The following is a 57,671-nucleotide window of genomic DNA, read 5'->3' as shown; positions in this document are numbered from 1 at the left end:
CCAAATACGTGCGCCCAAGGTAGGCCGGATTCAACGGCAGGCGCAATCGCCCGGCGAAAAGATGCCAAAGGATCGGCTGCGCCATAGCTTGAAATCAGATCGCCCGTATACACGATGAGATCCGGTTTTTCCTCCACAAGCACCGCTCTGACCAAAGCAAGCGTCCGTAAATCCGCTTCATTGTCCTTGTCACCGCCGATATGCAAATCCGTCAATTGCACAATGGTAAAAGTCCCGTCCTCCCGGAACTTAAGATTGTCAGCCATGCTTTTCCCCCTTTCACATCGCTGGTCACAGGCTTTGTTATGCCCATTCCCCGTTCAAAAAGCTCGGCATGAATCCTCATTTTGCCTAATAAAAGCAGCCAGCCCTTCACGATCCGGTGTACCTGTACTCCCACCGTAAGAGCCAACAGACATTGCTCCGCAGACGTTGCCGTACAGCAAACACGATTCAACACTTTGCCCTGTCAAATAACCATACAAATAACCAGCATTGAACGAATCTCCTGCTCCGGTCGTATCTACGACATCGACCACGAATCCGGAATGAGCCAGTTGCAAGCCGTCTTTCATCGCTATGGCTCCTTTCGGTCCAAGCTTGATGACGACATGCCGACCGAAGCCGCCCATATATTTTAAACTATCATCTATATGCTCGATGCCCGTATAATGGAACGCTTCCGTTTCATTCATCAGAAAAACATCGATATAACGCATCAACTCAAATACACCGGAATGCCATTCTCCCGTATCATCCCAACCTACATCGCAGGAAACGGTGACTCCTGTCTCTTTCAGCTTCTTAACCATAGCGATGAATTCATCATGATTGCGCCGCCCTCGATAGCCGGTTACGTGAGCATGTCTGCCTAACGCTACTTGCGCGATATCCAGATCGCCTACTTGCAGCTCCGAATTGGATCCTGCATACGTAATAAATGAACGATCCAGCTCAGGATTAATCGCTATCGTGATGCCGGTATGGCTTGTTGGGCTAGTCCGAATCAGACTGGTATCGATACCATACCGAGCGAACTGCTCTCGGATATAATGACCATAAAGATCATCTCCAAGAACACCGTTGAAGGCTGCATGCAGTCCCAGCTTGGCTAATGAGATCGTGAATAAAGCGGCGCCACCGCCAACATGCATCCGTATATTTTCAACAAAAATTTCCTGTCCTGGCTGAGGAATCTGATTACAGCCCACCACTACTAGATCTATATTGACATCTCCGATGACAACTGCATCAAATTTTTTCATTCCGTGCTCCCTCTTCCGCACCGTTCTCTGTCTAATTCTCTACTGGATAGACCGGCAGCTGTCGCGCACGACAAGCTTATGTCCCAATATCAAATCTTCCCTCGGACTGAATGCAGGATCTGAAATTAACTCGATCAACGTATTCACCGTAATTTTCCCCATATCCTGAATAGGCTGCTCCATGGAAGACAACCGCGGACGAACGAGCTCCGTCAGTTGGCTTCCGTCGAATCCAATAATGGATATATCGTCTGGAACTTTGAGCTGGTGGTCATGAATGCAGTTCATGGCACCAACAGCCATGTCGTCACTTACGGCAAATAAAGCCGTAGGACGAGGCTCACAGGCCAGCAGTTCCTTCATCAAATTGTAACCGCTTTGCGTTTTGTAGTCGCCGAACCGGATATAGTCATTCACAATCGACACCCGCTGATCTTTGAGCGCATTGCGATAGCCTACATAACGGTTCTGCCCTGAGGTGATGTCTCTCATATCCCCGCCAATAAAGGCAATTCGCTCATGCCCGAGATCAACCAAATAACGGGTAGCATCATAGGCCGCCTCGTAATCGTCGATGATGACAGAAACGAATTTATGATCGACAGGCCTCACACTGGAAAAAATAACCGGAATGTCCAATTTATTAATGAAATTGCGAATTTCGTCGTTTAATTTTTCATGCATAATAATAATGCCGTCTACCCGCATCTCTTTAAACACGTTCAAATATTTCAGCTCTTTATCCGTATCCTCGATAATGTTGCAGACCAGTAAGTTGTAATCGTTCAAGCTCGCCGTTTCCTCGATACTGCTCAATATGGTGGAATAAAAGCTGGAGGTCAGATCGGGAACAATGACGCCAATCAGGTTCGTTTTCTTCCGCACCAAGCTCCTCGCAATATGGCTTGGGGCATAACCCAGCTCGTCAATCACGCGTTTTACTTTGGCCTTCAGATCGTCCTTCACGTATTTTTCTCCGTTCAACACCCTGGAAACTGTGGTTACGGATACTCCCGCTTTTTTGGCTACATCTTTAATTTTGGGCGCCATGATTATCATCCTTCCTTACTTGCAACACGAACATTTCCTCTATTATTCGACAAACAATGGCTGAGAGAATGCCCCGAATCCGCCTTCTACATAGACAGCTATGCGGATATAGCCTTCATCTCCATGATAAGCATACTTCACCTGCTTCATTCTACCTGTTTCCTCATGAAGTATGCGGCCTTCCTTGCCGATCAGTGTCACATATTTATACATTTTATCATACAATGGGCTTGATCGAAGATCATAAATAATTTGACCTTCTTCAACATGGATTCCATCAAACCCATAGCCCGTAGAAACGTAGAAGCTGCCCTCGCGAATCGCGGCTAAAATGGCCTCGTTCGTCTTCTCTTTCGCCAGCACCATATTCCAAGCCCGCTTTTCCTGCCCATAGACGTGAAAATCATCATTTCCGAAGCCCCATACTTTGCGTCCTGCAGACAAAAGGTAATCCCATTTATCGAAAGCAATGTCGTATTCCGGATTCCCATCCCCATTGACAACCTCGATGCCATTGTACCGCTGCATACTGAGCATATCCTCATGCCGCCAATAATGGGAAAAAAAACGATTCGGATGGGCCAGTATAGAAAGACCTCCGTTCTCAACACATGCATCAGAAAGCCGCTGATAATTGGCGATCGAAAATTCATTCGAATACCCCTCCATGAGCGTACTCGGGGGGTGGACAAGCAGCATGTGTGTTTGCGAACTGCTCACTTCAATAGCTTCGAATAAAGTCCCAATCGTGTGCTCTCCCTCATGCACAGTAATCCGATCATGATCGGATATGCCTAGAAAATCATAGTCATGATACATGCGGTACACCGTGGAAAGCGGATGATGTCCGTCACTGCTTGTCGTGTGATTATGAAAGCTGCCACGCAGCCAGATGCCTTGCTTATCGTAGGGATTATGGATGTGCGTCACTTACGAATTCCTCCCTTGCTGTTATTCTTTCACTGAACCAATCATGGCTCCCTTAGCAAAATATTTCTGAATAAAGGGGTATACGCAAATAATGGGAGCAACGACCACGATAATGGTTGCCATCTTCAATGAATCGCCTGTAATTTGAATACGCTGGAGCATTTGCATTTGCGTCGATCCCGCCATCTGCATCAAGGACTCCCGAATCGCATCCTGCCTCGTCAGCATTTCTTGGAGCAGCGTGGATAAGGGTCTAATGGAGGCCGTTCTCACAAAAAACGAACCTATAAACCAATCATTCCAGTGACCTACCGCTGTGAATAGGGAAATCGTTGCCAGCACAGGCTTACTCAGCGGTAAAATAATCCGCATAAAAATGCCAAAGTCGCTGCAGCCGTCCAGCTTCGCCGACTCCTCGAGGCTGATGCTGATTTGCTGGAAAAAGGTGCGCAAAATGATGAGGTTCCATGCACTGTAAAGTCCCGGAATGACATAGACCCATATGGTATTGGTCAAATGCAAGCTTTTCAGCAGCATATAATAAGGAATAATGCCTCCTGAGAAAAGCATGGTGAAGAAGATCATAAGGGTAAAAAAGCGCACCCCTGGCATCGTTTTGCTTTTTAGCGTATAGGCCGCCATCGCGGACAGAAAAACGCCTGCCACCGTGCCAAGAACCGTCCGAAATATGGAAATGGCGAATGCTCTGCCAATATTGGCGGATGTAAACACTTCATGATAATTTTCGAGCGTCCACACGCGGGGCCAGAAGTAAATCCCGCCTCTTTCCGCATCCTTCCCTGCGTTGAAGGAAAGAGCGAGAATATTCAGAAAGGGAAGTACGATGGACAGACACAATAGAATGATCAGTGCATAATTAACAACCTTAAATATCTTTTCCCCTGCTGAGAGCTTATAGAATTCATTTCCCACGTTCATCTCTCCCCGTACTAAGAAGTGCGCTCCCGTCTGAACTGATCCTTATTCGAAGGGAGCGCTCCCGCCTTATTCATACGCTTAATTCAAAATGACCTTCGTTTTGGGATCCTTGTCTTTCTGCTGCAGCAGTTCTTCGAATTTGTCTAATCCGGCAGCTTGCAGCTGCTTTTTGGAGGACTCCAGAATTTTCTGAGCTTCCTCGCTGCTCTTCGCATAGAAGGCACGAATTACACTGTCATTGTAATTATCAAGTGCTGTTTTCAACTGAACGCCATTCGCGAATTCGTTGATGAAGGAAAGCGGTTGGTAACCGTCTGTGAACAAGGCATTTTTCATCTTGTCGGCATATCCCCAGTACTCCGCAATTTTGTTCGCACCCGCATTGGCTTCAGGCGAGACCGCATCTGCATAAGAGCTTTCGCCGAAATCGGCCAATCTGTTCACATCCGTACTGCCCAAATAGCTGCCCCAACTATTCCCTGCGCCATCAAATCCCAGCGCTTTCGCTGCTTTGGGGTCCTTGTTTTTCAAATCAAGCACTTCTTTCTTCACTTGAGGGTTCCCTTTGGCATCCAGCGTGTAATCTCTTCCTTCCAGACCATATTGCCAGAGCAGCTTGCCTTCCCGACTAGCTAAGAAATCGGCCAAATTGACGATATCCTGCGGATTTTTCGTTGATTTCGGGACCGACCAAATCATGGATCCCGTCTTATAGGGAACTACCTTTCTGTAAGGTCCATCCACGGCATTGATAGGACCCAGCGGAAGGTAATGCACATCTTTGTTGAAATCCAAATAACTGTGCATGTCGCTAATAATGGCGAAGCTACCGTTCAGCGCACCCTCTGTCGCCTTGTTTTCCTGCATAGCATAGAAATCAGGAGCCATGAGCTTTTCTTTCAGCAGCTTTTGAGTAAGCTCAATGCGCTTCATGGCATAATCGCTCTGACTTTCGTGGATGATTTTCCCGTCTTTATCTTTATAAAACCTCTGATCCGTCGCACCCCAAGTCAAATCGCTGAACAAGAGTCCATTCTCGTGATTCCCGTTCCCCCAGTATCTAGGTCCGATTGGGATAATCTCTTTGCCATTGGTATCTTTGAAGTTGCCCGCTTTGATTTTTTGAGCCAGTTCATACACTTGATCGCTTGTTTTTATCGTGCGGGGATCTATGTTTAACGCATCGGCAATATCCTTGCGGATATAAGGCCCTCCAACATATTTGTATTCGTCATAGCCGGCTTCTCTTGGGATGTTCATATGAATAAAATAACTTTCGCCATTAAATTCCGGACGAAACATGACGCCAAATTTCGTATCGAGCGGTAAATATTTATCATCTAAGTATTTGCTGTAAATCTTTGTGTTTTTAATCAAAGGCGTCAGGTTCGTAAACATGCCTTCTTTGGCGCCTTTGGTAAGTACCGGCATTTCCTTGCGACCGCTGTTATTCAGATAAGAAACGATAAAATCAGGCAGATCATTAGAAGCAAGTCCCGCATTCAAGCCATCAATCGCATGCTCCGAATTTACACCTTCAAGCTGAAGTGTAATTCCTGTCATTTCTTTGAGCTTTTTTGCAATTTCGGGATTGATTTCTGCGGATAAGTCGTCGTTGTCAATAAACAGAAGCCCTTTTAACGTCCGATTGGCAACCCAGGTTGCAGGCTTGCCGCTGCTAGACGCAGTTGTTGCAGGCGTTGGATTACTGTCTTCACCCGCCGTTGGATTGGCACTACTTTCGCAGCCAGCAAGCAGTAAGCTTGCTGCCAGAGGCATAGACAACCATTTGACCCATCTTTTGCTCATACTCGACTCCTCATCTCATTCAATTTTTATGAATAACACCTGTTGGTGCTCTTCAACATAGGGAATGCAGCAAACTGGTATCGCTACCATATTGATTCGTCAAAGAACTTTTTCGATGCTCGATTCGCTGTAACGACAAGTACCAAACCAATAACACTCTGCATCAAACCAACAGCGGTAGCATAGCCGTATTGCCCGTTTTGAAGCCCTACTCGAATGATATACGTATCGAGAATATCCGCCAATTCCATATTCCCCGGTGTTCTCATGAGATAAATCTGGTCAAATCCAGCCTGCAGGATGCTGCCCAGCGACAAAATAAACAGAATAGAAATCGTCAGCCTGATGCCCGGCAGCGTGATGTGCCAAATTTCATGCCATTTGTTAGCACCATCCATTTTGGCGGCTTCATGCAGCTCCGGATTGATGCTGGCCATCGCAGCCAAATAAATAATAGAATCCCAGCCTATGCTTTGCCAAATATGACTTCCGAACATGAGCGAATAGAAGTATTTGCTTTCCATCATGAAAAAAGTGCTGCCGTCTCCCCCGAAGAAACGGATTGCTTCGTTCAGCAGCCCCGTATCAGGAGCCAAAACCCGCTGCATCAAGCCGACGACGATAACCCATGAAAGGAAATGCGGCAAATATGAAATGCTTTGCATCACTCCCCGAAATTTCCGATGCCTGATCTCATTGAACATGAGCGCCAGCAGAATGGGAAAAGGAAGTCCCAGAAACACTTTGATACTGCTGATAGCAAGTGTATTCCTGATCAGCTTCCCGCTTTGGTAATCGCTGAAAAAGGCTTTAAAATACGTCAATCCCACCCACGGGCTTGCGATAATGCCCTTGTTGAATTGATAGTTCTTGAAGGCAAGAATAAGTCCGCCCATTGGGATATACGAGAAAATAACGAAGAATACAAGACAAGGAAGGAGCATGAGATACAATTGCTTGTGTTGTAGGATTCTTTTCCCTAAATAGGCATTCTTCTTCTTCGCCGCAACTCCAATTCTGGCTTGCGACAGATCCGTTTCCATGTGACAACCACCTTCCTAAGGTATTTTACATGTTTTTCTGGTATCGTTTCCATATTGCAAAATAGAAATGACTTGAATAGCACAACTCCATGTATCACTTTATGGAATCGCTTTCATTACGGAATGATTTTAGTATAAATGCTTTGGAAGCATTTGACAATACCTTTTTAGCGTTGCAAATCTAAATTTTCTGTTAATTCAAACCTGCATGGGAATGCATAGAAAAAAGCCTGCTCCGTCCAAGGTTGGCATCGAAACAGGCTTCCACACTTCATGACTTACTTCCCGCTCTTCACTTCCTCAAGCATCGACAGATCGACGAAATGACGAAGATCGAGTTCCTCTTTATTAATGCCCTTAATATATCGGGCGTCAATGGAGACCTTTGCCATCGTCTCCATCACCTTAACGTCAACGTCTGTGGTGAGCTTCAGCCTGCCTATAGAGGCTTTGATCAAGCTTTGGTCCATCCCTTTGCCGCTGTATTTTTTCAGCTGGTTGTTGATGAGCTCATAAGCTTGCTCCGGGCTGTTCTGGATGAATGCGATGCCATCCATATTGGCTTTGATTGCGCCCTTCACCATATCACGATGGTGGGCGATGAATTTGTCGCTGGCGACCATAATAACCGTCGGGTAATCGCCATTGTTCGGCGGGATTGCCTGCCAGTCGACGACGACCTTGCCGAGTCCAGCCTTCTCGATCTGTGTTCCCCACGGCTCAGGGACGAGCGCTGCATCGATTTCGTTCTGACGGAAGGAAATTAGCGCATCCGACGGGGAGCGCACGATGAGGTGCGCGCTCTCTGCGCCCCGGCCCAAGCTCACGCCTTCTTGCTGCAGCAGCAGCCGCAGCGAAATTTCATTCGTATTCCCTTTTGCCGGGATGGCGACTGTTTTATCTACTAAATCTTTCACGGCATTAATGCCTGATCCGTTTCGTGCAACCAATACGGCGCCGCCGTTATTGGAGCCTGAGACGACGCGGTAGTTTCCGCTTTTCAAGAAGAATGTTGTCGCCGGACCCGGACCCACGAAGCCTACATCAATATCTCCGGTGGCCATCGCGATGGATAAATCCGATCCGTTGTCGAAGGCGGTGACTTCAATCTTCACCTCATCCCCCCACTCACGGGCGAAGTAGCCCTTCTCGAGCGCGATATAGGCAGCGGCATGGGTGACATTTTTGAATACACCAACCCGAACAATCTGCGCCTTTCCTGAAGAAGTCAATTTCTCTCCACAAGCCCCAAGCGTAGCGGCAGCGACCACAAGCAGCATAAGCACCCATAAGCATTTTCTCATCCGATCCGCTCCCTGCTCAAGACTTCGAGCCAGCGAGGCCGTAGCGCTCTAGCACTTTGTCTTCGAGTTTCTTGAAACAGAAGTGGTCGGATACCGTACCAAGCACTGCGATAATGATGACGATGCACAGCATCAGCGACGTATCGCCCAGATTCCGGCCATCCTGCAAAAGCTGACCAAGTCCGGCCCCTTTGGCAATCAGTTCCCCGGCAACCAGCGCACGCCATGCGAATGCCCAAGCGGTCCGCACGCCGTTGATTAGATGAGGGAATGCGGCAGGAATCATCACCTGCACGAACATGTTAAACCCATTTCCCGTTCCCATCGTCTGCGCCGCGCGCAAATAGATAGGCGGAATGTTCTTGATTCCGGTACGGCTGGCTAACGCCATCGTCCATGTAGCCCCAAGCGTCGTAATAAAAATAACCGAAGATTCGTTAAGACCGAACCAAATGATAGCAAAAGGCAGCCAAGCAATACTTGGAATCGTTTGCAACGATACGACGAGAAACCCAAGCGTATCATCAAGCAGCCGATAGCGTGCGAATAAGAAGCCTAACGTCGTTCCAATCGCCAAAGATAGGGCAAAGGAAACCAATAATCGGATCATGCTGGCGAAAGTTGCTTGCAGCAATTCACCATGGACTAATCCGTCGTAGAAGGCTTGCAAGGTTTGTGTGACAGAAGGGAACTTCCAACCCCATCCAAACAGTCTAAATCCCGCCTCCCAAGCTATCAGAAGCAGTACCAGAAAAATCGTTCTTCTTAATGCGGTACTCATCGCCCGTCTCCTCCCTTACCACTTTCTCCAGCTCATCCGCCAGCGCGTCCATGATCGAATTCTCCACATGATGGAGCAGCGGATCTGCCATATCCCGAGGTCTCGCTGCCTGCACAGCGAACTCCTTTTTAATCGTACCAGGACGGGTGGACATCACAAGAACGCGGTCTGAAAGAATAACCGATTCGCGGATGTTATGGGTAATGAAGAGGATCGTTTTGCGCGTACGCATCCATATTTCTTCCAATTCCTTATGCAAAATAAGGCGTGTCTGCTCATCGAGCGCGGCAAAAGGTTCATCCATCAGCAAAATCTCCGGGTCCATCGCCAGCGCTCTGGCAATCGCTGCCCGCTGCTTCATGCCTCCGGACAGCTCGTGCGGGTACCGATCGGCGAAACGACTGAGATGCACCGCTTTTATCTGCTCCATCGCCAGCTCATGACGCTCTTTTTTGGCCATACCTTTCTGCTTGAGCCCAAAAGCGACATTATCCAGCACAGTCAGCCACGGGAACAGGCCGTGTTCTTGAAAAACAACAACACGGTCTGCTCCTGCGCCGTTCACCTTTTTCCCAGCGATCTCAATCGTGCCTTCACTTTGTGTATCAAAGCCTGCAACCAGATTCAGCACCGTGGATTTCCCGCAGCCGGATGGTCCTAGCAAAGAAACGAATTCACCTTTTTTAATCGTTAATGTGATATTATCCAGCGCTTGATAACTGCCGCCGATTCGCTGAACGAACGTCTTGCTGACTCCCTTTATCTCGATCAAAATGCTTACCTCCACTCGGGTATGTCCCGTTGTCGTTCACGCCTCAAAACAACATTTTTAATCCTGCCAAGCCAAGTCCGATGATAAATCCGCAGATGGCCCCGTTCACTCGAATCCATTGCAAATCTTGTCCCAGCTTGTCTTCCATCAATTGGGTCAGTTTCTCATTCGTCAGTTTATCCAGATTTTCTCGAACAAGCTGACCGATTTTACTGTGATTTTGTTCCAAATATGCCGCGATTTGATCTTGGATGAAGTGCTCGCCACGCTGCAGCATATCGGCATTCTCTTTCACAGAGGCAAGCATTTTACGAATAATTGGCACAACATACTGTGGTGCAAAATCGGGCTGATCCACGAAATCCTCTGCCTTGGCCTTCAATCGCTCCAACAGCCCTGCAAGCTTCTCATCGAGATCCAGAATGCCAGGCAGCTTCGCCTTCAAGCCATCCAATTCAGCCAACAGCTTCGGATTTCTCTCCAGCTTGTTCAGTTCATTGCGAATAAAAGCCAGAACGGTTTCTCTGCGCGGGTGATTCTTGGTCCGCATTTGCTCGATGTAAGAAAGGACAAAGTTCTGAATAATGCCCCCGATCTTCTCCTCATTAACCATACCAAGGAACGCATTCACGGCAAAAGCCATAAACCCATTGGATTGCAGCCCCTCGAACGCTTTGATTGCCATCGCACCCAGTTGATCGCGCGTATCCGACTTGATGGCCCATGCTTCCACTTTGTCGATGACGAAATCGAACGTTTTGCCGTCGTAGCCGCCCTCGACAATCGTATCTACAATCGTACGAACGAGCTTGCTCGTATCTACGTCCTGAAGCGCTTTATGGATTTCATCCGCAAGCAGCGGTGTCAATTTCTCCAAATCAATCATGCTCAGCGCTTGTTTAGCAAGCGTAGTCAGCCCTTTGTGCAGCGCTGCGTTATCCAAGTGGGTCTGTGCAATCTCCAGTCCACGCTCAAGAAAACGAATTTGCTGCAAACGGGCTTTAATTGTCTCTTTGGAAAGCAGTTCATTCTCAACCGTGGAGACAAGCGCTTTCGTAATTTTCTCCCGATTCTTCGGCAAGAGCGCTGTATGCGGAATTGGAATGCCTAACGGATGGCGGAATAGGGCACTGACAGCAAACCAATCGGCCAGGCCGCCAACAACCCCCGCTTCAAAACCGCCTTGCAAGAAGCCTCCCCAAAGGGTCGAAGATACGGGCAGCGTAGCCAAAAAGCCTGCTCCCATTACCCCCAAAGAAACTGTCGCTATATACTTTGCTTCTTTTTTCATGGTCATAACATCTCTCTCTACTCGGATTTGTGAACTCATTCCTTCTATTTTACCACAAAATACGACGAAAGCTGTTCTCGATCCCAAGTCATCTGAATACACATCGGTAATGCGTATATCGGTGGGTACTCTGCGAAGTTTTATGTATAGGAGGAACTTGATCCATGAGCCTAAATGGGAACATCACACCTTGGCAGGAGCATTTATTTTGGGTGGAAATCTTGCAGGATCACGCCATCTTTGTGAACGAGGCGCTTGCCAACGAAGAAGTGCAATGGATTGCCATGGCCAAACGGTATATCGCTGCCTTCACGGAACTCCGCAATCGCATCCTGATGACGGACCCCTCCTTGCCAGTTTCCTCGCAAACGATGATTCAACTCTCTAAAGATGTTTACCCCGTTGTTCACGGTTACTATCAGTTCGAGGGTTATATGCAGCATTTGCGCATTCAAAATAAAGTCGTCATTTCCTTAACGCCTGTTTATTTTAACGGAACCTTGCTCGAAAACGGTGAATATATTCGCATTTTAGACGATTGGATGAACGGAATTCCTTATGAGCCCCTGCCCCTCGTGACCTTAATGGAAATGTGGCTGGAGGATCAACTCGGTCACGCTGTGCTCCTCGGCAACCATCTCGATCCTACGGAAATGGAGCTTGTCAAAAGTACCCAAGCCTACGCACAACTGTTCAGCTCGCATATTGTCAAAAATACAGCCATACGCGGCTTTCTCCGCTTCACTGCGCCCAATTTTCCTGCCCAGCAGAAATTTGCAAGGCAAGTCGCCGAAACCGTTATCGGCTTTTACCGTGTCGTCGAAGGTGTCATTCAAGAATACCAACATACCGAGCTGCTCAGCCGGTTAACCCTGCGGTTTCTCGAGCATCATTTGCCGGAGACCTGCTACTTTTTGCGAAAGCTTGCGACCTATGATGCAGAAATTCTGGCGTTGCCGAATTGTCCGTTGACGAAGCCTTCTTTTGAATAGTAAAAAGAAGCGGAATTTTTCAGGGCATCAGATAGATGCCTTCGCCAATATCCAACTAATTTCATATGTTGATAGAACACTTGATATATGGAGGCGAAGGCATTGTCTAATCAATTTCTTGATTTACGATTATCTGAAGCTAGCAATAACAGCTCCGGAGCATCACCCATTCCAACCAGTCCCATTCTAACAGGAGATATAGGGCTTCAAACAGCAGATGCGGTTGGCACGCCCAATCAAAACGGTGTACGAGTTGCCTTATGGGGAACAATAGGCGTAGGCGTATCTCTCGCAGACACACTAACGATCACCATTGAAAGAAACAGCAACGGATTGCCAGGCACAGGTACGATGATCTATTCCATGGTTACTGATTTGGCAGCTAATGCAGCTGACAACATCATTTCATTCCATGCCGCCGATTTCCCGCCTGCCATAGAAGTCACGAACGAAATCCGCTATTGCATGTTTGCCAGTTCCAGCGTTTCAGGCATTATCCTTCAGGGTCCTGTTAGCTTCAGCGGTATTGCAACGGCAGGAACCGCTGACGGCCAACCTATCAACCTCCCATGGGCTATCGGACCGACAGGCCCGACCGGCCCTGCGGGGCCAGCTGGCGAGGGTACGGGCGCCACGGGAAGTGCTGGGCCTGTCGGCGCTACCGGCGCCACGGGCAGTGAAGGGCCTGTCGGCGCTACCGGCGCCACGGGCGATGTTGGGCCGGCCGGTGCCACTGGCGCCACGGGCGATGTTGGGCCTGTCGGTGCTACGGGCGCCACGGGTGATGTTGGGCCTGTCGGTGCTACGGGCGATCCCGGAACTACCGGCGCCACTGGTGCCACGGGCGATGCTGGGCCGGCCGGTGCTACTGGCGCCACTGGCGATCCCGGAACTGCCGGCGCCACTGGGGCCACTGGCGATCCCGGAACTGCCGGTGCCACTGGTGCCACTGGCGATCCCGGAACTGCCGGTGCCACTGGGGCCACGGGCGATCCTGGACCTACCGGTGCCACTGGTGCCACTGGCGATCCCGGACCTATCGGCGCTACGGGCGCAACCGGCGATCCCGGACCTACCGGCGCCACTGGTGCCACGGGCGATCCCGGACCTACCGGTGCCACTGGCGCCACAGGCGATCCCGGAACTGCCGGCGCCACTGGGGCCACGGGCGATCCCGGAACTATCGGCGCTACGGGCGCAACCGGCGATCCCGGAACTGCCGGCGCCACTGGGGCCACGGGCGATCCCGGAACTGCCGGTGCCACTGGTGCCACTGGCGATCCCGGAACTGCCGGTGCCACTGGGGCCACGGGCGATCCTGGACCTACCGGTGCCACTGGTGCCACTGGCGATCCCGGTCCTACCGGCGCCACTGGTGCAACCGGTGATCCCGGGCCTACCGGCGCTACTGGTGCCACGGGCGATCCCGGACCTACCGGAGCAACTGGTCCCACTGGCGATCCCGGTCCTTCCGGCGCTACAGGCGCTACAGGCGATCCCGGTCCTTCCGGCGCCACTGGTGCAACCGGCGATCCCGGACCTACCGGCGCCACTGGTGCCACGGGCGATCCCGGACCTATCGGCGCTACGGGCTCAACCGGCGATCCCGGGCCTATCGGCGCTACAGGCGCCACAGGCGATCCCGGACCTACCGGCGCCACTGGACCTGGATCATCGCTAGCAAGCATCCAAGACAATACAACACCAATAAACGTACTTGGAACACCAGTATCGGTTCTCTCCTTACCTTTAACAACAACAACAGGCGAATCTATCAAGCTTAGTTCCATGGTTGAGGTTGATATAACATCAGCAGCTGTTACCGGGGTTACGGTTAGTTACACCATCACCTATCAACTGCAGCTGGATGGCGTTACAATTGCCCAAACAACATTAGTTAAGGAGTATGACAAAACCTTGACGGCTTCTGCTGCCACATACTCTGAAATCCCTAGCTTAACTTGGGTAGATAGTCCATCAGCAGATTCACACACGTATGCGATTTTGGTTGGAGTTACTGGTTCCGACATCGTTACCGCTAGCGCCGAAATCAGAGCACTAAATGCTGTTCAATTTACCTCGTAATGTTGGAAAAGGAGGAACTACGATCCGCTAATTTGAGCAAATAAGGATAATACACGCATGTCACGGAACTACAGTCCCTTATTTGTTGCAAAAACACGCTCCAGAAGCAAAAACCAGCCTAATTGCGTACCCTAGTTCCGCCTCAACCCATATTTTGAGCAAATTCATGTAAATAGCGTATCCTAGTTCCCCTAACTAGAAAATTACACGAAACAAGTTTCCTAAACTGAATTATCTACCACATGACTAGGCAAATTGCTGCAAAAAGAACCTCAACCCCACGAATAAAAAAACGTGGATAGAGGTTCTTTTGTTTACATAGGTCACACAGCGCAAAAAAAGAAGGCCTAACGCAGGCCTTCCCATTCCATATCAAACTGCTCCAAATACTGCTCCATGAAGCGGTGCCGCTCCTCAGCCAACTGGCGTGCATAAGTCGTATTCATAAGCTCCTTCAGCTTCAGGAGCTTCTCATAAAAATGATTGATCGCGGTATCGTTGCCAGCGCGATACTCCGCTTCCGTCATCTGCTCGCGCGCGGTGACGGAAGGATCGTGAATCGGGCGGCCTTTCCAGCCCGAGTAGGCGAAGACGCGGGAGATTCCCACCGCGCCTATGGCATCCAACCGGTCGGCATCCTGCACGACCTGGCCTTCGAGCGTGCGCATCGGGGGACGCGCGCCGCCCTTGAACGACATGGTGCTGATGATTTCCAGCACATGGAGCACGTCCGCCGCCGGCGTGCCGCTGGCGGCCAGCCACGCTTCCAGCTCGCGCTGCGCGGCGGCTGGATCGGCGTTCAGCTTCTCGTCGACGACGTCGTGAAGCAGCGCCGCAAGCTCGCAGACGAAAGCGTCGGCGCCCTCCTGGGCGGCGATGCGCTTCGTCGTCTGCACGACGCGATAAATGTGCCACCAGTCGTGGCCGCTGCTATCGCGTTCCAGCTTTTCCTTCACGAGCGCCTCCGCCGCGAGTAAGATGTGCTCTTGCTGTTCTCTCGTCAAGTATTCCCCGTCACGCAGCGTCATTTCTTCTTCTTCCTCTTTCCTTCGCCAGCTTTGCCTTCTTTCGGCTTTTCTTCGTTAGATTTACTTTCATTGCTTTTACTTTCATTGCTTCTACTTCCATCGCTTTTGCTTTCATTGCCTTTACTTCCATCGCTTTTGCTTTCATTGCCTTTACTTCCATCGCTTTTGCCTTCATTGCCTTTACTTCCATCGCTCTTACTTTCATTACTCTTACTTCCACCGCTTTTGCCTTCATCCGCCAGTCCTTCGAGCGCTTTACCTTCGCTGGACTTACCAGCCGGAAACTTACTCTCGCTGCTTTTGCTTTCCTGTGCCCTGCCTTCGGGAGCCTTGCTCTCCGTGGACTTGCCTTCAGGCGACGTCCCAACGATGCCCGGCTGACTATCTTTTTCTTTTCCCTCAGTATATTTCTGGATGATTTTCTTGAAATTTTTCCCGTATTTATCTTCCAGTTTCCCGCCCATATCTTGCTGCAGCTCATAGATCACCACTTCGCGCCAAAAGCTGTTCGACAGCACCTCCACCATCGCTGGATGCTCCGTCAGCATGGCAAGTGTCGGCTCATCGCCGCCTCGTGTGCCGATAATAGCCAGCTTGCGATCGATAAGCAGCGTAAACTTCCGTCCTTTGCGCTCACTCCGCCCCGCATCGCGCTTATGCAGGAACTGATGTACCCCGCTCATCGGTACGGCATCGCCAATCGTCGAAACAAGCAAGCGCACGCCTTGCGCCGGCACCTGCAGCAGTTCTTCCTTCAACAGCTGCGCTTCATGCGTCCACAGGTCACAGAGCACTTCCTCCTTCGCCTTTCTCAGCTCCACACGAATCCGATCGAGAACCTTCGCATCGCCCTCCAAGCTGAAGTACTCCGAACGATGCGCACCCTGCTTCGGCATATGCTCCTTCACGTAGCGGATCGACGCCAGCAGCTCCGCCTCCACCCGCTCGCCAATCTCCTCGATTGGCACGCTTTGGTAGTGCGTAGGCTCACCGTGACTGGTGAGCACCGCGCCCTTCTCCGCTAGCTTCAGCAGCGCGGAATAGACGTTCGAACGTGACACGCCAAGCTGCTTGGCTATTTCATAGCCTGTTTGCGTGCCGCATTCGGCAAGCACATGCAGGCACTTGGCTTCCAGATCGGTGAAACCTAGGTTTTTCAAATGCAGATGAATATCCTCCATGCCAGTTCCCCTTTTCCGTAGGCTGCGTTAAGTTCATGTTTCGATATTGTATCATGATTTCTTCCTCAAAGTCGTATAGTCCTTCCCTGCTGCTCATTCGAACAAAATATATTTATTCTCACCACATTCGCATTTGGGTTCAGGCGACTCCTCTTATTCGCAATTCGGCGCTGCCGTGGATACGATTAAGGCCAAACTTGCCGTGAAAGTGTTTCCCCACCTAGGCCGCAGTTTATACAAGACCCAAACAAAAAGGGATCAGAACGCGCACTTGGCGCTGCTCCAATCCCTATCTTCTATAGCGTCTCAACTTCGGCGAATTCAATATACGTCATGCTCTTAAGCTCATCATATACTTCCGAAGCATACTTGCGGTCAATGAAAACGACAAAATTGAGCTCCTGCAGTTCATGATTAAGCTCTTTAATGTGTACACTTTTCATTTTGTACCCTCTGGCAATAATGTCCTTAATGATAGTCGTTAAATTGCCCTCATGCGACACTACGAGCCTGACGCGCAAATCTTTCATCAACAGCGGTCTTGGTCCCATTTTCTTAATATAGTATGGCAAAACAACTACACTGGCCATAATCAGCAGCAGTCCAAAAAACGCTTCAACAAAGAACCCAGCCCCAACGGCAATCCCCAGTCCTGCCGCTCCCCAGATCATCGCCGCCGTTGTTAATCCGATAATAACATCATTATGCTTCCGAAGAATGACCCCTGCGCCAATAAATCCGATCCCGCTGACCACTTGCGCCGCAAGCCGCATCGGGTCCATGACGTGCAGGCCAGGTACCGCATATTTATTCGCAGATTCAATAGATACAATCGTCAGCAAGCAGCTGCTTAGACATATGACCAAAGAAGTTTTGAGTCCAAGAGGTTTATTTCTGATTTCCCGTTCCAGCCCAATGATTAAACCGAAAATAGCTGCGATTCCTAATTTCATTAAATCATGCACATCTACCGACAGCATCATCGTTGTTGTCTCCTCTATGTTAGATAGCTTTACAATATCTTAACATTTTGAAGTTGTAAATAAATAGATATGCATAATTTGCTTTTTTATAACCAAAACAAATAAGCTTGGCCAGAGTTGTGCACATATCTCAGAAATTCCATATACTTCCCCGCGTGGCACCGGAATTTTTGATTTTGTTATTAAAAATACATATAGTCCCACTATGCTTAAAATACCAATGCCAATAATGGTTACTAACCACTTTTTCTTCATAATTTCCGCCTTTAACTTTGGATCTGTATGCAATGAATATTTGAGACTTAACACCAACCAAACCTAAGGACTCCTTATTATCTCTTGAATACATTCATAATTGCAGAAGCCATAAAAGCACCAGATAGCATTAAAACTAATTGTGCCGCTCTAAAATTCAGTAATGGAGTACAGAGAATAATTAAAAACATGCAAGTTGAAACAACTAAAATGATTGTGTACAGTTTTCGCATTCTATGACTCCTCTCTAATTCCCTGAAAAATTATCGTTGGAACAATAATTTTCACTAAAATAAGAACCTACCAAACAGTAAGCATTATATCTAGCAGCATGAATAAGAGAGTTGTCCCAACTACTTGCTACTGTTGCTATTCCAAGACCAATTAGCCAATATGTCCATATTTCCATCAAATCAACTCCAGATAACACTTTAATGAAAAGCTTGTGATTGATTGAATAGATGCAATTTCGGAGAAAAAAGTAATTACAATTTTGAGTATCTGTGCAGCTAAAGTTGGTATTACGATTTGCCCTTGATACAGCAATGTCTGAATTTCATTCGTTAAAATCAATCGGTTGTTTGCATCTATTTTTTTGAATGTTAGAGTTGGCGATTAGATAACGGCCACAAAATCAAGAAAACTTTGGCTAAATGTAGTCTTTATATTTGATGTAGGTTCGATTGGGCTCATTAGTTCTACTCCAATCATTAAAGTTTCGCCGCAATAAAGCCCTCCCCTTTTCATATTTTCACAAAATTTTCATGAGGATGATTGTCTCCTTGGTTTGACCGTACGCGGTCTATTTGATGAATAAAATAATCTTCAAGGGACTTATTTGACGCTAATATTTCATCACGAGAGGTTGTATCTACGATGCAGCCTTTTTCAATAAAGATAAATTCGTCACAAAATTTTTCGGCAACCTCTAGTTGATGAGTGGACAACAGGACAGAGCCTTGGTTTGCTGCATAATCCGTAAGAATGGAACGAATGCTTAGTGAACTTATGGGATCCAACCCAGAAATATATTCATCCAAGAGCAGCAATTTGGGTTGTCTCAGCAAACAGGCAAGCAGTGCTAACTTCTTTTTATTTCCTAGTGAATAATGTTTGATGTATTTATCGAGTTCATTCGTCAACTGGAACTGTTCGGATTTCTCTGAAATGTCGTGCTTGGCTAGATGCAGCCCAAATAAATCGCAATGGAACCTCAAAAACTCTTTCCCAGTTAATTCTTCGAATAACAAAGGATGCTCAGCAATATAAGCAACCCTTGCTTTCGCTTCTTTCCACTGTGATTGCATGTCAATTCCGTCAATCCACACACGACCTGAGGTCGGACGATTTAAACCAGCAGCAATTAGCAAAGTCGTAGTTTTACCAGCTCCATTAGGTCCCAAGAAGCCCACGATACGTTTAACAGGTACTTTGAAAGTTAGTTCTGTTAAGATGTTCGCAGAACCAATGGTTTTACTAACATCCAAAAAGTTCAGACTTGCGTGTTCCTGTCCATGAATCTCATTCATTGGCATTTTCCTCTTTGCTTATAGGTTTAATTCTTCGATCGTAAACAAACGGTTATTTTTGCGTTTGATCAACCAAGCTCCTAACCAAACGGCCGCAATCGTAAGTATTGGAACACAGATTAATTGTAAAAGAACAAAGGTTTCCTCTTCTACATAGTTAGCCAGATAAAAAGCAAGCGGCAGTAGCATAATAGGTATTAGGAACCCCAAGAGTGTGGTTCTTAAGATGGCCTTAATCATCCCTTTATCTGCATAATCATCCAGTTGTTCGACATGCATAAAGTCGAAATGTGGGCGCGTTAAGCTTGGAATATAATTTACAAAGGCAAATGCAACATAATTAATGATAGTTACTATCAGAATTAAAATGATTATCTTCCAGCTAACTAGGGTTAGGCTGCTTACAATAACGAGCTGAGTTAGTATAAACATGGGCACAGAAGCAATTAAAAATATTCGGATTTTTTGTGTAAACACGTGCCATAATGTGGACCCAGCAAAAATAAATAAGGATAATTGCCTGCCATCACTGTCAAAAGAAAACTGGCTGGACAAGTCATCGAATAATAACGTTGAGAGAAAGTAAGTCAACATGTATACACATAGGGTCAAAACTAAATAAAATACTTTTACGGAGTCTGTATGACTAAGCAGAGCTGCACATACCCCGACAACACTCCAAGTTATGGCTCCTCCCAATAAAACTGCAGGACGTTGCAGCAATTGTTGAGATCTGCACATCAGTTTAATCCTGGTAGCAATCAAAGAATCGGAAATCTCCAAATATTTACCAATAGCAAGAAAAAATTTCTCGAAAACCGGGTTATCTTTCATTTCACGTTCTTTATTTGTCTTTGCGTTGCACATTGCCAATAATAAGGTTAGAAGTGTTACAATCAAAATGTAAAACATACATCCAAGCAAATGAGCTGAATCAACAGCAGTTCTGGCTAATAACGTATGCGGCCAATAACCATGTAGGAAGAACTGCAAAAATACAGATACTTGTTGAAAGAAAAGTTGTTGTCCATCTAGTTGCCAATTCTCAAAGGCATGTACATCTACTTGTTTGCCTAATAGCGGAAAGGCATTGACCCAAGGAATAAATGTTGTCCCAAACAGATAGCCCAAACCAGCCAAAGATAGCTTGAAGACAAAAGATTGGAAAATAATAACTTTGGCATATTCTCTTTTTCTCATTTTTATGAAGGTAGTTAAATTATGTAAGTTGGAAACAAACTGGGACTGGACGAAATAAGTTAGGAAAATGATACATAGTAACACAAAAAAATGACCAAAACTGGATGAAACGAGAAAGAGCAGTGCTAGTAAGATTGGCATAAATCCCGTAATCAGTTGTTTGAAGCGCCAGACGATTTGTTCGCTGTATAGAAGTAGTTTTTTTTGCCTTTCGCTGCACGGCAGATTATGCAGGATCAGGTCGTCCTTGTGGCTCAATTCCCACTTAGAAGCTTCCACGCCTGAAATAATGGACATGATCGTTAATTGTATGAACAATGAGGTCCAAATATAGACTAACCTGGTATCTGCCTCAAGTTGTAGTGCTTGTTGCAGCAGTTCCTTAGCCAGCCCCCCTGCATATTCATTAAGAAGTTTAGATGCCTCTTCTGGCGGGTCAATGAGAATATCCAGAATGAACAAAGATAAAGAAAAAAAAACAGTCATTTTCAATACATCAACTAAAAATATGAACATGTAAGTCGGTGTTAACTTCTTCCATTCGTTTTTCCAACGAATATAAATTTTCCATTTGATCCAATGAACAAACATCGCAGAATTTCATCCCCTAGAATTAAACTCAAGCAATTCTCATTACATTAAAATTAACAATAATATCCTTAAACTAGAAAATCTGAAAGAGCAAGCCACGAGAGCTGCTACGGCCTTCAGGCATACCATTAATACTGTTAATATATATATTAACTTCAATTATTTTGTAATAAAATACCACAAATAGGGTATTCACACAAAAAATTTCTTTATAAATCCCCCTCGATCATGACACTTCGTCTTGCTATAAACCTTCTTAAGCGTGTGCCTCACCGTGGCCTCAGTAATACCTAGTGCAAGTGAAATCTGTAAAGCACTTTGGTTCTGCAACCAGCCAAAACCAATTTCCTTTTCGCGATTTGTTAGAGAATAGAGATCAAAATGCTCATAGATTAGAGCCTGTTTCCTGATTGGGTCAGCTAACATTATTCGAGATTCTATATCGCTTATCATCCGTCTTAATAGCGAGGCAACAAAACTTAGATTCTCAGTCAGGGAAACGGAAATATTCAGGTAACCTCTTAGTTCATTCCCAAGCTTAATTGGGGAACACATGCAATTCCATTTCGAAAAAAACGTCATGCTGTGCTCTAATCCCTGAACGGCTACCAACGCATCCAATTGCATAGAAAGAGAAATAGCGTTAATGCCCGCATGCTCTAATGCAAAGGAGGTCCCCAGACCAACATTCACAGACTCCAATATGTTTACTATATTTTCCGGCCCAATAAAGGCTAGTGCCACTCCGTTCAGATTTGTAAAAATAATTAAGTGCGGATTCGATATCGTTTTCGAGAGAGAATCTACCTCTTCTTTAGCAACTACAATAAGAGATTTTTCTTTAATCAGTTGTTCTTGCCTCTGTATCTCTACTAAGCGAAATGGTAACGTTGCATGATCTCGGTCTATTCCTGTTTTCGTAAAAGTCGCATTCCATAATTCTATTTGCTCAGCTTCTATTTCTGATAGATGTATCCACGAATGCTCCGTTTCCCCCCTAAAAATATTCATCTGATCCCTCCCACACCGACGTAAATACTCTTATTCCGACAATTTCCATGTAATAAAATATTACATTAACACCATTAAATTTAGCAAGTATTTCCATTTAATCCTCAAAAAACAAATGGCCCAGCCAGAGTTGTGCACTCTGCTAGGCTTCATCTTTCGTAAATTTTCAAATACCTCTGTTTTCCTAACCATCGCCAAAAAAATAATTGACCACTGGTCCAAAAACAATAGTGACCTATAGTCACTTATTCACTCACCATGTATTTATTAAAGCGAGCAATAGGGCGCTTAATCATTAATTATGATGGGAAAATTATTATTCATCCAAACCGAATGAAACATATTGACCATCAGTCACTTTTTTTGATATAACTAATCTTGTATAAAGTTATTTATTAGATGGGGAGGCCCAATACATGGAGCGTGTGGGAAACATTATTACTCGTCCAAACCGAACGAAAGATCATCTTGTGCGGACAACCGGAAGATTCGTGTCGCGCAAAACGGGTTTTCTTTTAATTTTGACCGCCATTGCACTTGCGGGCTGTTCCAATGAAGCAGCGTTATCTTCCGCGACGACTGCCGAGCAAGCAGCAGGGGCAGCGAGCAAACCTGTGAAAACGGCTGCGGTTGCCACACAAGCATGGGCAGGCGCCAAGACACTTACAGCCGATGTGATTCCTTCGCTGGAGTTGAATGTCATGCTGAAGGTTGATGGCGATGTGAAGTCCGTATTGAAAAAACGCGGGGATCAGGTCCAAAAAGACGATGTGATCATCGAGCTGGATAAGAAAGATTTGCTTCGCCAGAAACAAAAACTGCTTTATGCCAGAGCCAGTCTTGAAGAACAGATGACCAAGGCCAAAAAAGATTGGGACGACGGTATTCTGGAATTAACGAACAATATGGCCATAACCCAGCAATCCTTGGACGATGTCACGAAGCAGTATAACCGGGTTCTGAACGACTATGACACCGGTCAGGCAACGAAAGACCAGAAAGAACAATTGGAATCTCAAGTCAAGCAGTTGCAGCTCAATCTTCAAACTTTGAAACAGAAGCTTCAGACGCTCCAAAGCACCAAGCCGCTTGCCGCCATAGAGTACCAATTGCAGGCTAACGATATCGATCTGCAGGACGCGGACGTCAACCTATCTTATTTTGAAGTCAAGGCGCCTGCGTCCGGACTTTTGACCGAGATGCCGATTGAAGAAGGAATGACGCTTGCCAGAGGACAAAAAATCGGCGTCGTGCAGCAGCAAGCGCCAATCAAAATTCGCGCCGAGGTAACGGAAGCGGACTTGCCGCTCGTGCAGGGTAAACAAAGCCTGTCGTTTCATAATTCGGATTCCCCGGATACATATGAGGGAAAAGTGACTTATTTGGCGAACACAGCCAATACGCAGACGAAAACCTATTCCCTGGAACTTGAAGCCGCGAACGCGAACGGCCGCCTTAAGCCGGGAATGCGCGTGCAGCTTCTACTTGCTGGAGGCGGCGAACAGCAAGTCATCTCCGTGCCGGCGGACAGCATTCTGCGCGAAGATGGCGAGCCCTATGTATTCATTTTGAATGGAGACCATGCCGAAAAAAGGACAGTCAAGCTCGGCCGCAGCAAGGATGCCATGACGGAAATTACACAAGGGCTTAAGGCAGGCGAGCTACTAATCGTCTCCGGTCAGTACCAGCTTAAACATATGGAGAAAGTAGCGCCCGGCCAGTAGTTTCGGCTTCTAACCGGAACAGCTGGACAGAAGGAGGAGTCCGCTTGATTGCCAAACTGATCAAATACCAAAAAATTACCCTGCTATTCTTTGTCGTTCTCGTGCTGCTGGGCACCTTCAGCTTTTTATCGTTAAGCCAGCGTGAAAATCCGGAAATCACTGTATCCATGGCTACGGTGAAGACGATCTATCCCGGAGCATCTCCGGAGAAGGTCGAGCAGCTTGTCACCAAGCCGCTGGAAGAAAAGATCAGAGAGATGGAGTCGATCAAGTCGATCGATTCGACTTCATCCACCAACGTGTCCTTCATTACCGTTGAGATGCAAGCCGGGGCCGATAACAAGCGGGCCTGGGATACGCTCAGACAGAAGGTGCAGTCAGCGCAAGATAAACTGCCCGCAGAAGCACATCAACCCGAAATCAATGATGATCTAGCCAAGACATCGGCGCAAATCATTCATTTGATTGTGGAAAACCCTTCTGAGTTGGAGTCTTTGCGGCCCATTTCGGAAACATGGAAAGATCAGCTGCGCACGGTTGCCGGCGTCAGCGATGTTGAAATCGTAGGGCTTCCCGATCAGGAAGTGAAGGTGATACTGAACAAGGAGAAGCTAGAAAGCCTGCAGCTTCCTTGGACGCTGGTTATGCAGGCGCTCACGACCGCTCACGACCGCACGCCGATCGGGAACGTAACGGCCAATAACAATAACGCTTACGTTCAATTGACGGGCGAATGGAAATCCGCCAAAGATATTGCCAATACGGTCATTTACCGACCGGCAGGGCAAGGCAATTCGCTGAGCATCAAAGATGTCGCAGAGGTTAAAGTAGGCCCTCAGAAAACGGAAGAGGAAGTTTTCTATAATGGCAAACCCGCTATCGATGTCGTCATTTATCCGGCCAAAGGAGAAAACATTCCTACCTTGCAAGTAGGGATTGACGCCAAGGTTTCCGAATTGCAGGCTCAGCTCCCCGCGCATGTGACGATGGTATCGTTGTTTACGCAAAAGGAGAACGTCGACCATCTGTTTGCCGATTTGTCACGGGAAATGCTGATCGGGATGGGTGCGGTGCTGGTTGTCTGCATCCTGGGGCTCGCATTCGGAACGTCCATTATTGTCGCGCTCGCAATTCCCGTTTCCATCGCGCTCGGCTTCCTCCCGATCAGCATGACGTCCATTGATCTCAATCAGATTTCCATCGTCGCGCTGGTCATTGTCCTTGGTATTCTTGTCGATGATGCCATTGTCGTTAACGATAATATCGAACGCAGATTGTCTCTTGGCGATTCTCCTCTGGATGCGTCGCTGAAAGGCAGCCAGGAAGTTTCGATTTCCATTCTTACCGCAACGATCGCCACAGCGGCCGCTTTTTTCCCGCTGTTTTTCTTGAAAGGCAACATCGGGGATTTTATCAAGCCGATTCCCGTCGTCGTCAGCTTGACTTTAGCCGCGTCGATGGCCATGTCGTTAACCATCATTCCGATTTTCCGCAAATGGAGCAGCGAACGCAGTCTACGCAAAGGAGCCTACGCCCAGAATAAGCTGCCGGGACTTTTGGGAAAACCCTTATGGCACCTTAGCGAGTACTACGAAAAGCTCATCCGCCGCCTGCTGCGTAAACCGCTGTTAACCGGCATGATAGGCCTCGTTATCGGCACGGCTAGCTACGGACTTCTGCCGCTGCTGGGCGTTCAATACTTTCCAAGTGCGGAACGAAGCGAATTTTTGCTTGATGTGAAGATGCCCGTAAGCGCCGACTATAAGCAAACCGCCGATATGATGAAAAGTTTATCGGTTTGGGCGGCTAAGCAGGATGGGGTTCAATCTGTTTCCACCTATGCTGGGAGGACAACACCTAAGTTTTACTATGCGGAAAACGATTCTGTCGGAACTAGAATAGGCCAATTATACGTCAAGGTCGACGAGTCCCGAACCCATACAGGCAAGCTTGTATCCGACTGGCGCGAGCAGCTGAAGCACATATATCCCGACATCGAGTTGCTGCCCAGAGAACTGGAACAAGGCCCTCCGGTCGGAGCGCCAATTGCTGTTCGAATCAGCGGCCCGGATTTAAGCGAATTAACCTCACTCTCTAAGCAGGTGCAAACGATTCTGAAGAACATCCCGGGCACCGCCAACGTCTCCGACAGCGTTGGTGATAAAACGTTTACCATGGATCTGCAGCTCGATCAAGAGAAAGCGCGTTATTATGGCGTCACCGAGAAGGATTTGTCGGGAACCGCCCGACTCGCAACCGACGGCATTGAAGTTTCCAAACTGCAACTAGGCAACGAAGATATTCCCGTCACATTGTTCAGCGAGGCAAACCAAATGCCGTCCAATGAAACGATAGGAGAACTGCTCGTTCCTTCGCAATCCGGGCAGCTGTACCCGATCAAGCAGTTCGTCAATGTGCAGTTCGACCGCATGATCACCTCCGTTCAGCACCGCAATTTGGTGCGGACGATCACGGTAAGAGCTTACACAGACGGAACATTGCCGTCGGATATTGTCACGGAGCTGCAAAACCAAGTTGGCAAACTGCAAAAACCAAACGCCTATACCATTGAATTTGCAGGCGAGAACGCCGACCGGAACGATGCTTTCTCCTCCATCGGCAAGCTTTCGATCGTTGTCATATGCCTTATTTTCATCATTATTGCGATCCAATTTTATTCCTTATCCATACCATTCCTAGTCATGATGACCGTATATCTGGCCATGGGGGGCGCTCTGATCGGATTATTCGTGACGGGTGCGCCAATCGGATTCATGGCGCTTATGGGCTTTGTCAGTTTGGCAGGAATTGTCGTGCGCAACGGCATCGTGCTTGTTGAGTTTATTGAAGACGCCAGAAATCACGGCATGGAATTGTATGATGCCATTGCCGAATCCGGCCGTGCGCGGCTTCGTCCCATTCTGATGACGTCCGCTACCGCAATCGGCGGTTTGCTGCCTATGGCTATTATGGGAGGCAGCTTATGGCGACCAATGGCCGTCGTCATTATCTCAGGGCTTATTGTCTCCACACTGCTCACGCTTATTATCGTCCCTGCTTTCTATCTACGGCTGGCCCTGTGGAGGGATAACCGCAAGTTGAAGCGCAATAGGGCGGCAACGACCAACCTTCCTGCTCAGGGCGAAACAACTTCTCTCTAGATGCCCAACCGATTTTCTTAGGAGGAACAACTATCATGCAAACAAGATTCAAGCAAGCCACTTTGAGCTTCGCTTTGGCGTCCTCGCTGCTGATGTCGGGGATCCCTGCATTCGCGAATGGAGCAGCAGAATCTGCTAGCGCCGCCGTGTATAATCTGAATGCCGATCTCCATGTCAGAGTAACGGGCGTCTTTAATGAAAAGACGACTGGCGGCGTCCGCCTCGGCGCAGTGATTCGCATGAACAATACAAGCAACCGTACGCTGCGCATACCCGATCATGAGCTCAGAGTAACAACGCCGGACGGTTACGTATACACCTTGCGCCCCAGCAGCGCCAACGAACGCGGCATACAGCCCGATGCGGAAGTAGAGTTGACCTACATGCTCGTCGTCAACCGCTCGAGTCAAATCAGCCTTGCCGAACTTTCATTCATCGATGTCAATAAAGATGTATATCCAAAGCAGGAAACAGCGATATTCACGGTCCCTATCAATGCAATCGTTTGGAACGGAAAGCTTGACGGGTTCAAAGATGCTGCGTTGTTGAAAAAGTGGGGGGAATCGTTCACGATCCCGACACTCGAATCTCCTCTTAGCTACCGAACGATAAGCATAAGCAAAACCAATTCGAACGACGGATCCGACTATGTTGTGAAGCTGCTCGCCACAAACCCGTCCGACCGGGTCGAGACCGTTCCCGCGTTGGAGCTGGCCGGCAAAACCAAAACTAACGTTTTTACAGGTCAGCAGGTTGAAGCAAACCCAGTAGCCTTGGAGCCAGGCGAAAGCAAATATGTTCATTTCGCTATCCATACGGAGATGGACGCGGTGCTCGCCAGCCTTAACGTATTGACGACCGAAACCTTTACGCAGAGGGAGGCAAACGGCACAGTCAAAGCGTCAAACTTTGGCATCGGCAAGCTGAACATCGATCTAGCGCAAGACAAACCGGATGTCCCGAGCTACGCCTATAACTCACCGATAAACTTCGATGCATGGAATGATACTATCCATCAGGATCTGGAGGTAGCCCTGACGGAGCTCCGCGTCTCGGACAATGCCGATCAGGGAAGCAAGCTTGCGGCAGCCAAATTTAAGTTTACGAACAAAGGGCTAACAACCCTTCCGATTCCAGCACTTCTAACCGAATTGCAAAGCCCGGCGGGTTACGATTATACAGGGATCCGGCAAAGCGAAGTTCAGAATTCGATTGCTCCGGGAACGTCATCGGTTGTCAACTATACGTTTGCACTGCCTGTATCAGAGACCGGCGAAACGTTTACGATGAAGCTGCAGCAACAGCTAAGCAGAGATTCCGGCAGCCGTCCTGCAGCAGCCTACAAATCGACAATCGCATCCTTGCAAGTCACCCCGCAGGGAAAGGAAGACAGACATAAGATTTCCCTGTATCCGTATACGCTCGACATTAAAGACTATTTATTGACGCAAATAACGTCACCGGATCAGATGATCGCCATTTCCTATACGTACAAATTGCAAATGTTTCTCGAACTGAACCGCGATCCACGGGTGCTGACGGACCCTACATTCTCCAAACTGAAGTTCGAACTGGTCGATCCTGTCGGCAGCATCCTTGGTTCCCAATCGTTCCCTTTCACAGGCAATGACCGCTTGGTGAACGGTAAGCAAACGTTAACGTTTCAGCATCTGAGAACAGATCAAATCCAAAATAACGTGAGCGTTAACGTATATGAATCGATCCTTACCCCATCTGGCGAAGTCAATCGACTGATTACGGTGTTGAAATAGCGAGCCATAAACAAAAAGCCTGGAAAGAGTGCTGCATCGCACTTTTCCAGGCTTTTTCATCAAATTCGGAAGCGATATCCCGCTCCCCAAATGGTTTCAATGTATTGCGGATTGGAGGGATCCTGTTCGATCTTCTCTCGCAGCTTGCGGATGTGTACGGTGACCGTAGCAATCTCCCCCATGGCATCCATTCCCCAGAGGAGATCAAACAGCTGCTCTTTGCTGTACACGCGATTAGGGTTCATCGCCAGATGTGTAAGCAAATCGAATTCTTTGGTTGTGAACACGACTTCCTTCTCATTGACGAAGACGCGGCGTGCTGTTTTATCAATCATGAGCCCGCGAATACGCACTTCGTCGTTCTTCGTCTCACGCCGCCCCATCAGCCGCTCGTAACGGGCTAAATGAGCTTTCACTCTGGCAACCATTTCACTCGGACTGAAAGGTTTAATAATATAATCATCTGCGCCCAGACCTAGGCCGCGGATTTTATCAATGTCTTCTTTTTTGGCAGAGACCATGACGATAGGAATATCTTTCTCACTGCGAATGCGCCGGCAAATCTCAAACCCGTCTACCTTCGGCAGCATGAGATCCAGAATAATGAGATCATAGTCAGTCGTTAATGCTCTTTGGAGTCCCTTGTCACCGCTGATTTCAATATCAACTACGTAACCGCTAATCTCCAAATAATCCCGTTCCAGCTCTGCGATGCTTTGTTCGTCTTCAATGATTAAGATCCGACTCATGCTTTGCTCTCCTCCTGCTGACTCAGCGGTAAAGCCATGTATACCGTCGTCCCCCGCCCAATCATGCTGGTCGCGCCGATTCTTCCGCCGTGCTCTTCCATGATTTGTTTGGCGATCGCGAGTCCAAGCCCGCTGCCGCCGGTGGCTGTATTCCTTGATGGGTCAGCTCGGTAAAACCGGTCAAAGATATGAGGAAGCGCCTCCTCGGATATGCCTTGACCGCTATCTATTATTTGGATGACGGCATTGCCGTCAATCTCTCTCAACGTAAGGGTGATGCGGCAGTTGCCTTCCTCGCTGTATTTGATGGCATTTTCGATGATATTCAGCAGAACCCTTCGAAGCTTATCCCGATCCGCCGTTACAAACAACGGTGACTTCGGCAGCTCGGTAAGTGCAAACTGAACGCCTTTTTTCTCCATATCAAACTGCAATTCCTGCGCGCAATCCTGCACATATTGGCCAAGATCGACATTCTCGAATTGAAAGGGCACTTTGCCCAAATCCAGCTTGGAAAATAGAAACAGCTCATCAATGAGGCGATCCATATCAGCCGCTTTATTATAGATGGTTCGAATGTAGCGGTCCAGCTTATCAGGTGAATTCGTCACGCCGTCCATAATGCCTTCGACATAACCCTTGATGGCGGTGACAGGTGTTTTCAGATCATGGGAAATATTCGATATGAGCTCCTTGCGGTTCTCTTCATATTGAAGCTGAAGCTCCACAGACTTTTTGAGCTTGCGCCGCATTTCTTCAAATGCCGTACTAAGCTCTCCAATCTCATCATCGGAATGGCGAATGACTTCAAAATCCAGATTGCCTTCTTTAATTTCCTCCGCCGCTCGTTTCAGCGATTTTAGAGGTCGGATAATACTGCGTGAAACGAAGTAAGTCAGCACGCCATTGGTCAAAATAAGAATGAGCAGAAACGTAACGATAACGGATTTAGAAAACTGGTGAAGATACTTTTGAAAAGGACCTCCGTCCAAAAACACGAAAACGGAACCTTTGCTGTTATCCGGGAACAAAAAATCCTGTTGTCGAGTTATCCACAGAGAACCTTGATTTCGCTGGAATTGGCCTGACGAGGTGCCGAAGGACGGCAGCTTCGAGGTGTTCTCAGCTTCCCCCTCTTTAATATAAGGAGAAATGTACGTAATCTCTTTATCTTTGCGAATAATGAGCCCCATATTGATTTTGTGAAATCTCTCTTCCAAATCCTTGATAAACACGGGATCCAGAAAAGCATTGGGCTCAGTCTCCGTCTTCGCTTTCATATAAGCGACATTTTCCAGCTCCTGATCCACGACTCGTTTGATCGGATTGCCTTGTGAGAAATCGACTTGAAACCCGGATTTCAAACTGCCGAATGTAGCGATGCTGATTAAGATCACGGCTAGCACCGAGAGCACAAGCGGTACGAGCAGCATGGCGATATAAGAAAGTACCAGCCGTAAACGAATCGACATCCGCATCAAATCTCCTTTTTATCGAACAAATAAAAACCTGCTGTGTAAAACAATATACTACACGCCATCAAAAACATAAAGATACTGCCGATCTTGCCTATTGCTATCTGGCTTCCGATCCAAAGCATGTGCCAATCCATATAAGCGGTAGGCGAATAGGTGGCAATCTGCGGAATGAAGAAAGCGGCTACTTTAAACGCCAAATACAAAAGTATGCTGACCGTCAAAGCGGAGCTGCTGCTGGAAAAGAATTGGGCGAGAAATACGGCCACAATGCTGAGTACAAGCAAGGGCACAAAAGCAGCGCCATAGGCGAGAAACCACTTTACGACCGTGCCAAAACCTCCAAAGTTTTGGAAAAACAACGCGGATATAACGGAAGCTGCCAAGCCTGCCACCAGAAAAAGCGCAATATACACGCCAAGCGCAATTTGTTTGGAAGTAAACACTTTGAATCGGGTGATGGGCCGCGTGAGCGTGTTTTTCATGGTGCGGTCACCCATTTCACCGGAGAAAACATCTGCGGCTCCCATGAAGACGAAGAGCGGAAGGAAAATGCTTGTTAATAAGCCGAGCATCAGAATCGGAAAATCCTGTGAAGCTATGGCTCCGATCCCAATCCCGCTTTGGAAGCGCGCAAGCAAGAGGCCTGCAAGAACGGGCATCAGCAGCGTAACGGCTAGAAAGAAAATCGTTTTTTTCTTAGCTGCCATTTTGATCGTTTCATTCCAGACGTTGGCGGTTAAACTAGGCATTGGCGGCGAGCCTCCTGACTTCCTTAATTTCGCGCAAATAGGCTTCTTCCAGCGAAGCACTTCCACTGGATATTTCGGAAACGAGACCCTCGCGAACAAGACGCCCTTGATGGATAATGCCCATCCGGTTGCACATCAGCTCCATTTCGTGAATGAGATGGCTGGAGATCAGGAAGGTAATCTTGTCTTCCTTTGCCAAATGCATAATGATCTCGCGAATATGAACCATCCCCTCGATGTCCAGACCGTTCGTCGGCTCATCGAGAATGAGCAGCTCCGGCTTGGACAGCATCGCTGCCGCGAGTCCCAATCGCTGCTTCATCCCAAGGGAGTAGCCCGCTACCTTCTCCTTCTGAAAAGGCGTTAGTCCAACAATCTCCAGCACTTCGTCCACACGCTGCTTGCTGATCTGCGGATAAAATCTGGCTGCCAGCTCCAAATTTTTTCTGCCGCTCATGTAGTTGTAAGCCTCGGCTGTTTCGATCAGCACGCCAACCTTGGCCATCGCTTGCTCATAGTGTGTGGACACATTGTGGCCGAACAGCTTCACTTCGCCTTGCTGCGCACGGGTCAAGCCTGTCATAATCTTCATGACCGTTGTTTTCCCCGCTCCATTGGGTCCGAAGAACCCATAAATATCACCTTGTTGCACTGTCATATCCACTTGATGAATCCCGCGGTTATTCTTAAACATTTTCGTCAAATTCCTTATTTCTACAATGGCATTCATACTAAGTCCCCCCTTCAAAGAAATGAGGAGGTCAACGGATGTTGACGCCCCCTCTCAGGTCATAATTATTTGTTGTCGCTCCAGTTTTTGTGGGATTTCTCATCGAATTTCACAGTTTCCAGCTGCTTGCCTTTCAGATCAACTGTATCCGGCGTTGTCGTATTCAGACTGGATAGTGTCATGTCTACGCTTAGCACCACGTCATGCGCTGTCCCTTTGGCATCTTTACCGGAAATATGAATTTGCGCCGTTTGATTCGTAATATGGTTATCCGCGTCCACACTTGCGTTCACTTCAACCTCATCCATCTTGATATCAGAAGTTAATTGGGGCAAGCTATTCTTCAATGTCGTGAAATCTACACCAAGTGTGTCTGCTTTAGCCGGCAATGGGCGCTCATTATTTTCTACGGTGCCATGTTTAATCACCAGGGAGCCAATCGTGTTCACAACCGGAGAAATTTGGCTGCCTGATAGTTTGAAATGAATATCTTTGGCGTTGCCTGCTTTGGCATCCATCGTGACATAGTTTTTCAGATTGCCAACGAGCGCATCAACCACATTTTCCACTTCACTTATGACCTGCGGGTCTGGTGTGTGGCTCGTACGTTCATGATCTTTGAACTTGCCCTGCATGTCATCGCCTTCTAACACTTTATACACATCAGAATCGCCTGTTTTGACAATTTGTTTGCCATCTTGATTGTAGAATTGAAGCGTTTGCTGCTCTTCGCCGCTTTGCACAGTTACTTCTGCGCTTCCGGCTTGATTCTTGCCGCTGCTTTTGATCGTCGATTTCACATTGAGCAGTTGAGCACCATTGTCTTGCAACGATACATTCACTTGGCGGGTTACATTATCCACTTTTGCTGTTTCTTTGAAAGCCGATTTGAAGGCCTCATATCCGGGAGCATCTCCCACTCCTGCATATACCGAAGTCACAAGCATCATGCTGCCTACTGCTACACCAAGTCCCATCATCGCTAACTTTTTATTCATATCTGTTTGCCTCCGCGTATTCGCACGCTCTATCTAAATTTGGAAACGTTCCTCGCTTCCATGTATTCATCTTATCCTCCCGATCTTAATTGCCTCTAAAACACCTATTAAACTAGCCTAAAACAATTCTTAAAATTTTATAAAGCGGGAGACTGTCTCTACTAGTAACGTCAAAAAACCATATCCACCAAAGACTTACAAGAAAGGTCTTGGTGGGTATGGTTTAACCTTTGCACACATTAAACAAGAAAATCATTAATACTGCGGAGGTTTATCTGTATTCTTCAGCATTCCCGAATGAACGACCTCAACCTTCACATGAATATCCCCTAATTCATACGATTCAAAATGCTTCTCCCCGTTGGCAGTCACCTTAGACCACTCTGGGAAATCCTGTCGATATAAGACATGTTCCAATTGATACACATCTATCTTCTTTTTCCTTGCCTGTTCAAACGTATACTTAATCTCCTCGGCAATCTGTTTGTCTATTTGCTTTTGCAAGGCCTGTTCATCTATCTTTTCAACGACTTCGGCAATCACAGCCTTGCCTTTCATGTCGATATCAAATACAAGCGGATCCTCTTTGCGCGGTTTAATGCGAGCACTTGGTTTCTGAATAGTAACCGATTGAACCGCCTTTCCATCCATATAGACGACAAGCGGCGTGCGAGCCGTGCTCTTCTCCAACCATCTTGCACCGATGAATTGATCTTCGGATAGCCAGTCCACCTGCCCTTTTTTACCTAACGCATAGACACCGTTCACTTCCAATTTAGGATCCGGTTTGTCATTCTTCACCCAAACATCTTTCTGAATTGCCAAGGACGGCATCATGAGGTTGTAGCCAGGTTCCCTTAATAAAGCAGCAGCTTTATACAATTTGATAGGACGAATAACGGAGCGTTGGCGATAATTTTCTACGGGCTGCATCATTATGGAGGTCATTGGTGACGTATTAAAGAAAGGGATAACCGATAAAACATCCTCTATCCGTTCATCTGTACTATAGACCCATTGTGTAAATCGTGTTTCACCGAATCTCACTGACCCGTCTGTAAATCGATTTATCCCTTGCTTTAAGGCCTCCTGCGAAAAAAGGTAGGCATTGACGTGTCCCCAGAAAACGCGCTGCTGGGTCGTTTTGTACAAGCGATTGAATGCCTCGCTGACGGTATCCCCCTCTTCATGTCCAACCCATATCATCGGCGGCTGCCCAGATTTGCTTCCCTCCTGTTTCGCTACGCTTGCGAAGTCAAACATTTGACCATACATAATATATTTCCCTTTTTGATAATCAAAGCCTATGGCTGTCAAATAATTCGTATCCTGAATGGTCTTCATATCCCAGCAGCCGGTCAGGCTTGCAAGAAGCGCGAAACCACCAGCAAGCTTGCCAATCCCTTTCATCTTCATGGGGAATCCTCATTTTGCCTTGTGTCATCCCCAACATGCAAAGTATCTGGCCTTCGCTTCATCTGAAGAAACGGCTTTGCCAATATAGCCGGAATTAATTCCCGATATTTCGGTGGAGATAATGGCGACAGATAAGGCACACCAAAGGACTCTAACGTCGATAAATATAAAACAATCCCAATGAGCGCCACCATAAAACCATAAATGCCAAAAATGGTGGATTCAATCAAAATCAGCAATCGTAATATCGTAACGGTCCCTGCCAAAGACTGGTTCACCAAGGTATACATCGCTATCGTCGAAATAGAAGTAATGACTAAGGTGGTGGGGCTCGTAATTCCGGAACGAATTGCGGCATCACCGACAATAAGTCCCCCAACAACCGTAACGGTCTGTCCCACTACTTTGGGCAGTCGTGCTCCTGCTTCACGAAACAACTCGAACAGCAGCAGCATAACAATAAAATCCATTGGTCCTGACAAAGGCAAACCAAGCCTGGAGGAAGCGATGGTCGCAACTAAGGAGTAAGGAATTTGATCTAAATTAAAAACCGATAAGGAAATCCAAAAACCTGGCAATAAAGCGGCTACCACCAGCCCGCCAAGTCGCAGCAAGCGTTCAAAAGCAACATAATAAAAGGGCGAATGCACATCCTCAGGCGATTTCAAAATAAACATCAGATTGGCAGGGGCCATCAGTACCATTGGTGATCCGTCAACAACGACGGCAAATCTGCCGCGGAGCAAGCTGTCAGCGACATAATCAGGCCTCCCCGCATAGTCCAGCACAGGAAAAAACGAGTATTTGTAACCGGACATCGCTTCTTCCAATTGCGTGCTGCTTATCAAGGCATCCACTTCAATTTTCTTCAACCGCTCTCTGGCAACCTTAAGCACATTCGGATCAATGACATCATCTAAATAGAGCAAAGCGACTGTTGTTTTGCTTCTTACCCCAATTTGCGATTTCTCGCAGCACAAACTGCGCGTTAATAAACGCTTGCGTACTAAAGCAATATTCGTCGTTACGCTTTCCGTAAAACCATCGCGCGGCCCCCGAATAGAAGTTTCTGTGTTGGAATCTTCCGGAGATCGGTTAGGAGCCTCAGATATATCAATGGCGTATAACAGCTGCGTTTCTTCAAAAAATAGGATAAGTGAACCGGCATACAAAGAAACCGTCATGTTTTCGAGTGCATTCGATCCTGTAATTTCTACTAATTGGAGCATAGTATTTACGTCTAGCTTCGCTGCTTGACCTGTAACCTCTTGACCATATAAACCTTGAAGCTTGGGCAAAACCAAATTTTCAATGTGATCCCTGTTGACCATACCATCGCAGTACATCAAAAGAACTGGCGTCCTCGGCCCCACATCGGATAGCAGATACGATTTGACAATCACATCATCCGACGATGCAAAAAACTCCCGCAAATCATGCTCATTCATTTTGTCACCTTCTCCTTTGGTCGCACTGGCAAGATCGTTAATACGAATAAGATAAGTAGCAAACCGATGCCAAACACGAGCATCATGGGATAATACCAATTTTGGATAAACCGTACCATCTCATCATCGGTAAATGGAAATAGACAAACGGCTAAGAAAAACAGACTTAATCCAATTAATATCCACGTACGCGTGCGTTTCTTTTGGATACCCATCACGTCCACACTTAGGAACATCAGCATGCACATTCGAATGCAAGCACCAGAGATCCATTGAAAAATAGACAAAAAATCCAAATGAGAAATATATTTTCCGAGGGTCACCATTCGCCACTGCTCAAAAGCAGGATACCGAAGATCCGCTGCCTCAAAAGGGCCAAATATCGCAATAGCCCCCATTAGAGGACCCACGGTAAGTCCAATGATAATAGCTCCCAGAATTAATAAACTACGCAGCCGGATACGTGTTTTGGCATGGTGCTGCAAGAACACAATACTGATGAGTTCGAAGGAAGATCCGCAAGTAAGCAGTAAGGATTTAATCGCTGGTTCGTAGCCGTGCGTAAATAACGGCGTAATCAAGGAGTAGTCTTTATACTGAAAATTAGCTCCCATCACAAAGAAACCTAAGAGCATTACGCCAGGCAGCAAAATGCCTGAGGTTATCGCAACCGCCCGCATCCCTTCTCGAGCAGCAAAGAAACAAAAAATCATAAAGGCGAGGCTGATCATGATAGGCGGTGTCCGTGGCAAATAGGAGATATTCGTCCAAGTCACCATATCCCGCAATGTGATAGATGCGTGAGCCACCGCGATTAAAATAACAATAAATTTCAGCAGAAACACAATTACTTTGCCATATCTTTGTTTGACCCATTCCATCATGTTTTGTTGTTTGGATCGTTTAATCACAACATAAAGGAGACAAATCCATATCAAAGTAGGGATCATTGCCATTGAAGCGCCAAACCAGGAATCACGTTTGCCATAATGAAGCAGTATCGGAATTAATAAAACATGATTGGTAATGCTGATCGAGAGAATTAAGACAAAATATAATTGAAGCGCGGTAATCTTTCGCGTGCCAGACATAGGTTTTTCTCCCGCATTGGTAGTAGGTGGAAACTTTTATTTGTATGGTTATCTAATCCAGTTGGATTTATGCGCAATTCCAGCGGAATTCGTTCTTAATGAAAAGTAGTCATGAAGTTAATCTTCATTACATAATGTTAGTAAATGATTTTATGTTACTTACGAAGGGTGGGTAATCCATGAATATTGCACTATGGGTTTTGCAGGTCCTATTAGCTTTCATGTTCATCATGGCCGGCGCTATGAAGCTGTTCCAGTATGAGAAGTTTGCAGCGAAAGCGGACTGGGCCAAGAACAGGGGGCTAGCTTCTTTCATCGGGATCGTAGAAGTACTTGGAGGGATTGGTCTCATTGTTCCAGGATTAGTAGGTATCGCACCCGTGCTCACGGCTTTTGCAGCACTCGGAATTGCTATTATTATGCTGCTTGCGGTCATTCTTCATATTAGTCGCAAAGAACCAGGCGTAGGCATAACTATCGTTCTACTGCTTGTCTCCCTGTTTGTTGCCTATGGCCGTTTCTTTCTCGAGCCTTTCTGAGCGATTCAAAAAAAAGTACCCATAGACGGAACACTTTTCAAAGTGTCCAATCTATGGGTACCAGTGAACATGATGCCGGCTTTAACTAGAGAAATTATTTGAAAAAGGTTTTCCCCGTGGTCCTACCCTTCCGTTTCACCTCATACATCGCTTTGTCCGCACTAATCAGCAATGTATCAACGTCATCGCCATCACTAGGAAAAAAGCTAACCCCAAGACTCATACCGATCGGAATCGCTAACCCCTCATGCATGAAGACCTCATCAATAAACTGCTGCTGCAGATGTTTCAGCCTATTTCTAGCAAACTCAACTGAGGGAATTTCGTTTAGAAAGAAGACAAACTCGTCCCCGCCAAATCTAGCGGCAACCCCTTGCTGGGCAACGGATTCATTGATTAAATGCGCCGCGTGTTTCAAAATTTCATCCCCGACCTTATGACCATACGTATCGTTCGTCTCTTTAAAAAAATCCAGATCGACAATGATCAGAGCCAGTTGCTGCTGATGCTCTCTTGCATCTTGAATGGCTTCCTCCAATTTTTCATAGAAAAATCTGCGGTTAGGCAAGAGGGTTAGAGGATCATGATAGGCCATGAACGTTATTACTTTCTGATTTTCCTTCTGTGCTGTAATGTCGCGAATAATTAAAATAACATGGGGCTCGTTATCCACCCACACATAATCCCCATCCATAAGCACATCGATTCGCTTCTCCTCCGTGTAGATGGTTGTCTCGAAATCACTAATAGTTTGTCTGTTATGGATACGATCTTTCGCTGATTCTCCGACTAAATCGTGAAAGGTAACATTCTTCCGCTTACCAAGTTGAAATAACTGCTTCGCGCTAGGATTGGCTTCCTTCATCCGCCCATGCTGATCAAGCAGCAGAATAGCCGCAGGGTTCAAATTGAATAGTTTCTCATACTTCTTATCGATAAAGTTGAGGAAATCAAATTTGATCATAGCAAGCCTCAGCGTAAAGCACCAAATCAAGCCTGCATAAATATACGGATAAGGCGGAAGGATGTCGCCAAAATCCACGTAACCGGTTAGCGCCGTCCAGATAAGAACAAGGCTTGCCCCCCTGCTCAGCACAGTATAGATAGCTTTGCGCTCCACTGAACTTGCATTCGATTTGCCCCTAGCGATGATAAGTAGGAACAATGCACTGACGACCAGACTGACGGTTATGGTAATAAAATACGGCGTATCCAAAACAGGCATTTTCCAAATACCCACTTGATTGAACTGTTCTGTAGAAATAATTCGTTGCTTGCTGAACAAGTTGATCAACACAACAATAACCGGAACATAGAAAACATACGGATAGATATATCTCGGCATCCGTCTATCGAGTCTGGCAAACTTAGATAAAACATGAATACCGATACCCGGTATGAGGATGCCTACACTCCCAAACCACTTTGCAGCAAGCACGCCACTATACGCGATAGGAAGCTGATACCTAATGAATTCCTCCAAAAATAAAAGAAAATAAAGGCTGATCATGAGGCTTACCAATCGATGCTCAGAACTCTTCGTATTGCGCAGCAGCACATCCAACCCCATATATAAGAAGAACAGAATAGGCAGTAAATAGGTAAAAACAGGGATTAGCGTTTCTGCTAAGTTCATGTCGCCACATCTCTTCTTTAAGAATCAGAACCCGACGATTAACATCGTTAATATCTCTTCTTTAAGAATCATATCTTAATCGTTGCGGGTTGCCAACCTCTGACTTTTACAGCAAAATAAGAAAATAAAGGCGAACTTACATTCAAATTTGAATGTAAATTCGCCTTTATTGAATTTAGGGGTGTTTTAGAAATTTTAGAACGTTGCAAGGATGATAACCAATAAAATGTACAGTACCAAAACGATAGCTGTATTTGAGTATCCAACTCCAGCTCCTGACATGGCGACTCCTCCTTCCTGCCTGCTTCTAGTTTGTTACCTAGTGTATCCTATGTCGGGCAGGGCAGATGGGTATGGACGTATGTCTAGTCGTTCGAAAGAAAAGGGGTTAATTCGCCTTGGTAAAACACATCCAAGTGATGAAGCGCACGTGTGCAAGCCGTGTAAAACAGCTTGCGCTCCTTCGCCTCCGCGTAGACGCCGGCTCCGGCGTCGTAGAGAATGACCGCGTCGAACTCGAGCCCTTTGGCGAGGTACGCCGGTAAAATCATGACGCCTGCCTCATAGTGCAGCGTCTCTTTGGTAATCCGCGTGAGGCCCGGCACCAGCGGCTTAAGCAGCGCGTGCGCGGACTTCGTCTCGCGTTCGGTCTTGCAAATGATCGCGATGGAGCTTGCGCCGCCATCGCGACGGGCTGCGGCCGCCTCCGCTACGAGGCGGCTGAGCTCGGTCTCGTCCGCCGCGCGCCGCAGGCGCGGGGACTCGCCGCTGCGGCTGAACGGCTCGATCGGCTCGCCGCCGGGCAGCACGCTGCTTGCGAAATCGACGATTTCACGCGTCGAGCGGTAACTCTTGACGAGGCGGATCGTCTCCGTCTCCTCTTCCTTCATCAGCTCGCTGATCGAGCTGTACTCGCTTTTGCCTTCCGCAGCGCTTGCATGCGCATTCGCGTGCGTGAAGATCCCTTGATTCCAATCGCCGAGCAGCGTAAAGCGAGCCCGGGGGAACAGCTTCTTCAAGTATGCATAGTGAAACGGCGAGTAATCCTGCGCCTCATCCACAAGACAATAGCGGATCGTTCCTACGCGCAGCTGGCCCTCCACAAGCCCCTTGAGGTAAACAAGCGGAGTCGCATCTTCGTAATGCAGCGTCCCTCCGGCCAGCGCTTCCGCAGTGAAGGCACTGATCGTCTCCCAGAGCGCAGGCAAGCTTTGTTCAGCTCGAAGTGCAAGCTCCTGATGCAGCTCTTTATTGGTATAGAGTTCTTGGTACATACCCAGAACATCCACGTAGGCGAGCTTGCGCGCCTTTTCCTTGAGCGGCCCAATCGCTTTATGGGCTTTGATCTTGCTCATCTTCTTCATCTCGGGCTCGGTGCCCAGATATTTGGGCTCGCGCACCATTTTACGATAAAATCGTTTCTGTGCATCGACTTGAATCGCATCCAGCTTCTCCAGCATCCACTCGGACAACTGCTCCATCCGTTCTCCCAAAGCAAGAATGGATGACTTTTCATAGAACCGTTCGTTCAGCTCTTCCGCGGTAATTAGTACTTTCTTGCCAACGGACAGATCTAGGAAACGCAGTCCGCCATGTTTAAGCTTCTCGCCATAGGCCTCAATGACGCTGAGGAAAGCTGCTGAGGTTTTGTACTGAATACTTTGCAGGCGGGCTGCATAATGCGGGTCCTCTTCCGTTCCCGTCAAAATAAATTCCAGCTGATCATAGGGATCTTCCAGCTTCAGACCGGTATCGCTTAATTTATGGGTTAAATAGTCCTGAAACGTCGTCTGCTGCATAGTCGCTTCGCCCAGCTCCGGAAGAACATGCGAAACGTAATCGCTGAACAGCGAGTTCGGTGAGAACAGAATCATATTGTCGGCGCTAAGCGTCGAACGATATTTGTAGAGCAGATACGCGATGCGCTGCAGCGCGACAGAGGTTTTGCCGCTGCCGGCAGCCCCCTGCACGACCAGCACCTTGTGCCGATCATCGCGGATGATCTGGTTCTGCTCGCGCTGAATCGTCGTAACGATGCTGTGCATCTTCTCGTCGGCGCTGCGGCTCAGCATCTGCTGAAGCATCTCATCGCCGATCGAGATTCCCGTATCGAACACATCCTGCAGCACGCCGGCTTTGATGATGTACTGACGCTTGAGCATCAGCTCGCCGCTGACATCCATCTCCGGTGTCCGGTACGTTGCCGGGCCTGGCGGATAATCATAGAACAAGCTGGCAATCGGAGCACGCCAGTCATAGATCAAAATCTCATCCGTCTTCGCATCAATAAAGGAGGTGAGGCCGATATAGATCTTCTCGCGCTCCTGCTCGCTGCGTTCTCGGAAATCTATGCGGCTGAAATACGGCGCATCGACGACACGCTGCAGCTTGCGCAGCGCATCCTGCGCTAAGCGGTAGCTGCGCTCCTGACCCTGCAGCACATGCTCCTGCTGGGCCATACTCGCCGCCGTTTCGATCAAATCATCATCATTGTCCGCATTGACAGAGATATCATCCCAGAAACTGCGGCCAATCGCAGTCGCTTCCGACCGACGTTGATCTACCGTCTCCCCAAGATCAATAATCCGCTGTTGTATATGTGCTCGTACAGAGGCAACGCGCTGCGCTTCCTTCTCCCGTTCTGCGTTTTCAATCGGCATCCGTGATCACTCCTAACTAGTTATATACGCCATGGATCACCTCTTCGAACTCAGGCTCTTCCATATGAACATCATCCATCTCGCCCCAACTGCTGACGATACGCAGAACATCCATGGCTTTCAGCTCTTGGCGGTTGCAAGCAATGGTAAGGACATTCGCCTCCTGCTCTACCACGCGAAATGGCAGCTCCCAGGTTAATGGGACTTTAACAGCTCCGCGATAAGTGACCTTCATCATGGTTGGCAAGCCAATGCGGTTTCTCAACTCGTCAATGGTACCATCATAACCGATTTGTCCGTGATTAATGACAATAACCCTTTGACATAGCTGTTCGATGTCATCCATATCATGTGTGGTAAGCAAAATCGTTTTACCGAAATCCCGATTGAGCGTCTGCAGAAAACCGCGAATGTTTCTCTTGGCAACCACATCCAAACCAATCGTAGGCTCATCCAGAAACAAAATATCCGGATCATGCAGCATAGAAGCCGCCAAATCGGCCCTCATCCGCTGACCTAGCGATAGCTTGCGGACAGGCGTGTCCAGCAGTTCTCCCAGTTCAAGGAGTTCGGTCAACTCACCTAACCTTCGGCGAGATGTGCTTTCTTCTACACGATACATTGCAGTAAGGATCTCATAAGAATCCTTCACAGGCAAATCCCACCAAAGTTGACTCCGCTGTCCGAACACCACGCCAAGCTGACCAACGACGCGTTTGCGATGCTTTTGCGGGCTATAGCCGTTAATCAGCACTTCTCCGGAGGTAGGGTGTAGAATACCGGTAAGCATTTTGATCGTCGTCGACTTGCCTGCGCCATTAGGTCCAATATACCCGACGAACTCGCCGGATTCAATCTCGAAGCTAACATCGCGTACAGCCTCCTTCTCTTTGTACGCTCGTGAGAATAACGTGCGAAGGCCTGAGAACCTGCCTTCTTGCACGAGTGGCGTTTGAAAGGTTTTACGTAGATTCCTCACAGTGATCATCTTGCCATCATCCCTCCCTGTATGTGAATTAGACTGGCTTTCTGCCTTAACTACCCGTGCTTTGATAGCGCGACAGCCCCAATCGCCAGAACCGCATAGCCAGCCATAACGCGGTCGCTGCAACGGCTATCGTCCCCAGCAGCATTCCAATGCCGCCCTGATGCCTTAGCAGATATAGAGCAGGAATGTAATTGATAAAACCGACCGGAACGAGCAGCAGCAGCGCGCCCTGCAGCCATTTGGGATACAGGGACAGCGGGTATCTGGCCGCCGTTTGGGACGCGTCTTCGGTCATATTTTGCAAAGATTCAATGCGCGTTAACCAGAAGCCGGCGGCGGCTGTCGCTAGACCAATCGCAAATAAAATCGTCGCACCGGAGACGATAATTAATCCCGTTAAGGGAATCACGGACCAGCCAATCTGCCCGCTGATCATCAAAGCTTTTATCGCTATGAAAAGTAAAATGAGCCCCTGCCCGAACTCGGCAAATAAAACCCGTGCATTTTGTGTCATTAACGCCAGCAGCACCGGCACCGGACGTGTTAGCAGCGCATCCAAATCACCAGAGACGAGATATTTCTCCAGATGATGCACATCGGAAGCCAACGTGCGGTAGATCGCTCTAGAGATCATCATCACCCCGTACAAATAGCAAACCTCATAGAGCGTCCAGCCCTTGATATTGCCAAATCGCAGCATAACGAGCGCCACCATAAGAAATTCAGAGATATGTACGCAAGAAGCCATCGCCGTCGAGAAAAAGAAATTGAACTTATACTGCATCCGGCTCCTCAGACTCGCCCTAATCAAGAGCATATAGAGTTTGACCGATATCATCCGCCCTGCACCTCCAGTTTCCTTCGCACGCCTGCTGTAACAGCCAAACAGGCACAAGTAAACCCGATGCTCCATAGTAGGGCGCCGAGTACGACTGAACCATTTTCTAGCTGTAAGTAGATACGAGTTGGGTAGTAGAGTAGGTAAGGATAGGGTGTGTAGAAGCTTATTGTACGAAGCCAAGCGGGCAGCCACTCGATAGGAATGAAAAAGCCGGACAGCAGCATGCTGAAGGAATAATTCACCCAGTAAAACCAACGGGATTCCGTGGTCCAGAGCGACGCAACACCGATCAAATAATTCATGCAAATAGAGATGTAGGAAGCCAAGATCAGTGCAAGGACTGTCCAGCCATAAACGGAAGCTTGCTTAGGAAGCTGTAAGGAGAAGATGAAATAATAGAGGACATAAATCGGAATAAATTTGTAAAGAAACTGATACCATATCTGGCCCCATTCCCGGCTCATCGCCTGATAGAATAAGTGGACCGGCCGCATAAGATCAATCGCGATCTGACCGGTGCGTACCGATTGCTCAAGTCCCAATCCATTCGTCGTAAATTGTGTAATCCACAGAATCGCCTGATTGAACGCAATGTACCCGACCATCCCTTTGGCACCATAGACGCCGAGTGAGGAATCACTTCCAAGCCCCGTCCAGATGCTGGCATAAATGAAGCCAAACACCGCACTCACTGCATTATGCAGCAGATGCGAACCGCGATACTGCAAGTTCCGAGCATAAGCCTTGCGCGCCAAAACCGCGAAAAGCATAAAACACCTCCTACGTTTTTACATGCAAAAAATCATTAAATTCATGCAGCCGCTGCGTAGAGACAGGAGCTCTATATTACCAAAATCCCCATGCTCCTGGCAATGATTATTTTTCGCCGCAAAAAAATCCCTATCACGTCGCTTAAAGCAACGAAATAGGGATTTGTTCTACTGTGCGCTTACAGGCTTAGCTTCGGGGGTCGTGCTGCTCTCCCCATTGGCTCGGAGCGATGAGTCCGGGTCCGTAAACTCGGCGTTGTAGCTGGCTTGCGCTGTTTTGGACAAATAATCATGATCAATATAGGAGGCTAAGTACTGCTTCCCAAAAAGTAAATCATACTGCACATTCCGATAATCCTCCAAAAGTGCTTTCGTAGCGTCAGGCACACTCGTATGGAGCGATTGATCCGCATCTACGACAAGATTGCTTAACAATCCAGGCACTTGCGCGGCTAGCTGCGAATTCAAAGCAAAGTTCGCCGGTTTCTCCATATGAAGCATATCGAGCACATGAGCGCCAAGGAATGAGTCGCTGAGCAGCGGAATATCCTGCTTCGGCATGTCGAAGTTCGACCAAGTGACAAGCGGGATGCTGTGCATCTTCTTCACTTCTTCCAGTGACCAATCACTGGTATTGCTGCTGTTGATGAAGCCTGCTTCTTTGTACACTTGGTAATCCATGCCCAGCATAGGCAAATGGTCACCATAGAAGACGATCATCGTCGGCTCGCTTGAATCCTTGAAATGATCAATCAACATTTGCAAGCTTTGATCGGCGTCGTGTGCGCCTTGTGTATAGGTTTCAAGGATGCTTTTGGCTTCAGGCGTTAAATTGCCTTCTGCTTTGAATTGATTTTCCCCATACCTCGGATCATCATAAGGTCCGTGATTTTGCATCGTAACAGTGTAAATAAACATCGGGTCCGCTGTTTTATCTACTTCATCAATGATGTTTCTGGATACCTCAGCATCCGAGATAAAATAACCTTTGGTCTCCGGGTTCTGGAAATGCTCACTGCTTTTGAAAGTCTGGAAGCCCAAATCCTTATACACCGTATTTCGATTCCAGAACCAGCCTTCATAAGAATGAATTCCCATGCTCTTGTAGCCTTGGTCTGCAAAATAGCTGGCTAAGCTCGGCACGGGCTTGGAAACATATTGCTGGTACGGAATAGACCCTCCCGGCAACATGCTCATCGAATTCCCCGTCAACACTTCGAATTCAACGTTGCTCGTTCCCCCGCCGAATTGAGGGGAGAGCAAGTATCCAGAAGTCGATTCCTTTTGCAACCTATGGATGGTAGGAAGTGGGTCTTCACTGAATTTGACGTTGGTTAATAACGTCGGATCCCAGAAAGCTTCGCTCATCACGAAGATAACATTCGGTTTCTTTCCGTTCAGTGGATCGGCGCTAACTGATGCCTTTTGCAAACCGCTGCTGGACTGCGCTTGCTGTAGATTGGCGGCAACTGCTGCGATAGATTGATCGCTGTAGTTTTCTGGTTTAGGAACAATCGAATTTTTGACATTCAGTGTAAAAGCAAGAGCTAACCCGTTATTCGTGTAGTTTTCTTGCTGATTCCACACAATTTCATTTACACCGGCATGATCGAGAATTTTACCGGCTAGTGGTGTTTTGACTCCAAATGCGTACATCGCATAGAGGGAAAACAGCCCCAAGCCAATTCGGCTGATCAGCGGCAAGGTGACTCGCGGCAGGACCCACCTGAGCAGCAAGACAACAATTACCGCGACAAGCACAGCTCCAATTCGAAGCATCGCGGCTTTCCCGGTCACAAGCGAAGCAATATCCATACTTTCTTTGTTAAGCAAAATATCCCAAGGGAAGAATGGCTCCCCAATCATTTTCACCTTCATATACGAAATCAAAGCCATAAGACCAAGCAGCAATGTTGTAATCGAACCCGATATAGCTAAGGATCCGACTAACGCATAAACAAAAGCAAGTAAGCAAAAAGATAGTCCGACATTTAAGAAAAATAACGTTTGATTGGCTACGATCCATTGGATTGTATGTGTAAAAGAGCCGCGTTCCAAAAGCTCCATGCCGACTACAGAAAGTAAAGGTAAGCCAATCATAAACAATAATAGCGAAATCGTCGCTCCCAGACGGGCTGGTCTCGTCTTCTTCGGATTTTTCGAAAGACGGTTCCGGGGCTTCAAATTCAAGTGCATCTTGCATCACTCTCCTCTTGCCCCTATTGTAAACACGAATTGTGAAGAAAATATGTAGCTCACCTTAAAGGCAGCTTAATATCCATATTTTCCCATTATTTCATATCTGCCAACCATGCAGCCAAGGCTTTTAATTCATCTTCTTTGAGCGCAACCTGGAATGGAGGCATTCCCCCGCCGCCTTTTTGAATACGTTTAATAAGCTCCTCTTCCGTCAAGCGTTCTCCGACTTTTTGAATATTAGGCCCTTGTCCACCTTGTAATTGATTGCCATGGCAGGAGATGCAGAAATTCTGATAAATTTTGGGGGCGTCTGCTTTTACTGCCGTCGTGTGCGTTTCCTGTTGAGACTTATTCCCGCAGGCGGATAAACTTAGAGCCAGAACCATTAATGCAAGCAGCAATCTCATTTTCATGTGCAAGAAACTCCTCAATCGCGTATTTCTCTCATCATACCAGAGCGCAGATTGAAAAATAAAGAAATCCCCTTTTTTAACTACTGCTAACTACTGTTACGGGCTTTCGATATTATGTTTGACTATCGTTATTATGCTGCTTTACCGAGCTATTTATAGGTTCTTTCGATTGGAAAATCCTTATGATGATCATCTCGCACATCTTGCCTCGTTAGGGCTGAATTTCAGCCTTTCAGCTTCCATTCGCGGAGAATTCGTGCCTTTCTCCTTCTGTAAGTCTGTTTTTCAGCCTTACGGAGGTCATTTCCAGTTTTGTGCTCACTTTAGGGCTGAATTTTGGCCTTTCAGTCTCCATTCGCGGAGAATTCGTGCCTTTCTCCTTCTGTAAGTCTGTTTTTCAGCCTTACGGAGGTCATTTCTAGCTTTGCGCTCACTTTAGGGCTGAATTTCGGCCTTTCAGTCTCCATTCGCGGAGAATCTGCACCGTTCTTCTTCGGTAGTCTGTTTTTCAGCCTTACGGAGGTCATTTCCAGCTTTGCGGCCTATTTTAGGGCTGAAATAAAATAGGGATAAGCTTTCGCTTACCCCAAAACATTGATAAAACATCTACTCAGGCCTCTGGGCCCTGTGTTGCCTTTTATACCAATTTTAAGCGAATAACATTCCATGAGGCTTTTCCGAGCGTGCTTTGGATTTGACCGTTAGCGGACACTGCTGCATTACCACCCGTATGAGGCTTCACCCGATCTTGTGCATCTATCGTATTCGCGGCTTTCAAATCATCATTCTCCAGCACAATATGCTCGATGATTCGGCAAGCGCCAAAACTGCGCAGATCCAGCTCCAAAGGCAATGCCTCCTCTAAATGACGGTTAACCGCGAAGATCGTCACTTCCGACTTCTCTTCATTATGAACGGCGACTGCTTCCAAATGAGGCACATCGGTGTAGTCTTTGGCATCGTATTTCGAAGACTTAATCAGCGGAACCAGCACCGTTCCACGTCCGAATACACTCGCATGCATATAAGGATAGTAGATCGTTTGTTTCCAGGCTGCTCCGCCATTGGCCGTCATGATCGGTGCAATAACATTCACCAGCTGGGCTAAACAAGCCATTTTGACACGGTCTGCACGCTTAAGCATCGAGATCAGCATACAGCCGACCAAGAGCGCATCCTCGTGGTTATAAATATCTTCAAGCTGCGGCGGGGCGATGGACCAAGGTTCAATCTTGCGGTCCGCTTCATTAGAGTGATACCAGACGTTCCACTCATCAAAGGATAGATTGATTTTTTTCTTCCCGCGCTTCTTTGCTTGCATATAATCAGCTGTAGAAATCACCGTATGAATAAAACGATCCATGCCCATCGACTGCGCTAAGAAATTCGCAGAATCCTTATCCCTATTCCCATAATATTGGTGGAGGGAAATGTAATCGACGTGATCATAGGTATGGTCAAGAACGGTCGCTTCCCACTCAGGGAACGTCGACATCGTCAGACTGGAGCTGCCGCAGGCAACAAGCTCGATGCTCGGATCAACCCATTTCATCACTTTGGCCGTTTCGCAGGCAGTGCGCCCATACTCTACGGCTGTTTTGCTGCCGGTTTGCCATGGACCATCCATTTCATTGCCCAAGCACCAAGTTTTGATGTTGTGCGGAGTTTTATAGCCATGGGAAATCCGCAAATCGCTCCAGTAGGTGCCGCCTGTTATATTGGAGTACTCTATAATATCACGAGCTTCATCAGGACCTCGCGTCCCCAAATTGACAGCCATCATAGCATCTGTATTCGCCTTGCGGCACCAATCCATGAATTCGTTGAGGCCGATTAAGTTAGGCTCGATTGTACGCCACGCCAAATCCAGTCTTTTCTTCCGCTGCTCAATCGGTCCAATCCCATCCTCCCAATTGTAGCCGGATACAAAATTCCCTCCTGGATAACGGACGATCGGCACAGCCAATCCTTTGACCAGCTCCAGAACATCCGTTCGAAAGCCTTGGTCGTCCGCCTGCGGATGCCCTGGCTCGTAGATCCCGCCATAAACAGCGCGTCCCAAATGCTCGATAAAAGAACCATATAAACGAGAATCCACTTCACCAATTGTAAAATCCTTGTCAACAATCATGCTTGCTTTGATAGACATTCGTTTCACCTCATCGTATAATTAATATAAATATGAATCAATTAATAATTTTATTACTTTATTTGATTCTATTAAACAATAATCCGCGTCTGATTTCAAGCTTTTCATTTGGCCAAATATGAATTAATATTTTCATTAATTAGTCCTATCTTAGGTATGAGGAGCTTGCTATGATGATTCACACGACAACCGACCGCAAATGGCTTCCGCTTTATGAAGCATTAGCCAGCGATGTGCGGCTTAACATATTGGAGCTGCTTGCTGAGAAAGAAATGAATGTGAAAGAGTTAGCGCAAACGCTGGGCTTAAGCAGTGCCATTGTAACGATGCATGTGAAGAAGCTGGAAACCGGCGGCCTCATTCACACCGCACTTATTCGCAAGCAAGGCGGCACACATAAAATATGCACTTTGGCCGTATCCAGCATTGAGATTAAGCTGCCTCAGTTCAATGAGCAGCAGCGGGCTTTTGATGAAGTATCCATTCCCATCGGACACTATACCCGTTTCGATATTCAGCCTACTTGCGGATTAGCGACGGCCGATCATGTCATTGGCCAATATGATGACCCGCGTTTTTTCTTCGAGCCTGAGCGCATGTATGCCAAGATTCTCTGGTTCGGCAGCGGCTTCGTGGAGTATCGCATTCCCAATTATGTACTGCCTGGGCAGCAATTAGAGGAAATCGAGATCTCTCTGGAGCTCGGATCGGAAGCGCCCGGCATTGCCGAGAATTGGCCGTCGGATATTCACTTCTATGTGAATGATACGCTGCTCGGCTTCTGGACAAGTCCCGGCGATTCGGGACAAGGCCGCGGCAAGCTGACTCCTGCCTGGTGGTCGGATTCCGTTAACCAATATGGCTGGTTGAAGGTTATCCGGATCACGGAGCAGGGCACGTTTCTTGATGGACAGCAGCTGTCCGCTGTCACGATCCAGGATATCCGCATGTCCCGCAATGAGTGGACACTGCGCTTGGAAGTGCCGGACACCGCGGCAAATGTCGGCGGCTTGACCTTGTACGGTGAAGGCTTCGGCAACTATGACCGGGATATTATTTTCCGCACCTACCGCAGGTAGGGCGGGTTGGAGTTGGGCAGGAGACTGCGACATGCGGCGAAAACATTCGAGTGCGTGGGAGTGTGCGCAGCAGCGAGACAAATAAACGAGACCCAGCCGATGGCTGGGTTTTGTTGTTGAGGCGCCTCTTTTGGGGAGGGCACCGATGTTTGATTTAGGGGAGCTATTTTGGCGGCTGAGACTGCCATTTCGGCAGGCTCAGGTGCTTTTTCTTGGAGCACCCGCTCACGGCGGGGTTGAGACTGCCTTTTTGGCTGGCTCAGCCACCAATATGTTGCTTTTCTCTGCTGAGACTGCCATTTCGGCAGGCTCAGGTGCTTTTTCTTGGAGCACCCGCTCTCGGCGGGGTTGAGACTGCTTTTTTCGCTGGCTCAACCACCAGCTTGCTGCTTTTCTCTGCTGAGACTGCCTTTTCGGCAGGCTCAGGTGCTTTTTCTCGGGAAACCCGCTCACGACGGGGTTGAGACTGCCTTTTCGGCAGGCTCAGGTGCTTTTTCTCAGGACACCCGCTCACGACGGGGTTGAGACTGCCTTTTTGGCAGGCTCAGCGGCAGATTTGCTGCTTTTCTCTGCTGAGACTGCCTTTTCGACAGGCTCAGGTGCTTTTTCCCGAGACACCCGCTCACGACGGGGTTGAGACTGCCTTTTTGGCAGGCTCAGCGGCAGATTTGCTGCTTTTTTCTGCTGAGACTGCTTTTTTCGCAAGCTCAGCCCCCAGCTTGCTGCTTTTCTTTCCTAAGACTGCCTTGTCGACAGGCTCAGGCTTTGAATCATATCCCTTCCCCTCCCCTACGCATGCAAGCTAGTACCTGCAGACTCCATAACGGATGCGCCGGTTTTTAAGTTGGCGGCATTAGCCTCTGCTCGCCGCAGATATTTCATCTGCCGCCAACGAATGACGACCAGCAAGCCGCGCAAGTATTCATCGCAAATCATCGCCACATAGATGCCTGTAAGTCCCCAGCCTCTATGCAATCCTAAGTAATAGGAAAGCCCCGCGGCCACGCCCCACATGGAAATTAGCGAAATGACCATATTAAATCGCGTATCGCCTATCGCGCTCAGAGCATTGCCGAATCCCATGTTGATCATTTTTCCTGGTTGCAGAACAAGCGCCAGTCCCAAGCACGAAAAACCAAGCTTCAGGATGTCGACGTCAGAGGTAAAGAAGCTGAGAAAGCTTTTGAACGTGAAAAAGAGAATCAGGCTGTTAAAACAAACCAACCCCAAACCAATCCAAGTGCCTCGGTAGCCGCTGCGATAAGCTTCTTTCATTCGGCCTCCGCCATACAGATGAGCAATCTGAATTTGCACAGCCAGAGCAATGGAGTAGCCGAGCATGAAGCAGATGGATTCAAGTGTATTCAAGTACGTTCTTGCTGCCAGCTCCCTTGCCCCCATCGTAGCCAAAACCGTGTATATGGTAAGCTGCGACAGCACCCAAGAGGACATGTTGACCCCCATAGGCCATCCGATTTTTAAAATAGCCCCAAACAGCTTCCGATTAAATAAAATCAGGTCCTGCCACGTCATTCTTCGCTCGAAAGCGGAGATGAACATAAATAACAGCAAGCAGGTCGCCAGCAAGCGGCTCACCAAGGTCGAAATGGCGACACCCGTCAAGCCTAATTGAGGGAATCCGAATGCGCCATAAATAAATCCATAGTTAAACAGAATGTGTATGATATTCATGCCAATCGCTGTAATCATGGGTCCTTTGGTGTTGCCTGTGTTGCGAATCACGGTGCTTAATGCTGCTGTCAAAGCCGTTAAAACCATCCCGCTTCCGACAATGGATATGTATGTCTGTGCCAAAGGAAGCAGCCTATCTTCCAATTGAAACAATCTTGCCAATGGTAGGGCCTCTTTGTACAGCACGACACTGAGTACGATTCCTATCAGCCCACTGACGGTAATTGCCATGATGGCAACTGTACGTGCTTCTTCGTTTTGCTTAGCGCCTAATTTCTGTGCAATCAATATCCCTGCGCCGCTGGCTACGGTCATAAATAAAATCATCATCGCTTGAAACACTTGATTCGCTAGTCCAACCACCGCAACTGCATCATCCGATACACGGCTTACCATTAACGTATCCACCACGCCTAAAAGCAGCTGCAAAAGCAATTCAACGAAAATCGGCCAAGCCAATAGCCATAAAGTAAATTTACTTTTCTCTGTTTGCATGATTAACCACCATCCGATACCTGTCTCTCTTTTTATGAAAATGAAACTTTGTTGTCTGCTCAAATTATAGATGCTATAGTTGACCTCATGTATTACTAATGCAACTTAAACTTTCAAAATTCCAACTTCCAATTTAAAGGCATGCAAAGGTGATCCTGATGGCTTTGATCGAAATGACTGTCCCTCCACTTCCGCACTATATTACAAGTGGTTTCAGCACGCTGCCGAAGGGCGGCCACCATCCAAGCAGAAACAATATTCAAGTATTCGACTTGTTAATTACAACCTATGGCTGCTTCTATATTGGCGAAGAGGATGCCCGATTCGAGGTCGCACCTGGGCAAGCCGTTATCCTAAGGCCGGATCGGTATCATTTCGCTACCCAATCTTGCGCTGAGCTGACGGGCACCTACTGGATGCATTTCCATGTTGGAGGTCCGTGGAGTATGGTCGATAACGCGATAGCTCCCATACCGCTCGAAGATCCCTCGCCTGTTTTTGTGGAGCCGTTTGCTGCCCAGCCATTTACGATTCGAATCCCGCAATTCACGACCCTGCTGCAGCCGGAGAAAACCTATGATCTGTTCGAGCAGCTTCATCAATTGCAGCCGCGGGCGCATGTGAGCAGTGTTCGTTTTGCTCAGCAGCAGCTTTTTCATGAGCTGCTGCGTCAGCTTGCCGCTTCCAATGACAGTGAGCATCCGTCTCCTGCCACAGCCTGCGCGGAGAAAGCAGCCTCCTATTTAAGGCAGCATTATAGAGAAGCTGTTTCTGCCAAAGAGCTTGGCGATCATGTTAATTTTCACCCCGTCTATATCGCCCGCTGCATGCAAAAAGAGTACGGCTGCTCTCCCACGGAATATCAGCTGCGTCTGCGCATCCAGCAAGCGAAGCTGCTGCTGCTGCAAACGGATCTTCCTGTGGCTCATGTAGGAGAGCAGGTCGGTTTCGAGCAGCCTGCCTATTTCGCCACATGCTTCACCCGTATCGAAGGCATTTCTCCCCGCAAGTACAGGCAGCGATTTTCTTAACCAAGCCAAAGACCCATTTCAAAGGCATATATGGGATAACTGCGAAATACAGTTAACATATATGACGTGAGAGGGAGTTGAGCTTGAATGGAAGAACAACAAACCGCATCTGTCCTAAGCGTGAAGGACTGGATGATTACGATCCTGCTGCTCGCGATTCCAATTGTGAATATTGTCATGTTATTCGTATGGGCCTTCGGTGGTGGAGTGAACCCTACAAAGGCCAATTATGCCAAGGCCAGTTTAATCTGGGCGGTAATCGGGATCGTGCTCTACATCATTTTCGTTGTCATCTTCTTCGGTGCTGTGATGTCCTCCATTAAATAAAAACTCCATAGCCATGCAGCTATCCTCAGCGGCCCTTGCCGTTTCGGGGATGGCTTTTTTACTTTTCACTGGGATCCAAATGGACATCTAACGAAATATGATATACTGGAAAAAAAATGATAAGGAGCCCTAGCATGCCGACACCCTTACATTGGAAAAAGTCATTAGGGATACTCTGGGTGGCCAACTTCTCTATTATGTGCGGTATGAATCTGGTACTCCCCTTTCTTCCGCTCTATATCGGGCAGCTTGGCGTGCACGATGTGGGTGAAGTCGTCCGTTGGACAGGCTGGATTGTCGCGGCCCAATTCATTACTTCGTTCCTCACCCAACCGCTGTGGGGTGCAATTGCCGATCGGCGAGGCCGGAAAATCATGCTGCTTCGCGCCGGAATTGGGATGGCGGTTGTGACAGCGCTTATGGGCATCGTCACGGAGCCTTGGCAGCTGCTCGCGCTTCGGCTGCTCAATGGTTTCTTCTCCGGCTTCATCTCGATGGCCGTATCGTTGCAAGCTTCGCTTACACCGCCGGAGCATTCGGGCAAGTCACTTGGCACACTGCAAACAGGCGCTATCGCGGGTTCGCTTATTGGCCCCTTGGTCGGGGGCTTACTGGCCAGCTTCATTGGGTACAGCCATGTGTTCTTTTTCACGGGAGGACTGATGCTTTGCGCGAGCCTCATCGTCATGATTTTTATCCACGAGGAGCGAAAGCCCCTCGCTCCGAAAAAAGAACGACAGCGCACAGAATGGCGCCTGTTCCGGCCCTTGCTCCCTGTCTTTGCCGCTTCTCTGATCACACAGATTGGGATGATGAGCATCGAGCCAATTGTGACGGTCTATGCGAAGACCCTCTATACAGGCAGCCATCTGGAGCTGCTTGCCGGGTTAGTCGTCGCCATAACAGGCATCGCCAATTTGTTCGGCGCGCCCTCCTTAGGGAGAATCGGCGACCGCATCGGCCAGCGCAAAACATTGGTGATCGCCTTAACCATGGCGGCGCTTGCCTTTATCCCGCAAGCTTTTGCCACCAGCATTACCATGCTTCTCGTGGGCAGATTTCTGCTTGGACTATTCATTGGAGGCATGATTCCTTCGTTGAACGTGCTCGTGAAGAAGCTGGCTCCTACGCAAATTCAAGGAACAGCCTACGGCTTCAACACATCCTCACTGTTCCTGGGCAATCTCATTGGCCCCTTGGTTGGCAGCCATCTTGCTGCAGCCTACGGCTTCCTATCTGTGTTCTATGTCACGATGGGCATCTTATTGCTATGCGCTTTGTTCGTGTATAACAACCCTAGTTTAGATGGGCGATCACAGCCAGACACCGTATAACGTTTTGCAAAAATTTGAATACAAATGGAGGATTACAATGAAACACGAAATTTTATATAAAGGCGCATTCCCGATGCTGAAAGTACAGCTCGAGCAGGGAGAGAATATTAAAGCGGAGGCAGGGGCCATGGTATCCATGTCGCCCAATGTTGAACTGAAGGGCACAGTGGATGGCGGGATTATGCGTGGATTAGGCCGCATGCTGAGCGGGGAAAAATTCTTTTTCCAAGAACTAACGCCTTCCAGAGGTCCCGGCGAGGTCCTGCTGGCACCTGCTGTCATTGGCGATATTGAGGCGGTCGAGCTTGATGGATCGTACAAGCTTTTAGTACAAAAAGACGGCTTTCTTGCTGGCACCTCCGGCATCCAGGTCAATACCAAAATGCAAAATCTCATGAGCGGGTTCATGTCCGGCGAAGGCTTCTTCATCGTTGAAATTAGTGGAAAAGGCACCGTCTTCCTCTCCTCTTATGGAGCCATTCATGCCATTAACTTGGGGCCTGGGGAAGAAGTTGTCATTGACAACGGGCATCTCGTCGCTTGGCCGGACTACACACAATACAAAATCGAAAAAGCCGCCAAAGGCTGGCTCTCCAGCTTCACGAGCGGCGAAGGCGTCGTCTGCCGATTCCGCGGCGAGGGTGTCGTGCTCATCCAAACCCGCAACCCGCAGAGCTTCGGCGGTTGGCTGAAGCAGTTCATCCCAGGCGGCAGGTAAGCATTAACGGACTATTAGGGACATGGGTGAGAGAACGGATTTAACCCGTCCAATCTCTACGAAGCAGGCCATATACAAGGTGATCAATATAATGATCGTATAACCACTCCGCTTCTCGGATATGGCCTTCTTGCCTAAACCCTAATTTCTCGGGAATCGCTTTACTTTTCAAATTGCCAACACCACATCTGATTTCCACCTGTTTAAATCTAGTTCATTAAAAGCATACTCCACTAATGTTTTGCAAGATTTGGTCATTATGCCGTTGCCTTGATAGTTTTCGCCTAACCAGTAGCCTATACTGGTTTTTTGGTTTGACCAATCAATGGCATGATACCCTATGCATCCTGCGATTTCCCCGTTAAACCAAATGCCTGTTTGAAACCCATTATTGGAAGCTTGTTGATTTTGGCAAAATTGGATGAAGGATTCGGTACTTTCTATCTGCTTAGTCCCGTCAACCCACGGCAGCCATTCTCTGAGATAGTGTCTCGAGCCATCCGTTAGTGCGAACAACGCTGGGGCATCCTCTTGTTCAAGCACTTTCAGCGTAAGCTCCTCGTCAATTTTCAAGAACATGGTATCCCTCTTTTCCATATGGATTACTGTCATTATAGCGGGTAACGAGGGAGTTAAACTAGCTTCATAAGTTACCTGTCCAGCAGCTAGGCTAATGATAAACAGTCCTTCGTTTCAGACATCTGGTTGCTGTATAGGGCGCCCTTCACGTAGGGGCTTTTTTACATATTTAAGCTTACGCTCCAGTTAACTACTTTGCTAGATACGAACATCAGCGGAAGAAAGCGACTTTTATGTAAAAGTAAACGTGCGATTGTGTAACTTTATCTTGTTGGGATCGCCTTTATCCAATAAAACTCTGTTATTGTGTAGGCTTTTACTTGCTGGTACAGCCTTATCGATAAATTCCTGCGATTGTGCAGGCTTTTTCATACTGGGACAGCCTTTATCCATAAATTCCTGCGATTGTGCAGGCTTTTTCATACTGGGACAGCCTTTATCCATAAATTCCTGCGATTGTGCAGGCTTTTGAGGTCTATTTAGGATGAAAGGGTGAAAAAGCAGAAAATACCTGCATAATTGCAGGCTTTTCTACTTTTTAGACGATTTCGCTTGAAAAAGCCTGCACTTTCGCAGGCTTTCACAGCCTTCGAAAGTTTTCGAAGGTCATCGAACCCTACTGATCGCTTGATGGGTTCCCAGAGCTCGGACACTAGGTGGCTGGCCTAAGGGAACTCCTCTTGGCATCATCCATGAAAGTTGTTGCCGAGCCCAAAACGGATAAAACAAAAGAGCCTGAGACAAATGATCTGGACCCTCTGTCAAGGACACTTTAAAAAACTCGATTTAACCTAGGCAGCTAACAAAAGATGATTCCTGTATTGCACAGGGGTCATCTTTTTTAATCCCCATTGGTATCGATTATT

General features: G+C 47.7%; 48 protein-coding genes and 1 pseudogene (1 of these 49 running past the window's edge). 11 read left to right on the top strand and 38 right to left on the bottom strand.

The annotated features are described in order from the left end of the window. The 11 genes from HQN90_RS10510 to HQN90_RS10460 form a co-directional block, all read right to left on the bottom strand. On the bottom strand, nt 1-266 hold the 5' portion of the coding sequence (locus HQN90_RS10510) for a metallophosphoesterase family protein (protein WP_173217987.1). It extends 634 nt beyond the left edge of the window; the window shows 266 of its 900 coding nt (coding positions 1-266); its start codon is at nt 264-266; its stop codon lies off the left edge, out of view. A gap of 54 nt (nt 267-320) precedes the next feature. Then, nucleotides 321-1,265 (bottom strand): carbohydrate kinase family protein, encoded by a 945-nt coding sequence (locus HQN90_RS10505; protein ID WP_173217985.1) that lies wholly within the window; start codon nt 1,263-1,265, stop codon nt 321-323. 39 nt (nt 1,266-1,304) lie between these two features. After that, complete coding sequence (locus tag HQN90_RS10500) at nt 1,305-2,315, bottom strand: LacI family DNA-binding transcriptional regulator (protein WP_173217983.1); 1,011 nt, start codon at nt 2,313-2,315, stop codon at nt 1,305-1,307. A 42-nt stretch (nt 2,316-2,357) separates the two neighbouring features. After that, nucleotides 2,358-3,245, bottom strand: coding sequence for a CehA/McbA family metallohydrolase domain-containing protein (locus HQN90_RS10495; protein WP_173217981.1), 888 nt, complete (start codon nt 3,243-3,245; stop codon nt 2,358-2,360). Between the two features lie 21 nt (nt 3,246-3,266). Then, nucleotides 3,267-4,178: a carbohydrate ABC transporter permease gene (locus tag HQN90_RS10490; RefSeq protein ID WP_338042304.1), complete on the bottom strand. Its 912-nt coding sequence runs from the start codon at nt 4,176-4,178 to the stop codon at nt 3,267-3,269. 84 nt (nt 4,179-4,262) lie between these two features. After that, on the bottom strand, nt 4,263-5,993 hold the full coding sequence (locus HQN90_RS10485) for a type 2 periplasmic-binding domain-containing protein (RefSeq protein ID WP_173217977.1): 1,731 nt from the start codon (nt 5,991-5,993) through the stop codon (nt 4,263-4,265). Between the two features lie 83 nt (nt 5,994-6,076). Then, on the bottom strand, nt 6,077-7,036 hold the full coding sequence (locus tag HQN90_RS10480) for an ABC transporter permease (RefSeq protein WP_173217975.1): 960 nt from the start codon (nt 7,034-7,036) through the stop codon (nt 6,077-6,079). Nucleotides 7,037-7,314: 278 nt separating this feature from the next. Then, entirely contained in the window at nt 7,315-8,340 is a 1,026-nt protein-coding gene (locus tag HQN90_RS10475; protein WP_173217973.1) for an ABC transporter substrate-binding protein, read from the bottom strand. Between the two features lie 16 nt (nt 8,341-8,356). Continuing rightward, nucleotides 8,357-9,121 carry an ABC transporter permease gene (locus HQN90_RS10470; RefSeq protein WP_173217971.1) on the bottom strand — a complete coding sequence of 255 codons (765 nt, stop codon included), beginning with the start codon at nt 9,119-9,121 and terminating at the stop codon, nt 8,357-8,359. After that, entirely contained in the window at nt 9,054-9,893 is an 840-nt protein-coding gene (locus HQN90_RS10465; protein ID WP_173217969.1) for an ABC transporter ATP-binding protein, read from the bottom strand. The genes HQN90_RS10470 and HQN90_RS10465 overlap by 68 nt, the downstream gene beginning before the upstream one ends. Before the next feature lie 43 nt (nt 9,894-9,936). Then, a complete protein-coding gene (locus HQN90_RS10460) occupies nt 9,937-11,184 on the bottom strand; it encodes a DUF445 domain-containing protein (RefSeq protein ID WP_173217967.1) in 1,248 nt (415 codons plus the stop codon). 164 nt (nt 11,185-11,348) lie between these two features. On the opposite strand from HQN90_RS10460, the gene HQN90_RS10455 reads away from it, so the two are divergent. Then, entirely contained in the window at nt 11,349-12,176 is an 828-nt protein-coding gene (locus tag HQN90_RS10455) for a DUF2935 domain-containing protein (protein WP_173217966.1), read from the top strand. Nucleotides 12,177-12,527: 351 nt separating this feature from the next. Beyond that, nucleotides 12,528-14,261: a collagen-like domain-containing protein gene (locus HQN90_RS10450; protein ID WP_476739324.1), complete on the top strand. Its 1,734-nt coding sequence runs from the start codon at nt 12,528-12,530 to the stop codon at nt 14,259-14,261. Nucleotides 14,262-14,608: 347 nt separating this feature from the next. Here the strand turns inward: HQN90_RS10450 and HQN90_RS10445 are convergent, their stop codons facing one another. From HQN90_RS10445 to HQN90_RS10415, 7 genes are all read right to left on the bottom strand, one after another. Then, on the bottom strand, nt 14,609-15,289 hold the full coding sequence (locus HQN90_RS10445; protein WP_173217964.1) for an HD domain-containing protein: 681 nt from the start codon (nt 15,287-15,289) through the stop codon (nt 14,609-14,611). Further along, nucleotides 15,286-16,470 (bottom strand): helix-turn-helix domain-containing protein, encoded by a 1,185-nt coding sequence (locus tag HQN90_RS10440; RefSeq protein ID WP_173217962.1) that lies wholly within the window; start codon nt 16,468-16,470, stop codon nt 15,286-15,288. The genes HQN90_RS10445 and HQN90_RS10440 overlap by 4 nt, the downstream gene beginning before the upstream one ends. Nucleotides 16,471-16,766: 296 nt before the next feature. Next, nucleotides 16,767-17,453 carry an MgtC/SapB family protein gene (locus HQN90_RS10435; protein ID WP_173217960.1) on the bottom strand — a complete coding sequence of 229 codons (687 nt, stop codon included), beginning with the start codon at nt 17,451-17,453 and terminating at the stop codon, nt 16,767-16,769. Between the two features lie 39 nt (nt 17,454-17,492). Next, nucleotides 17,493-17,708: a hypothetical protein gene (locus HQN90_RS10430; RefSeq protein WP_173217958.1), complete on the bottom strand. Its 216-nt coding sequence runs from the start codon at nt 17,706-17,708 to the stop codon at nt 17,493-17,495. A 743-nt stretch (nt 17,709-18,451) separates the two neighbouring features. After that, nucleotides 18,452-19,237, bottom strand: a complete 786-nt coding sequence (locus tag HQN90_RS10425; RefSeq protein WP_173217956.1) for an ABC transporter ATP-binding protein — start codon at nt 19,235-19,237, stop codon at nt 18,452-18,454. 18 nt (nt 19,238-19,255) lie between these two features. Beyond that, nucleotides 19,256-21,028 carry a hypothetical protein gene (locus tag HQN90_RS10420; protein ID WP_173217954.1) on the bottom strand — a complete coding sequence of 591 codons (1,773 nt, stop codon included), beginning with the start codon at nt 21,026-21,028 and terminating at the stop codon, nt 19,256-19,258. Nucleotides 21,029-21,220: 192 nt separating this feature from the next. Further along, nucleotides 21,221-22,039: a helix-turn-helix transcriptional regulator gene (locus tag HQN90_RS10415; RefSeq protein WP_173217952.1), complete on the bottom strand. Its 819-nt coding sequence runs from the start codon at nt 22,037-22,039 to the stop codon at nt 21,221-21,223. A gap of 416 nt (nt 22,040-22,455) precedes the next feature. On the opposite strand from HQN90_RS10415, the gene HQN90_RS10410 reads away from it, so the two are divergent. The 3 genes from HQN90_RS10410 to HQN90_RS10400 are packed head-to-tail and all read left to right on the top strand — an operon-like array spanning nt 22,456 to nt 28,696. Next, nucleotides 22,456-23,763 carry an efflux RND transporter periplasmic adaptor subunit gene (locus tag HQN90_RS10410; protein WP_173217950.1) on the top strand — a complete coding sequence of 436 codons (1,308 nt, stop codon included), beginning with the start codon at nt 22,456-22,458 and terminating at the stop codon, nt 23,761-23,763. Nucleotides 23,764-23,807: 44 nt separating this feature from the next. Further along, complete coding sequence (locus tag HQN90_RS10405; protein WP_173217948.1) at nt 23,808-26,924, top strand: efflux RND transporter permease subunit; 3,117 nt, start codon at nt 23,808-23,810, stop codon at nt 26,922-26,924. Between the two features lie 35 nt (nt 26,925-26,959). Then, nucleotides 26,960-28,696, top strand: coding sequence for a hypothetical protein (locus HQN90_RS10400; protein ID WP_173217946.1), 1,737 nt, complete (start codon nt 26,960-26,962; stop codon nt 28,694-28,696). A 59-nt stretch (nt 28,697-28,755) separates the two neighbouring features. Here HQN90_RS10400 and HQN90_RS10395 read toward each other — a convergent pair whose 3' ends face one another. The 8 genes from HQN90_RS10395 to HQN90_RS10360 all read right to left on the bottom strand — a co-directional run bounded on the left by HQN90_RS10395 (nt 28,756) and on the right by HQN90_RS10360 (nt 37,355). Continuing rightward, nucleotides 28,756-29,445: a response regulator transcription factor gene (locus HQN90_RS10395; protein ID WP_079416542.1), complete on the bottom strand. Its 690-nt coding sequence runs from the start codon at nt 29,443-29,445 to the stop codon at nt 28,756-28,758. Next, complete coding sequence (locus HQN90_RS10390; protein ID WP_173217944.1) at nt 29,442-30,917, bottom strand: sensor histidine kinase; 1,476 nt, start codon at nt 30,915-30,917, stop codon at nt 29,442-29,444. Before HQN90_RS10390 ends, HQN90_RS10395 begins: the two co-directional genes overlap by 4 nt. A 5-nt stretch (nt 30,918-30,922) precedes the next feature. Then, nucleotides 30,923-31,672, bottom strand: coding sequence for an ABC transporter permease (locus tag HQN90_RS10385; protein ID WP_173217942.1), 750 nt, complete (start codon nt 31,670-31,672; stop codon nt 30,923-30,925). Beyond that, nucleotides 31,665-32,402: an ABC transporter ATP-binding protein gene (locus HQN90_RS10380; RefSeq protein ID WP_173217940.1), complete on the bottom strand. Its 738-nt coding sequence runs from the start codon at nt 32,400-32,402 to the stop codon at nt 31,665-31,667. Before HQN90_RS10380 ends, HQN90_RS10385 begins: the two co-directional genes overlap by 8 nt. A gap of 65 nt (nt 32,403-32,467) precedes the next feature. Further along, nucleotides 32,468-33,400 (bottom strand): hypothetical protein, encoded by a 933-nt coding sequence (locus HQN90_RS10375; RefSeq protein WP_173217938.1) that lies wholly within the window; start codon nt 33,398-33,400, stop codon nt 32,468-32,470. A gap of 255 nt (nt 33,401-33,655) precedes the next feature. Further along, the gene (locus HQN90_RS10370) at nt 33,656-34,816 is read right to left on the bottom strand and encodes a Ger(x)C family spore germination protein (protein WP_173217936.1); all 1,161 of its coding nucleotides are present in this window, start codon (nt 34,814-34,816) and stop codon (nt 33,656-33,658) included. After that, nucleotides 34,813-36,264 (bottom strand): spore germination protein, encoded by a 1,452-nt coding sequence (locus HQN90_RS10365; protein WP_173217934.1) that lies wholly within the window; start codon nt 36,262-36,264, stop codon nt 34,813-34,815. Before HQN90_RS10365 ends, HQN90_RS10370 begins: the two co-directional genes overlap by 4 nt. Continuing rightward, a complete protein-coding gene (locus HQN90_RS10360; RefSeq protein ID WP_173217932.1) occupies nt 36,261-37,355 on the bottom strand; it encodes a GerAB/ArcD/ProY family transporter in 1,095 nt (364 codons plus the stop codon). Before HQN90_RS10360 ends, HQN90_RS10365 begins: the two co-directional genes overlap by 4 nt. Nucleotides 37,356-37,534: 179 nt before the next feature. Between HQN90_RS10360 and HQN90_RS10355 the strand changes: the two genes are divergently transcribed. Then, the gene (locus HQN90_RS10355) at nt 37,535-37,894 is read left to right on the top strand and encodes a DoxX family protein (RefSeq protein ID WP_173217930.1); all 360 of its coding nucleotides are present in this window, start codon (nt 37,535-37,537) and stop codon (nt 37,892-37,894) included. A 94-nt stretch (nt 37,895-37,988) separates the two neighbouring features. On the opposite strand, the gene HQN90_RS10350 is transcribed toward HQN90_RS10355, so the two are convergent. The 8 genes from HQN90_RS10350 to arfA form a co-directional block, all read right to left on the bottom strand. After that, entirely contained in the window at nt 37,989-39,530 is a 1,542-nt protein-coding gene (locus HQN90_RS10350) for a sensor domain-containing diguanylate cyclase (protein WP_173217928.1), read from the bottom strand. A 365-nt stretch (nt 39,531-39,895) separates the two neighbouring features. Next, complete coding sequence (helD, locus tag HQN90_RS10345) at nt 39,896-42,190, bottom strand: RNA polymerase recycling motor HelD (protein ID WP_173217926.1); 2,295 nt, start codon at nt 42,188-42,190, stop codon at nt 39,896-39,898. Between the two features lie 16 nt (nt 42,191-42,206). Further along, a complete protein-coding gene (locus HQN90_RS10340) occupies nt 42,207-43,178 on the bottom strand; it encodes an ABC transporter ATP-binding protein (protein WP_173217924.1) in 972 nt (323 codons plus the stop codon). A gap of 46 nt (nt 43,179-43,224) precedes the next feature. Next, nucleotides 43,225-44,016, bottom strand: a complete 792-nt coding sequence (locus HQN90_RS10335) for an ABC transporter permease (RefSeq protein ID WP_173217922.1) — start codon at nt 44,014-44,016, stop codon at nt 43,225-43,227. Then, nucleotides 44,013-44,789 carry an ABC transporter permease gene (locus HQN90_RS10330; RefSeq protein WP_173217920.1) on the bottom strand — a complete coding sequence of 259 codons (777 nt, stop codon included), beginning with the start codon at nt 44,787-44,789 and terminating at the stop codon, nt 44,013-44,015. The genes HQN90_RS10335 and HQN90_RS10330 overlap by 4 nt, the downstream gene beginning before the upstream one ends. 168 nt (nt 44,790-44,957) lie before the next feature. After that, nucleotides 44,958-46,985, bottom strand: a complete 2,028-nt coding sequence (locus HQN90_RS10325) for an LTA synthase family protein (RefSeq protein WP_246362213.1) — start codon at nt 46,983-46,985, stop codon at nt 44,958-44,960. 95 nt (nt 46,986-47,080) lie between these two features. Next, nucleotides 47,081-47,401, bottom strand: coding sequence for a c-type cytochrome (locus tag HQN90_RS10320; RefSeq protein WP_173217918.1), 321 nt, complete (start codon nt 47,399-47,401; stop codon nt 47,081-47,083). Between the two features lie 637 nt (nt 47,402-48,038). After that, nucleotides 48,039-49,550: an arabinosylfuranosidase ArfA gene (gene arfA, locus HQN90_RS10315; RefSeq protein ID WP_173217916.1), complete on the bottom strand. Its 1,512-nt coding sequence runs from the start codon at nt 49,548-49,550 to the stop codon at nt 48,039-48,041. A gap of 170 nt (nt 49,551-49,720) precedes the next feature. Between arfA and HQN90_RS10310 the strand changes: the two genes are divergently transcribed. Next, nucleotides 49,721-50,629, top strand: coding sequence for an ArsR/SmtB family transcription factor (locus tag HQN90_RS10310; protein ID WP_338042303.1), 909 nt, complete (start codon nt 49,721-49,723; stop codon nt 50,627-50,629). Nucleotides 50,630-51,139: 510 nt separating this feature from the next. Here HQN90_RS10310 and HQN90_RS10305 read toward each other — a convergent pair. Beyond that, entirely contained in the window at nt 51,140-51,334 is a 195-nt protein-coding gene (locus HQN90_RS10305) for a hypothetical protein (RefSeq protein WP_173217914.1), read from the bottom strand. Nucleotides 51,335-51,418: 84 nt separating this feature from the next. Continuing rightward, nucleotides 51,419-52,816 (bottom strand): MATE family efflux transporter, encoded by a 1,398-nt coding sequence (locus tag HQN90_RS10300; RefSeq protein ID WP_173217912.1) that lies wholly within the window; start codon nt 52,814-52,816, stop codon nt 51,419-51,421. A 158-nt stretch (nt 52,817-52,974) separates the two neighbouring features. On the opposite strand from HQN90_RS10300, the gene HQN90_RS10295 reads away from it, so the two are divergent. From HQN90_RS10295 to HQN90_RS10280, 4 genes are all read left to right on the top strand, one after another. Further along, on the top strand, nt 52,975-53,847 hold the full coding sequence (locus HQN90_RS10295; RefSeq protein ID WP_173217910.1) for a helix-turn-helix transcriptional regulator: 873 nt from the start codon (nt 52,975-52,977) through the stop codon (nt 53,845-53,847). Between the two features lie 87 nt (nt 53,848-53,934). Further along, on the top strand, nt 53,935-54,174 hold the full coding sequence (locus HQN90_RS10290; protein WP_173217908.1) for a hypothetical protein: 240 nt from the start codon (nt 53,935-53,937) through the stop codon (nt 54,172-54,174). Between the two features lie 134 nt (nt 54,175-54,308). Beyond that, on the top strand, nt 54,309-55,508 hold the full coding sequence (locus HQN90_RS10285; protein WP_173217905.1) for an MFS transporter: 1,200 nt from the start codon (nt 54,309-54,311) through the stop codon (nt 55,506-55,508). A 37-nt stretch (nt 55,509-55,545) separates the two neighbouring features. Continuing rightward, nucleotides 55,546-56,226, top strand: coding sequence for a TIGR00266 family protein (locus HQN90_RS10280; RefSeq protein ID WP_173217903.1), 681 nt, complete (start codon nt 55,546-55,548; stop codon nt 56,224-56,226). Between the two features lie 40 nt (nt 56,227-56,266). Here the strand turns inward: HQN90_RS10280 and HQN90_RS10275 are convergent. Both HQN90_RS10275 and HQN90_RS10270 read right to left on the bottom strand, forming a co-directional pair. After that, nucleotides 56,267-56,805 (bottom strand): annotated as a pseudogene (locus tag HQN90_RS10275) (GNAT family N-acetyltransferase). Nucleotides 56,806-57,036: 231 nt separating this feature from the next. Continuing rightward, nucleotides 57,037-57,228 (bottom strand): hypothetical protein, encoded by a 192-nt coding sequence (locus tag HQN90_RS10270; RefSeq protein ID WP_173217901.1) that lies wholly within the window; start codon nt 57,226-57,228, stop codon nt 57,037-57,039. Nucleotides 57,229-57,671 lie beyond the last annotated feature (443 nt).

This window comes from Paenibacillus alba (assembly GCF_013204855.1).
GTDB classification, from domain to species: domain Bacteria; phylum Bacillota; class Bacilli; order Paenibacillales; family NBRC-103111; genus Paenibacillus_E; species Paenibacillus_E alba.
This window is presented reverse-complemented; position numbering and strand designations above follow the sequence as displayed.

What these genes read in the sequence shown, in the direction of transcription:
- HQN90_RS10505 (WP_173217985.1), bottom strand. Translation starts at nt 1,265, where the DNA reads ATGAAAAAATTTGATGCAGTTGTCATCGGAGATGTCAATATAGATCTA.
- HQN90_RS10500 (WP_173217983.1), bottom strand. Translation starts at nt 2,315, where the DNA reads ATGGCGCCCAAAATTAAAGATGTAGCCAAAAAAGCGGGAGTATCCGTA.
- HQN90_RS10485 (WP_173217977.1), bottom strand. Translation starts at nt 5,993, where the DNA reads ATGAGCAAAAGATGGGTCAAATGGTTGTCTATGCCTCTGGCAGCAAGC.
- HQN90_RS10480 (WP_173217975.1), bottom strand. Translation starts at nt 7,036, where the DNA reads ATGGAAACGGATCTGTCGCAAGCCAGAATTGGAGTTGCGGCGAAGAAG.
- HQN90_RS10475 (WP_173217973.1), bottom strand. Translation starts at nt 8,340, where the DNA reads ATGAGAAAATGCTTATGGGTGCTTATGCTGCTTGTGGTCGCTGCCGCT.
- HQN90_RS10470 (WP_173217971.1), bottom strand. Translation starts at nt 9,121, where the DNA reads ATGAGTACCGCATTAAGAAGAACGATTTTTCTGGTACTGCTTCTGATA.
- HQN90_RS10460 (WP_173217967.1), bottom strand. Translation starts at nt 11,184, where the DNA reads ATGAAAAAAGAAGCAAAGTATATAGCGACAGTTTCTTTGGGGGTAATG.
- HQN90_RS10455 (WP_173217966.1), top strand. Translation starts at nt 11,349, where the DNA reads ATGAGCCTAAATGGGAACATCACACCTTGGCAGGAGCATTTATTTTGG.
- HQN90_RS10450 (WP_476739324.1), top strand. Translation starts at nt 12,528, where the DNA reads ATGATCTATTCCATGGTTACTGATTTGGCAGCTAATGCAGCTGACAAC.
- HQN90_RS10445 (WP_173217964.1), bottom strand. Translation starts at nt 15,289, where the DNA reads ATGACGCTGCGTGACGGGGAATACTTGACGAGAGAACAGCAAGAGCAC.
- HQN90_RS10440 (WP_173217962.1), bottom strand. Translation starts at nt 16,470, where the DNA reads ATGGAGGATATTCATCTGCATTTGAAAAACCTAGGTTTCACCGATCTG.
- HQN90_RS10435 (WP_173217960.1), bottom strand. Translation starts at nt 17,453, where the DNA reads ATGATGCTGTCGGTAGATGTGCATGATTTAATGAAATTAGGAATCGCA.
- HQN90_RS10430 (WP_173217958.1), bottom strand. Translation starts at nt 17,708, where the DNA reads ATGAAGAAAAAGTGGTTAGTAACCATTATTGGCATTGGTATTTTAAGC.
- HQN90_RS10425 (WP_173217956.1), bottom strand. Translation starts at nt 19,237, where the DNA reads ATGAATGAGATTCATGGACAGGAACACGCAAGTCTGAACTTTTTGGAT.
- HQN90_RS10420 (WP_173217954.1), bottom strand. Translation starts at nt 21,028, where the DNA reads ATGTTTGTTCATTGGATCAAATGGAAAATTTATATTCGTTGGAAAAAC.
- HQN90_RS10415 (WP_173217952.1), bottom strand. Translation starts at nt 22,039, where the DNA reads ATGAATATTTTTAGGGGGGAAACGGAGCATTCGTGGATACATCTATCA.
- HQN90_RS10410 (WP_173217950.1), top strand. Translation starts at nt 22,456, where the DNA reads ATGGAGCGTGTGGGAAACATTATTACTCGTCCAAACCGAACGAAAGAT.
- HQN90_RS10400 (WP_173217946.1), top strand. Translation starts at nt 26,960, where the DNA reads ATGCAAACAAGATTCAAGCAAGCCACTTTGAGCTTCGCTTTGGCGTCC.
- HQN90_RS10395 (WP_079416542.1), bottom strand. Translation starts at nt 29,445, where the DNA reads ATGAGTCGGATCTTAATCATTGAAGACGAACAAAGCATCGCAGAGCTG.
- HQN90_RS10390 (WP_173217944.1), bottom strand. Translation starts at nt 30,917, where the DNA reads ATGTCGATTCGTTTACGGCTGGTACTTTCTTATATCGCCATGCTGCTC.
- HQN90_RS10385 (WP_173217942.1), bottom strand. Translation starts at nt 31,672, where the DNA reads ATGCCTAGTTTAACCGCCAACGTCTGGAATGAAACGATCAAAATGGCA.
- HQN90_RS10380 (WP_173217940.1), bottom strand. Translation starts at nt 32,402, where the DNA reads ATGAATGCCATTGTAGAAATAAGGAATTTGACGAAAATGTTTAAGAAT.
- HQN90_RS10375 (WP_173217938.1), bottom strand. Translation starts at nt 33,400, where the DNA reads ATGAATAAAAAGTTAGCGATGATGGGACTTGGTGTAGCAGTAGGCAGC.
- HQN90_RS10370 (WP_173217936.1), bottom strand. Translation starts at nt 34,816, where the DNA reads ATGAAGATGAAAGGGATTGGCAAGCTTGCTGGTGGTTTCGCGCTTCTT.
- HQN90_RS10365 (WP_173217934.1), bottom strand. Translation starts at nt 36,264, where the DNA reads ATGAATGAGCATGATTTGCGGGAGTTTTTTGCATCGTCGGATGATGTG.
- HQN90_RS10360 (WP_173217932.1), bottom strand. Translation starts at nt 37,355, where the DNA reads ATGTCTGGCACGCGAAAGATTACCGCGCTTCAATTATATTTTGTCTTA.
- HQN90_RS10355 (WP_173217930.1), top strand. Translation starts at nt 37,535, where the DNA reads ATGAATATTGCACTATGGGTTTTGCAGGTCCTATTAGCTTTCATGTTC.
- HQN90_RS10350 (WP_173217928.1), bottom strand. Translation starts at nt 39,530, where the DNA reads ATGAACTTAGCAGAAACGCTAATCCCTGTTTTTACCTATTTACTGCCT.
- helD (WP_173217926.1), bottom strand. Translation starts at nt 42,190, where the DNA reads ATGCCGATTGAAAACGCAGAACGGGAGAAGGAAGCGCAGCGCGTTGCC.
- HQN90_RS10340 (WP_173217924.1), bottom strand. Translation starts at nt 43,178, where the DNA reads ATGATCACTGTGAGGAATCTACGTAAAACCTTTCAAACGCCACTCGTG.
- HQN90_RS10335 (WP_173217922.1), bottom strand. Translation starts at nt 44,016, where the DNA reads ATGATATCGGTCAAACTCTATATGCTCTTGATTAGGGCGAGTCTGAGG.
- HQN90_RS10330 (WP_173217920.1), bottom strand. Translation starts at nt 44,789, where the DNA reads ATGCTTTTCGCGGTTTTGGCGCGCAAGGCTTATGCTCGGAACTTGCAG.
- HQN90_RS10325 (WP_246362213.1), bottom strand. Translation starts at nt 46,985, where the DNA reads ATGCACTTGAATTTGAAGCCCCGGAACCGTCTTTCGAAAAATCCGAAG.
- HQN90_RS10320 (WP_173217918.1), bottom strand. Translation starts at nt 47,401, where the DNA reads ATGAAAATGAGATTGCTGCTTGCATTAATGGTTCTGGCTCTAAGTTTA.
- arfA (WP_173217916.1), bottom strand. Translation starts at nt 49,550, where the DNA reads ATGTCTATCAAAGCAAGCATGATTGTTGACAAGGATTTTACAATTGGT.
- HQN90_RS10310 (WP_338042303.1), top strand. Translation starts at nt 49,721, where the DNA reads ATGATGATTCACACGACAACCGACCGCAAATGGCTTCCGCTTTATGAA.
- HQN90_RS10300 (WP_173217912.1), bottom strand. Translation starts at nt 52,816, where the DNA reads ATGCAAACAGAGAAAAGTAAATTTACTTTATGGCTATTGGCTTGGCCG.
- HQN90_RS10295 (WP_173217910.1), top strand. Translation starts at nt 52,975, where the DNA reads ATGGCTTTGATCGAAATGACTGTCCCTCCACTTCCGCACTATATTACA.
- HQN90_RS10290 (WP_173217908.1), top strand. Translation starts at nt 53,935, where the DNA reads ATGGAAGAACAACAAACCGCATCTGTCCTAAGCGTGAAGGACTGGATG.
- HQN90_RS10285 (WP_173217905.1), top strand. Translation starts at nt 54,309, where the DNA reads ATGCCGACACCCTTACATTGGAAAAAGTCATTAGGGATACTCTGGGTG.
- HQN90_RS10280 (WP_173217903.1), top strand. Translation starts at nt 55,546, where the DNA reads ATGAAACACGAAATTTTATATAAAGGCGCATTCCCGATGCTGAAAGTA.
- HQN90_RS10270 (WP_173217901.1), bottom strand. Translation starts at nt 57,228, where the DNA reads ATGAAAAAGCCTGCACAATCGCAGGAATTTATGGATAAAGGCTGTCCC.